Annotated in this window: 54 protein-coding genes (2 of these 54 cut by a window edge); 29 read left to right on the forward strand and 25 right to left on the reverse strand. The window is 65.4% G+C overall.

From position 1 onward, the window contains the following. Positions 1-3,168: the 3' portion of an nSTAND1 domain-containing NTPase gene (locus A3K89_RS21950; protein ID WP_068430706.1), read on the forward strand. The gene continues 498 nt to the left of window position 1, outside the view; only the last 3,168 of its 3,666 coding nucleotides appear in the window; its start codon lies off the left edge, out of view; its stop codon occupies positions 3,166-3,168. 5 nt (positions 3,169-3,173) lie between these two features. Here the strand turns inward: A3K89_RS21950 and A3K89_RS21955 are convergent, their stop codons facing one another. The 3 genes from A3K89_RS21955 to A3K89_RS21965 form a co-directional block, all read right to left on the reverse strand. Next, positions 3,174-3,545 (reverse strand): response regulator transcription factor, encoded by a 372-nt coding sequence (locus A3K89_RS21955; protein ID WP_068430709.1) that lies wholly within the window; start codon positions 3,543-3,545, stop codon positions 3,174-3,176. A 141-nt stretch (positions 3,546-3,686) separates the two neighbouring features. Beyond that, complete coding sequence (locus tag A3K89_RS21960) at positions 3,687-4,382, reverse strand: response regulator transcription factor (RefSeq protein WP_068431025.1); 696 nt, start codon at positions 4,380-4,382, stop codon at positions 3,687-3,689. Positions 4,383-4,478: 96 nt separating this feature from the next. Continuing rightward, a complete protein-coding gene (locus A3K89_RS21965; RefSeq protein WP_174551492.1) occupies positions 4,479-5,843 on the reverse strand; it encodes a glycosyltransferase family 87 protein in 1,365 nt (454 codons plus the stop codon). A 162-nt stretch (positions 5,844-6,005) separates the two neighbouring features. Between A3K89_RS21965 and rpsF the strand changes: the two genes are divergently transcribed. The 6 genes from rpsF (at position 6,006) to dnaB (ending at position 12,403) form a co-directional block, all read left to right on the forward strand. Beyond that, on the forward strand, positions 6,006-6,293 hold the full coding sequence (rpsF, locus tag A3K89_RS21970) for a 30S ribosomal protein S6 (RefSeq protein ID WP_068430711.1): 288 nt from the start codon (positions 6,006-6,008) through the stop codon (positions 6,291-6,293). 59 nt (positions 6,294-6,352) lie between these two features. Next, positions 6,353-6,889 carry a single-stranded DNA-binding protein gene (locus A3K89_RS21975; RefSeq protein WP_068430714.1) on the forward strand — a complete coding sequence of 179 codons (537 nt, stop codon included), beginning with the start codon at positions 6,353-6,355 and terminating at the stop codon, positions 6,887-6,889. A gap of 44 nt (positions 6,890-6,933) precedes the next feature. Beyond that, positions 6,934-7,176: a 30S ribosomal protein S18 gene (rpsR, locus tag A3K89_RS21980; RefSeq protein WP_019665161.1), complete on the forward strand. Its 243-nt coding sequence runs from the start codon at positions 6,934-6,936 to the stop codon at positions 7,174-7,176. A 17-nt stretch (positions 7,177-7,193) separates the two neighbouring features. Then, positions 7,194-7,649, forward strand: coding sequence for a 50S ribosomal protein L9 (gene rplI, locus A3K89_RS21985; RefSeq protein ID WP_068430717.1), 456 nt, complete (start codon positions 7,194-7,196; stop codon positions 7,647-7,649). A 240-nt stretch (positions 7,650-7,889) separates the two neighbouring features. Beyond that, the gene (locus A3K89_RS21990) at positions 7,890-10,139 is read left to right on the forward strand and encodes a SulP family inorganic anion transporter (RefSeq protein WP_068430720.1); all 2,250 of its coding nucleotides are present in this window, start codon (positions 7,890-7,892) and stop codon (positions 10,137-10,139) included. An 866-nt stretch (positions 10,140-11,005) separates the two neighbouring features. Further along, on the forward strand, positions 11,006-12,403 hold the full coding sequence (dnaB, locus tag A3K89_RS21995; RefSeq protein ID WP_084423983.1) for a replicative DNA helicase: 1,398 nt from the start codon (positions 11,006-11,008) through the stop codon (positions 12,401-12,403). A gap of 98 nt (positions 12,404-12,501) precedes the next feature. Here the strand turns inward: dnaB and A3K89_RS22000 are convergent, their stop codons facing one another. Next, the gene (locus A3K89_RS22000; protein ID WP_157105410.1) at positions 12,502-13,053 is read right to left on the reverse strand and encodes a hypothetical protein; all 552 of its coding nucleotides are present in this window, start codon (positions 13,051-13,053) and stop codon (positions 12,502-12,504) included. Positions 13,054-13,217: 164 nt separating this feature from the next. Beyond that, positions 13,218-13,841 carry an NAD(P)H-dependent oxidoreductase gene (locus A3K89_RS22005; RefSeq protein WP_068430729.1) on the reverse strand — a complete coding sequence of 208 codons (624 nt, stop codon included), beginning with the start codon at positions 13,839-13,841 and terminating at the stop codon, positions 13,218-13,220. 77 nt (positions 13,842-13,918) lie between these two features. On the opposite strand from A3K89_RS22005, the gene A3K89_RS22010 reads away from it, so the two are divergent. Further along, a complete protein-coding gene (locus tag A3K89_RS22010; RefSeq protein WP_068430732.1) occupies positions 13,919-14,494 on the forward strand; it encodes a TetR/AcrR family transcriptional regulator in 576 nt (191 codons plus the stop codon). 130 nt (positions 14,495-14,624) lie between these two features. Next, positions 14,625-15,470, forward strand: a complete 846-nt coding sequence (locus tag A3K89_RS22015; protein ID WP_068430734.1) for an SDR family NAD(P)-dependent oxidoreductase — start codon at positions 14,625-14,627, stop codon at positions 15,468-15,470. 3 nt (positions 15,471-15,473) lie between these two features. Here the strand turns inward: A3K89_RS22015 and A3K89_RS22020 are convergent, their stop codons facing one another. Then, entirely contained in the window at positions 15,474-16,649 is a 1,176-nt protein-coding gene (locus A3K89_RS22020) for an ATP-binding protein (RefSeq protein ID WP_068430737.1), read from the reverse strand. Positions 16,650-16,722: 73 nt separating this feature from the next. Continuing rightward, positions 16,723-17,442, reverse strand: coding sequence for a dienelactone hydrolase family protein (locus A3K89_RS22025; protein ID WP_084423985.1), 720 nt, complete (start codon positions 17,440-17,442; stop codon positions 16,723-16,725). Positions 17,443-17,575: 133 nt separating this feature from the next. Between A3K89_RS22025 and A3K89_RS22030 the strand changes: the two genes are divergently transcribed. Further along, a complete protein-coding gene (locus tag A3K89_RS22030; protein WP_068430739.1) occupies positions 17,576-17,881 on the forward strand; it encodes a hypothetical protein in 306 nt (101 codons plus the stop codon). Here A3K89_RS22030 and A3K89_RS22035 read toward each other — a convergent pair. Further along, on the reverse strand, positions 17,871-18,716 hold the full coding sequence (locus tag A3K89_RS22035; protein ID WP_068430742.1) for an alpha/beta fold hydrolase: 846 nt from the start codon (positions 18,714-18,716) through the stop codon (positions 17,871-17,873). The two genes, A3K89_RS22030 and A3K89_RS22035, sit on opposite strands and share 11 nt — an antisense overlap. Positions 18,717-18,958: 242 nt before the next feature. Between A3K89_RS22035 and A3K89_RS22040 the strand changes: the two genes are divergently transcribed. Continuing rightward, positions 18,959-19,504, forward strand: a complete 546-nt coding sequence (locus tag A3K89_RS22040; RefSeq protein WP_157105411.1) for a hypothetical protein — start codon at positions 18,959-18,961, stop codon at positions 19,502-19,504. Here the strand turns inward: A3K89_RS22040 and A3K89_RS22045 are convergent. Further along, complete coding sequence (locus tag A3K89_RS22045) at positions 19,501-20,391, reverse strand: LysR family transcriptional regulator (protein ID WP_068431035.1); 891 nt, start codon at positions 20,389-20,391, stop codon at positions 19,501-19,503. The two genes, A3K89_RS22040 and A3K89_RS22045, sit on opposite strands and share 4 nt — an antisense overlap. 120 nt (positions 20,392-20,511) lie before the next feature. Here A3K89_RS22045 and A3K89_RS22050 point away from each other — a divergent pair, with 120 nt between their 5' ends. Further along, positions 20,512-21,816 (forward strand): NAD(P)/FAD-dependent oxidoreductase, encoded by a 1,305-nt coding sequence (locus A3K89_RS22050; RefSeq protein WP_068430748.1) that lies wholly within the window; start codon positions 20,512-20,514, stop codon positions 21,814-21,816. Here the strand turns inward: A3K89_RS22050 and A3K89_RS22055 are convergent. Genes A3K89_RS22055 through A3K89_RS22065 form a run of 3 tightly spaced genes read right to left on the reverse strand, consistent with a single transcriptional unit; the run spans position 21,801 to position 24,819 of the window. After that, positions 21,801-23,204: an FAD-binding oxidoreductase gene (locus tag A3K89_RS22055; protein ID WP_068430751.1), complete on the reverse strand. Its 1,404-nt coding sequence runs from the start codon at positions 23,202-23,204 to the stop codon at positions 21,801-21,803. The two genes, A3K89_RS22050 and A3K89_RS22055, sit on opposite strands and share 16 nt — an antisense overlap. Beyond that, positions 23,204-24,460: an RNA polymerase sigma factor gene (locus A3K89_RS22060; RefSeq protein ID WP_157105412.1), complete on the reverse strand. Its 1,257-nt coding sequence runs from the start codon at positions 24,458-24,460 to the stop codon at positions 23,204-23,206. Before A3K89_RS22060 ends, A3K89_RS22055 begins: the two co-directional genes overlap by 1 nt. Beyond that, the gene (locus A3K89_RS22065) at positions 24,451-24,819 is read right to left on the reverse strand and encodes a YciI family protein (RefSeq protein ID WP_068431038.1); all 369 of its coding nucleotides are present in this window, start codon (positions 24,817-24,819) and stop codon (positions 24,451-24,453) included. Before A3K89_RS22065 ends, A3K89_RS22060 begins: the two co-directional genes overlap by 10 nt. Positions 24,820-25,076: 257 nt before the next feature. On the opposite strand from A3K89_RS22065, the gene A3K89_RS22070 reads away from it, so the two are divergent. Beyond that, positions 25,077-26,324 (forward strand): PucR family transcriptional regulator, encoded by a 1,248-nt coding sequence (locus A3K89_RS22070; RefSeq protein WP_068430754.1) that lies wholly within the window; start codon positions 25,077-25,079, stop codon positions 26,322-26,324. Beyond that, positions 26,321-27,055, forward strand: coding sequence for an EAL domain-containing protein (locus A3K89_RS22075; protein WP_068430757.1), 735 nt, complete (start codon positions 26,321-26,323; stop codon positions 27,053-27,055). The genes A3K89_RS22070 and A3K89_RS22075 overlap by 4 nt, the downstream gene beginning before the upstream one ends. Before the next feature lie 113 nt (positions 27,056-27,168). On the opposite strand, the gene A3K89_RS22080 is transcribed toward A3K89_RS22075, so the two are convergent. Continuing rightward, positions 27,169-27,861, reverse strand: a complete 693-nt coding sequence (locus A3K89_RS22080) for a DUF998 domain-containing protein (RefSeq protein ID WP_084424003.1) — start codon at positions 27,859-27,861, stop codon at positions 27,169-27,171. A gap of 370 nt (positions 27,862-28,231) precedes the next feature. Between A3K89_RS22080 and A3K89_RS22085 the strand changes: the two genes are divergently transcribed. From A3K89_RS22085 to A3K89_RS22110, 6 genes are read left to right on the forward strand one after another with little or no spacing between them, the layout of a single operon-like run. Then, complete coding sequence (locus tag A3K89_RS22085; protein WP_114330101.1) at positions 28,232-28,330, forward strand: potassium-transporting ATPase subunit F; 99 nt, start codon at positions 28,232-28,234, stop codon at positions 28,328-28,330. Positions 28,331-28,337: 7 nt separating this feature from the next. Further along, positions 28,338-30,023, forward strand: a complete 1,686-nt coding sequence (gene kdpA, locus A3K89_RS22090; protein WP_068430763.1) for a potassium-transporting ATPase subunit KdpA — start codon at positions 28,338-28,340, stop codon at positions 30,021-30,023. Then, positions 30,020-32,095: a potassium-transporting ATPase subunit KdpB gene (kdpB, locus tag A3K89_RS22095; RefSeq protein ID WP_068430766.1), complete on the forward strand. Its 2,076-nt coding sequence runs from the start codon at positions 30,020-30,022 to the stop codon at positions 32,093-32,095. Before kdpA ends, kdpB begins: the two co-directional genes overlap by 4 nt. Position 32,096: 1 nt before the next feature. Next, positions 32,097-32,735, forward strand: coding sequence for a potassium-transporting ATPase subunit C (locus tag A3K89_RS22100; RefSeq protein ID WP_068430768.1), 639 nt, complete (start codon positions 32,097-32,099; stop codon positions 32,733-32,735). Between the two features lie 9 nt (positions 32,736-32,744). Next, positions 32,745-35,228, forward strand: a complete 2,484-nt coding sequence (locus A3K89_RS22105) for a sensor histidine kinase (RefSeq protein WP_068430772.1) — start codon at positions 32,745-32,747, stop codon at positions 35,226-35,228. Beyond that, the gene (locus A3K89_RS22110; protein WP_068430775.1) at positions 35,225-35,908 is read left to right on the forward strand and encodes a response regulator; all 684 of its coding nucleotides are present in this window, start codon (positions 35,225-35,227) and stop codon (positions 35,906-35,908) included. The genes A3K89_RS22105 and A3K89_RS22110 overlap by 4 nt, the downstream gene beginning before the upstream one ends. An 8-nt stretch (positions 35,909-35,916) precedes the next feature. On the opposite strand, the gene ggt is transcribed toward A3K89_RS22110, so the two are convergent. Further along, complete coding sequence (gene ggt, locus A3K89_RS22115; RefSeq protein WP_068430778.1) at positions 35,917-37,821, reverse strand: gamma-glutamyltransferase; 1,905 nt, start codon at positions 37,819-37,821, stop codon at positions 35,917-35,919. A 163-nt stretch (positions 37,822-37,984) separates the two neighbouring features. On the opposite strand from ggt, the gene hadA reads away from it, so the two are divergent. Genes hadA through A3K89_RS22130 form a run of 3 tightly spaced genes read left to right on the forward strand, consistent with a single transcriptional unit; the run spans position 37,985 to position 39,951 of the window. Then, positions 37,985-38,527 carry a (3R)-hydroxyacyl-ACP dehydratase subunit HadA gene (gene hadA / locus A3K89_RS22120; protein ID WP_068430781.1) on the forward strand — a complete coding sequence of 181 codons (543 nt, stop codon included), beginning with the start codon at positions 37,985-37,987 and terminating at the stop codon, positions 38,525-38,527. Positions 38,528-38,544: 17 nt separating this feature from the next. Beyond that, positions 38,545-39,183: a hypothetical protein gene (locus A3K89_RS22125; protein WP_254303631.1), complete on the forward strand. Its 639-nt coding sequence runs from the start codon at positions 38,545-38,547 to the stop codon at positions 39,181-39,183. Between the two features lie 51 nt (positions 39,184-39,234). Beyond that, positions 39,235-39,951, forward strand: coding sequence for a Clp protease N-terminal domain-containing protein (locus tag A3K89_RS22130; protein WP_068430784.1), 717 nt, complete (start codon positions 39,235-39,237; stop codon positions 39,949-39,951). On the opposite strand, the gene A3K89_RS22135 is transcribed toward A3K89_RS22130, so the two are convergent. Next, entirely contained in the window at positions 39,952-40,560 is a 609-nt protein-coding gene (locus tag A3K89_RS22135) for a TetR/AcrR family transcriptional regulator (protein WP_068430787.1), read from the reverse strand. 20 nt (positions 40,561-40,580) lie between these two features. Continuing rightward, positions 40,581-41,822: a multidrug effflux MFS transporter gene (locus tag A3K89_RS22140; RefSeq protein ID WP_068430790.1), complete on the reverse strand. Its 1,242-nt coding sequence runs from the start codon at positions 41,820-41,822 to the stop codon at positions 40,581-40,583. Between the two features lie 74 nt (positions 41,823-41,896). Between A3K89_RS22140 and A3K89_RS22145 the strand changes: the two genes are divergently transcribed. After that, entirely contained in the window at positions 41,897-42,355 is a 459-nt protein-coding gene (locus A3K89_RS22145; protein ID WP_254303632.1) for a MarR family winged helix-turn-helix transcriptional regulator, read from the forward strand. Here A3K89_RS22145 and A3K89_RS22150 read toward each other — a convergent pair. After that, positions 42,352-43,317, reverse strand: a complete 966-nt coding sequence (locus tag A3K89_RS22150; protein ID WP_068430796.1) for an NAD(P)/FAD-dependent oxidoreductase — start codon at positions 43,315-43,317, stop codon at positions 42,352-42,354. The genes A3K89_RS22145 and A3K89_RS22150 overlap by 4 nt on opposite strands. Before the next feature lie 119 nt (positions 43,318-43,436). Between A3K89_RS22150 and A3K89_RS22155 the strand changes: the two genes are divergently transcribed. From A3K89_RS22155 to A3K89_RS22165, 3 genes are all read left to right on the forward strand, one after another. After that, entirely contained in the window at positions 43,437-44,114 is a 678-nt protein-coding gene (locus A3K89_RS22155) for a thiamine pyrophosphate-dependent enzyme (protein WP_068430799.1), read from the forward strand. 3 nt (positions 44,115-44,117) lie between these two features. Continuing rightward, entirely contained in the window at positions 44,118-45,047 is a 930-nt protein-coding gene (locus tag A3K89_RS22160; RefSeq protein ID WP_068430802.1) for a transketolase family protein, read from the forward strand. Positions 45,048-45,168: 121 nt separating this feature from the next. Further along, positions 45,169-45,441 (forward strand): hypothetical protein, encoded by a 273-nt coding sequence (locus tag A3K89_RS22165; RefSeq protein ID WP_068430804.1) that lies wholly within the window; start codon positions 45,169-45,171, stop codon positions 45,439-45,441. 3 nt (positions 45,442-45,444) lie between these two features. On the opposite strand, the gene A3K89_RS22170 is transcribed toward A3K89_RS22165, so the two are convergent. From A3K89_RS22170 to A3K89_RS22180, 3 genes are read right to left on the reverse strand one after another with little or no spacing between them, the layout of a single operon-like run. Then, the gene (locus A3K89_RS22170) at positions 45,445-45,636 is read right to left on the reverse strand and encodes a hypothetical protein (protein WP_068431050.1); all 192 of its coding nucleotides are present in this window, start codon (positions 45,634-45,636) and stop codon (positions 45,445-45,447) included. Between the two features lie 29 nt (positions 45,637-45,665). Continuing rightward, entirely contained in the window at positions 45,666-47,300 is a 1,635-nt protein-coding gene (locus tag A3K89_RS22175; RefSeq protein WP_174551493.1) for an alpha/beta hydrolase, read from the reverse strand. A 16-nt stretch (positions 47,301-47,316) separates the two neighbouring features. Continuing rightward, the gene (locus A3K89_RS22180) at positions 47,317-48,141 is read right to left on the reverse strand and encodes an MBL fold metallo-hydrolase (RefSeq protein ID WP_068430807.1); all 825 of its coding nucleotides are present in this window, start codon (positions 48,139-48,141) and stop codon (positions 47,317-47,319) included. Positions 48,142-48,470: 329 nt separating this feature from the next. Between A3K89_RS22180 and A3K89_RS22185 the strand changes: the two genes are divergently transcribed. Together A3K89_RS22185 and A3K89_RS22190 are read left to right on the forward strand one after the other, a co-directional pair. After that, positions 48,471-49,331 carry an SGNH/GDSL hydrolase family protein gene (locus tag A3K89_RS22185; RefSeq protein ID WP_084423989.1) on the forward strand — a complete coding sequence of 287 codons (861 nt, stop codon included), beginning with the start codon at positions 48,471-48,473 and terminating at the stop codon, positions 49,329-49,331. 66 nt (positions 49,332-49,397) lie between these two features. Further along, positions 49,398-50,033 (forward strand): LysE family translocator, encoded by a 636-nt coding sequence (locus A3K89_RS22190; protein WP_068430810.1) that lies wholly within the window; start codon positions 49,398-49,400, stop codon positions 50,031-50,033. Positions 50,034-50,043: 10 nt separating this feature from the next. Here A3K89_RS22190 and atzF read toward each other — a convergent pair whose 3' ends face one another. The 5 genes in view from atzF to A3K89_RS22215 are tightly spaced (at most 5 nt apart) and all read right to left on the reverse strand, a layout consistent with a single transcriptional unit that may run on beyond the window. Beyond that, entirely contained in the window at positions 50,044-51,726 is a 1,683-nt protein-coding gene (gene atzF, locus A3K89_RS22195) for an allophanate hydrolase (RefSeq protein ID WP_068430813.1), read from the reverse strand. Next, positions 51,713-53,728: a 5-oxoprolinase/urea amidolyase family protein gene (locus tag A3K89_RS22200; RefSeq protein WP_068430815.1), complete on the reverse strand. Its 2,016-nt coding sequence runs from the start codon at positions 53,726-53,728 to the stop codon at positions 51,713-51,715. The genes atzF and A3K89_RS22200 overlap by 14 nt, the downstream gene beginning before the upstream one ends. After that, complete coding sequence (locus A3K89_RS22205) at positions 53,725-54,345, reverse strand: urea amidolyase associated protein UAAP2 (RefSeq protein WP_068430817.1); 621 nt, start codon at positions 54,343-54,345, stop codon at positions 53,725-53,727. Before A3K89_RS22205 ends, A3K89_RS22200 begins: the two co-directional genes overlap by 4 nt. After that, positions 54,342-55,133 (reverse strand): urea amidolyase associated protein UAAP1, encoded by a 792-nt coding sequence (locus A3K89_RS22210; RefSeq protein WP_068430819.1) that lies wholly within the window; start codon positions 55,131-55,133, stop codon positions 54,342-54,344. The genes A3K89_RS22205 and A3K89_RS22210 overlap by 4 nt, the downstream gene beginning before the upstream one ends. A 5-nt stretch (positions 55,134-55,138) precedes the next feature. Next, positions 55,139-56,156 carry the 3' portion of an amino acid permease gene (locus tag A3K89_RS22215; protein ID WP_068430820.1) on the reverse strand. The gene runs 527 nt beyond the window's last position, so only the last 1,018 of its 1,545 coding nucleotides appear in the window; its start codon lies beyond the right edge, outside the window — the gene reads right to left on this strand; it ends in the stop codon at positions 55,139-55,141.

Here is a 56,156-nt window from a genome sequence, read left to right on the forward strand (position 1 = left end):
CTGGTGTTCGATCAGATCGAGGAGCTGTGGACGCTGGCGACGGACGACGAGCGAGCCGCGTTCCGTGACGCTGTCCGACGGGTGCTCGACGGCTCGAGCGTCGTGGTCGTCTTCGGTCTGCGTGCGGACTTCTATCAGAACGCCATCGGGGAAGACGTCTTCGTCCGAGGACTCGGTGACAGTCCCGTCGTCGTCGGGCGACTGGGTCCGAAAGAGGTGGCCGACGTCATCGTCGAGCCCGCGCGCAAGGCAGGCATGACCGTCGACGACGCCCTGCTGCGTGCGCTGACCAAGGAGTTCGAGCCTCGTGGCTCGACGTTCGCACACGACCAGGGCGCGCTGCCGATGCTGTCGCACGCCCTTCTCTCGACGTGGCAGTTGGCCAAGGGGAACAGGCTGACGGTCGACGACTATCACGCCACCGGAGGACTCGCCGGTGCCGTGCAGCAGAGCGCCGAGACGGTCTTCGCGTCGTTGACACCCGCCCAGCAAGCACAGGCACGACGCATCTTCGTGCGGTTGGTCGACATCGACGGCGAGGTACTGACGCGTCGACGCGTGGCTCGTGCCGAGCTGTTCCACGGCGACGGAGTCGACGCCGATGTCGAGACGGTGTTGGAGGCGTTCACTGCGAGTCGTCTGCTGACGGTCGAGGAAGAAGCCGTGTCGGTCACCCACGAAGTGCTGCTGACGGCCTGGGACCGGATGCGGCTGTGGATCGCGGACGATCGGCAATGGTTGCTGACGCACAGGAGGCTCACCGACGCCGCGGTGTTGTGGGACGAGGCCGGACGCGACACCGGGTCGGTTCTGTCCCGCAGTCGACTCGACGCCGTCGAGGACTCGCTGGCAGACGGTGACAACCGCGACGACCTGAATGCCGTCGAACGTGACTTCCTCGCCGCGAGCCGCGACCGGGTCGATCATTTCCGGTCGCAGCGTCGTCGTCGGCGGCGGGTGTTGGAGGGACTGGCTGCTGCCCTCGCCGTCGTCACGGTCCTGGCAGTCGGTTCCGCCGGCGTCGCCTTCTCCGCACGAGCAGACGCGGACCAACGCCGTGCCGACGCGGAGTCTGCGCTGGCGGGACAGGTCGCCGGGACCGCAGAGCGACTCCGCGAGCTCGATCCGGGCCTGTCGGTACACCTTGCGCTCGCGGCGTACGAGACGAACCCGACCCAGGCTGCGCGCTCGGCGCTGCTCGACGCGTCGGCAATCCACGCGCCGGTGCGGCTCCCCGGCGTTCCCGGGCAATCGCGGGCGCGGATCGATTCGACCGGAACCGTGCTGGCAACGGCGGGCGCGGACGGCGTCGTGCGTCTGTGGTCGGTCGACGGGTCGGCCGCGCAACCCCGCGGGACCATCACGCTGTCAGGACCGGGGTCGGCGACGGCACTTGCCTTCGCGCCCTCGGAGCCGATCGTGGCCGTCGGAGGCGCGTCGGGCACGAGTCTGTGGGACGTCTCGGATCCGGATACGCCCGTCGAGCTGGCTGCCGTGGACGATGCCCGGTCGAAGGTGCTGGCGTTCGACGCGGACGGTCGTGCGCTGGTCATGGTGTCCGCGCAGGGCGACGTGTCGTTGTGGGATGTGTCGGACCGTCGCGCACCTGCTCTCGTCGCGAATCCCGGGACGTCGGGCGCCGTCAACGCCGCCGCGTTCGCCCCCAGCGGTGCGCTGCTCGTGATCGCGGGCGTCGGGCGGTCGTTGCGGGTCTGGAACACAGCGGACTTGCGAGCGCCCGTCGTCGATGTGCCCGCCGACGGTTCGACGAACGACTATCTGTCGCTCGCGTTCGCGCCGGACGGCCGCACACTCGCCGCCGGGACGACCGGACGGGAGGTGGCGCGATGGGCCGTCGACGAGCGTGGTGGCCTCACGAGCAGGCCCGCGCTGACCGGGTTCACCAGCTACGTCAACGACGTCGCATTCAGCCCTGACGGTTCGGAGCTCGCGGCGGTCAGCTCGGACAGTTCTATGCGGACCTGGGATGCCGCCACCGACGATCCGCGTGAGGTCCTGCCTGGTTCGAGTGTGATTCTGTCGGTCGCGTACAGCCCGGACGACAGGTCGCTGATCGCCGCAGGCCAGGACGGGATCACGCGCCTGTGGCCGGTGCCGGGTCCGGTGATGAGCGGCCAGACCGACACCGTGTTCGTCAATCCGATCGACGGCAGCGGCACCCGCATCGTCGCGGGTGTCGGCTCACGGGGAGACGGGCTGCGATTGTGGGACGTCACAGATCCTGACCGACCGGTCTCTGCGGGACAGAATCTGACGTCGACCGTGCCCTCCGACCCGCTGACGGGTGCCGCGGCCATCTCGTGGGACGGAACGGTGGTCGCGGGTGGCACCGCGTCGGGAGCCTTTCAGCTGTGGAACATCGAGAACCCGCGTAACCCGATCCCGCTGGGCGGGCCGCACCCCGCAGTCGCGACGCTCGTCGGAGCCCTTGCATTCTCGAGAAACGGTGACCTGCTGGCCGTGTCACCGCAGAACTCGTCGGACATCTCGCTGTGGGACGTGAGCACACCGGACCGCCCGGTACAGCTGGCCACGTTCGACGCAGGCAATAACCCGCAGGTCATGGCCTTCAGTCCCGACGGCCGCGTGCTCGCCGTCCCTACTCTGGCCGACGTCGTCGAACTGTGGGATGTCACGGTGCCCGACACACCGAGGCTTACGTCGACCCTGGACGGATTCGACGACGATGCGACGACGGTCGCCTTCGACCCCGACGGGCGAATTCTGGCTGCGGGCAGCGCTGATCGGACGGTCCGGTTGTGGAACGTCGAGGATTCGACGGCTCCCCGACACGTCGCGCGGATCCACGGTCCGCGCGACGCCGTCTACTCCCTCTCCTTCGACCCGAGCGGTACGCGCCTCGCTGCCGGCGTGGGCGGTCGGTCGATGTGGATCTGGGACGTGAAGGATCCGTGGAATCCGGAGAGCTACGCGACGCTGACCGCCTACGGGGACCGAGTGAACGACGCCGTCTTCACGGCCGACGGCAACGCTGTCGTCGCCGGCGGACCGAAGCAGGATCTACGTGTGTGGAGAACCGATCCCGACGAGGTCGCCTCCCGCATGTGCGATGGCGGCGGCTTGTCGGTGACGCCCGACGAGTGGGAGCAGTACCTGCCCGGCTCGCCGTACCGCGAATTGTGTTGAGAGCCTTACAGATCCGCGATGTCTATGAGGCCGTCCTGCAGTGCGCGGGCGACGAGGGCGGCCTTCGTCGACGCGGGACGGCCGACGGCTGCGTACTTGGCGCGGATACGCGTCAGGTGCGTGTTGATGGTTCCGAGGGACAGGAACAACGACTTCGCCACCGCGGTCTTCGAGTCGCAGCGGATCCAGCCCGTCAGAACCTGAACTTCGCGGTCCGTCAGGATCGGCCTGGGCAAAAAGGGTCCGGTCGCGGGTGTGGACGGGGGTAGCTGAACGGGCGGCGGGACGAGGCTCATGGTGCGCCGCGTCGACAGTTCGACGACGGGTCCGACCGCGCTCGACGGACGTACCACTGCGGCTTCGAAGCTAGCTGACATGAGATTCTCCCCGGGTTCCAAATGTTGTGGCAATGCACAACCAAAGCTGAAACTAAATCTTCACAGCTGGCGACCGGACTGTCCTGCCCTGAAAACTAGGGGCATTGAACCGACAACCTTTTCGCCCGCCCGCGCAGGCCGTCAGCTGTGTGGATGCACTTCCGGCATCGGCAGCCAGCCGTCCTCGACGGCGCGCTTGTACAGATCGGTCTTGGTCGGAGCCGGTCGGCCTGCCTCGGCGTACTTGTTGCGGATTCGAACGAGGTAGTCGTTGACGGTCTGTTCCGACAGCCCCGCCAGCCGTGCGACGCGGCCCGCCTTCTCGCCCGACGCGTACAGGGCCAGGACTTCGCGCTGACGAGGACTGAGGCCGACGTCGGGAAGCTGCGGATCACCGTCGATGGCCGCGGCCCAGTCGGTGGTGACGACCTGACCGCCATCGGCTGCGCGTCGAATCGCGGAGACGATCGCCGCGGCCGGTTCGGACTTGCGGACGACCCCGAGCACACCCGCGCGTGCGGCGGAACGGACGAGGAACGGGTTCTCGGCGCTGGTGTAGACGAGTACCTGCATCCCGCAGGAGTGCAGCTTCTCGACGTTCGCGCGGGGCGACGACCCGTCGCCGAGACGAAGATCGAGAACGACCAGATCGAGAACCCGAGTCTGGACGAGGAGTTCGTCGACGGTGGGGGCGACGGCCACCAGGTCGAGATCGGACTCGTCGGCAAGGATCGCTCGCAGTCCCATCGCAACGGATTCGTGGTCTTCGACGAGACCGATCCTGCGTGACGCGACGCCGTCCGCCGACGTCGTCGATTCCCCCGTGCCGAAAGTCATGTCCTGCCCCTGTTTCACCCGATGGGCAGTAATCGATCCGCCCGCCCGACTAGTCGACGGAACGCAGTAGTTCGTTACGGATCGAAAGTGAGGTCTTCAGGAGGTGGCAGACGCCGGGGTCGACTCGATCTCCGGAGCGGGCGGCGGTGACGTGGTCGGGGCGCCGTCGAATCTGAGCCGGGCACGAGCGAAGAGGAAGAAGAGGACGACGAGCAGACCGGCCCGTCCCCAGACGCCGACCTCGACGAAGAACTGTTCGGTCGTGGCATCGGAGCCTGCTGCCAGGGCCGCGAAGTACTTGAAGACGCCGATTCCCATCGACAGGTCCGCGACGAGATAGGCGACGACGACGCCCCACGGAACCCGCAGCAGGACGAAGAACGGCACGAGCCACAGCGTGTACTGCGGTGAGTGCACCTTGTGGAACAGCAGGAAGCCGCACAGCATGGATCCGCTCACCGCGATCCAGGGGTACATGCCGTCGAGCCGAGCTCGGCGCAGCCCGAGTATCAGCGCGAGTCCGAATGCCGCGAACACCAGCAGCGGCGACAGGATGTCGACGGTGTTCTGAAAGCTCGCTTCCGCGTGTTCGTAGTCGTCCGCGGTCATCGAATCGGTGATGTAGAAGTGCCGCACACCCCAATACCAGATCGAGTTCGTCGTGATGTCGGCCTGCCTGAGGGACTGAAAGACGAACGACGCACGCCACCCTTCGTAACCGCCGAGAGCAAAGGGCAGATTGATCGCGACGACCGTCGCTGCTGCTGCGCCGAGCACGGCGAGCCCGCCCCGGAAATCCCATCGCCCGCGGCCACCCTCGTAGACGACGTACGCGGCGAGCGGCAGTACGAACGCGCCTGGATAGAGCTTGAGACAGAAACCGATCGCGAGCAGCACCGACGCGAGCACCGCACGGGTTCGCAGCGGCAGCCGCGACGCCATCACGAAGACCGCTCCGACGGCCGCGGCGACGACCGGGAGCTCCCAGTTGTGGAAGGCGTACATGACGAGCGGTGGACCCGCCGACCACAGGAACGCGGCCCGGCCGGCGAGGCGTCCGAGCATCCACGCCGTGAGAAGACCGAACGGCGCGAGCAGCAGCGCGGACCACAGCAGGAACTCGGCGTCTGTGTGCGACGGGATCGCACCGAGCCACATCAGGACGCCACTGAGTACCGGGTATTCGACGGTCCCTCCCGTCAGCACACCGTTCGACGTGATCGCGCCGTCGAGGTAGGGAAAGATGTGGTTGTTTATGTCCCGGCCCAGCCACAGGAACTGGATGTCCGAGTAGCAGACCGAACTGTCCTTGATCGCATCGAACGCGGTACTGCGGCCGTCGTCGTCGAACGGTGCCAACGCACAGCGGGCCTTGTTCAGATAGCCGAGGATCAACGTGAACGCACACAGCGTCACCACGGCGATCATCGTCGCCGGTGAGGTGCGCACCCCTGATCGCATGAAGCAAGACTATGTCGCCGACGGCCCGGCATCGGTACCGTCATCTGATTTCGCAGGTCAGGAGCCGCTCGTGTACCCTCCAAGGGTTGCTGACGCAACGACCCTCCTGCCACGGATAGTCCGTGGCCGTTTTCACTAGTCCACAGGAGGTGATGAGGTCTTATGCGTCATTACGAATTGATGGTCATTCTGGACCCCAGTCTGGACGAGCGCACGGTCGCTCCGTCACTGGATACGTTCCTCAACGTCGTTCGCAAGGACGGCGGCAGCGTCGACAAGGTCGACGTCTGGGGCAAGCGTCGTCTGGCCTACGAGATCGCCAAGCATGCCGAGGGCATCTACGCCGTTGTGAACCTCAACGCCGAGCCCGCCACTGTCAGCGAACTCGACCGTCAGCTCGGACTCAACGAGTCCGTTCTGCGTACGAAGGTCCTGCGACAGGGCAAGTGATTGTCGTTGCCCGCCTCTAGGCTGGCATCAACAAACGACTTTCTACTGAAAGAGGAACCATGGCAGGCGAGACCGTCATCACCGTCATCGGCAATTTGACGGCAGATCCCGAACTTCGTTTCACCCCGGCCGGTGCGGCCGTGGCCAACTTCACCGTTGCGTCCACCCCGCGCACGTTCGACCGTCAGACCAACGAATGGAAAGACGGCGACGCACTCTTCATGCGCTGCAACATCTGGCGTGAAGCTGCGGAGAACGTGGCCGAGAGCTTGACCCGTGGCTCGCGAGTCATCGTGAGCGGCCGGCTCAGGCAGCGTTCGTACGAAACGCGTGAAGGCGAGAAGCGGACTGTCGTCGAACTCGAAGTCGACGAGATCGGTCCCTCCCTGCGCTACGCCACCGCGAAGGTCAACAAGGCCAATCGCGGAGGCGGCGGCGGGGGTGGCTTCGGTGGTTCCTCGGGTGGATCGGGCGGCGGCCGTTCCAACTCCAACTCGGGATCGAACTCCGGTGGAGACGACCCGTGGGGCAGCGCCCCGCAGGTGTCGGGCTCCTTCGGTGGGTCGCGTGGTGGGGACGACGAGCCTCCGTTCTAGATCCTTCGCGATCGAGAACAACCAGACGTAACGGAGAAAGACCCATGCCGAAACCGCCATTGCGCGACAAGGTGCTCAAGAAGAAGGCGTGTTCCTTCTGCAAGGAAAAGAACACGCAGATCGATTACAAGGACACGACGCTGCTGCGTAAGTACGTCAGCGACCGCGGCAAGATCCGCGCGCGTCGAGTCACCGGCAACTGCGTCCAGCATCAGCGTGACGTGGCCGTTGCCGTGAAGAACTCGCGTGAGGTAGCTCTGCTCCCTTACGCCGCGACGGCTCGATAAGAAAGGGGCGATCACTCATGAAGCTGATCCTCACCGCTGATGTGGACAACCTCGGTGCGCCCGGCGACACCGTGGAGGTCAAGGACGGCTACGGCCGTAACTTCCTGCTGCCCCGCGGCCTGGCCATCCCGGCCACCCGTGGCGCTCAGAAGCAGGTCGAAGGCATCCGCCGCGCTCAGGAAGCTCGCGCCGTTCGCGGCCTCGAGCACGCCAACGAGCTGAAGCAGGCCATCGAAGGGCTCGAGTCCGTGTCGCTGTCGGTCAAGACCGCAGGCGATTCCGGCAAGCTGTTCGGCTCGGTCACCGCGTCGGACGTCGCTTCTGCCATCAAGGCAGCGGGCGGCCCCGTCGTCGACAAGCGCAGCATCGATCTGCCGAAGGCTCATATCAAGGCAACGGGCAAGCACGACGTCGTCGTGAACCTGCACCCCGATGTGGCTGCCAAGTTCAAGCTCGAGGTCGTCGGAGCCTGATTCCGGCTTCCGGCCCACTACGGCTGAAGAAAGCCCCACGAAACACTGTTTCGTGGGGCTTTTTTCGTGCCTTGTCACAAGAATGAAGTGCTGCAAACGATTTCATCTGTGAAGCAGGTCTCATGGGGGGCGGTCGGTGTCCGTTTTGCGTACTGTCGGTTACTGGGCGACACACGAACAGACAACTACGACAAGACACGCACATGACCGATCGACGTCTAGACGCCCGGAGGACCTGCCGTGACAACGACAGTGGACAAGGATTCAGCAGGGGCTGAATCATCGAAGAAGGATTCCGAGCAGACGTCTCGGGTCAGGGGAATTCTCAGGTACGACGTTCCAGCGTCGTTGGTCGTTTTCCTTGTGGCAGTACCGCTTTCGATCGGCATCGCAGTCGCGTCGGGAGCACCCATCATGGCCGGCCTCATCGCCGCGGTCATCGGTGGCATTCTCGCAGGCGCACTGGGTGGTTCGGCATTGCAGGTCAGCGGTCCTGCGGCCGGACTCACCGTGGTGGTAGCCGAACTGGTCAACCAATTCGGTTGGGCAGTAACATGTCTCATCACCGTCGGGGCCGGTGCAGTCCAGATCCTGTTGGGACTCAGCAGGATCGCACGACATGCACTCGCAATCTCTCCGGTGGTGGTGCACGCGATGCTCGCCGGGATCGGTGTCACCATTGCGCTGCAACAGATTCACGTCCTCCTCGGCGGGGAATCCGAGAGTTCCGCAGTGGAGAACCTGCTCGCCATTCCGACGTCCGTCGCCGACGGTCAGTGGCCGTCCATCTTGGTCGGCGGCGTCGTCGTCGCGCTGATGCTGATCTGGCCCCGACTCCCCGGTGGGGCGTCGAAGGTGCCCGCCGCGCTCGTCGCTGTCGTCACGGCAACCGCGATCTCGGTGTTCATGGATCTCGACGTCGAACGAATCGACCTGCCCGGCAACCTGATCGAGGCACTGGCACTGCCGGCCATCCCGGACGGCCAGTGGGCGGGCATCGCGACGGGTGTCCTCACGATCGCGTTGATCGCCAGCGTCGAGAGCCTGCTGTCCGCGGTTGCGATCGACAAGATGCACACCGGCCCGCGCACCAACTTCGACCGAGAACTACTCGGCCAGGGTACGGCCAACATGGTCTCCGGTGTCGCGGGTGGTCTACCGGTCACCGGCGTGATCGTCCGCAGCGCCAGTAATGTCAAGGCAGGAGCCAAGTCTCGCGCCTCTGCGGTTCTTCACGGCGTGTGGATTCTGATCTTCTCGGTGCTGTTCATCTCGGTGGTGGAGCTGGTGCCGTTCGCCGCGCTCGCCGGTCTGTTGGTGATGATCGGTGTCCAGCTGATCAAGTTGGCGGACATCAAGATTGCGCGTAAGACGGGTGACATCGCCGTGTACGCGGTCACTGTCGTCGGCGTCGTCGTACTGAATCTGCTCGAAGGCGTGCTGATCGGACTCGCGCTCGCGATCTTCCTCGTACTGCGTCGCGTCGTCTGGGCCAACGTGCATGCCGACGAGACCGTCGACGGTACGTGGCGAGTGCACATGCAGGGCTCGCTGAGCTTCCTGTCGTTGCCGCGTCTGACGCACGTGCTGTCGTCGGTTCCCGCCGGCACCAAGGTGCACATGGAACTCGCCGTCGACTTCCTGGATCACGCTGTGCACGATCAGTTGCAGGAATGGATTCGGCAGCACGAGCTCGGTGGCGGAACCGTCTGCATCGAAGAGAACGGGTCGGCCTCGTTGGCTGCGGCAACGGAGGGGCCGCCGAAGCGTGGCCTCGGAGCGGTCCGCGGTTCGCTGGCGCCGTGGTCGGCATGGCAGCTCAAGAGCGACACCGTCGCCGACGATCATCCGCCTGCTCTACGGCCGGTGCTGTCCGGCGTGGCCGAATATCACCGCACGCATGCCGAGGCGATCAAGCCGCACCTCGAAGGGCTGGAGGAGTTCCAGGATCCCGACACGTTCTTCCTGTGCTGCGTCGATTCACGGGTCATGCCGAACACCATCACGAGCAGTGGCCCCGGTGATCTCTTCACCGTCCGCAACATGGGCAACATGATCCCGGCGCAGGGGCAGGACACGTCCGTGGAGGCTGCGCTGGCGTACGGCGTCGACGTCCTGGGCACCAGCTCGGTCGTCGTGTGTGGACATTCGGGCTGTGGAGCGATGAAGGCCGTCATGGCTGGTCCTGAGAAGGCCGGCGACGAGCGCGTCGGCGAATGGTTGGAACATGGCCTGGCGAGTCTCGAGGCTTATCGGAGCGGCCACCCCGTCGGTCGTGCGGCCGAGGAACTCGGCTTCTCCGAGGGCGATCAGCTGGCGATGGTCAACGTGGCCGTGCAGCTGCAGACATTGACGCGGCACCGCGTCGTCGGCAAAGCGTCGGCCGAGGGCAGGTTGCGGGTGACCGGACTGTTCTTCGACATCCCGTCGGCCCGCGTTCTTCAGATCGGCACGAAGGACATCACCGTCCTCGACGGGCCCACGGACTAGGGGCTGATCGAGGGGTTGATCGAAACCCGCGTCTCGGATCCGTCCGCGGCGCGGGTTTCGCCGTTGCTGGGCCGCTGTCTGCGCGGGTTGCAGTGTGTGCGCGGGTTGTAACGTGCACGGCTGCTGGAAGGTGCGCGGTTGGGTGGGGTGCGCGGGGCTGGGTCGCTGTCTGCGCGGGTTGCAGTGTGTGCGCGGGTTGTAACGTGCGCGGCTGCTGGAAGGTGCGCGGTTGGGTGGGGTGCGCGGGCTGGGCCGCTGTCTGCGCGGGTTGCAGTGTGTGCGCGGGTTGTAACGTGCGCGGCTGCTGAAAGGCGCGCAAATACGAGAGCCGCGCGGCCGCAAAACAAGAGGCCGAACGTCCGCAATGTCGAGGACCGAATGGTCTGTATCTACCGCCGAGTAGGGAAACCGGGTCGTTTGCCGGGATTTGTGAGTGTTCCCAGGCACTGTGACCGGATTCACTCTCCAGTTCACTTGCCATTTACTCAACACGCCCGAGTTGTCAAACTCGGGCGACACGCCGGGTGATAATTCATACACAGGACAGAAAGTTTCTGCACAGTCCCTACGCTGCGGATATACCACCTCGGAGCGAAGTTATACCCAGGTTGTCCCCAGATGGTCAACACAGTTGTTCAACGCTATCCACATTCGATCCACAGATTCATCCACAGCCCGTGTTGTGACGCGAGACGAGACCACATAACGTGCCTCCAGCGTGTCTCCGCGGCCCGGTTGGGCGTGAACGGCGGCGGGGACGTCTCGGCATCTACGGGGGTGTCGGTGTGCCGATGTACAACTTGTTCCGACGGGTCGCGAAGTGGTAGCGGCCGGCGGTGTGCGATGGGAAGGACGGTCGAGTTCGCGTGGCAGTTGTGGACGATCGAGGGCAGCCCGACTACTCCTCCGAACCACCCCCCAGCGAAGCGCCCGGTGAGGATTTCGGTCGACAGCCTCCACAGGACATGGCGGCGGAGCAGTCCGTCCTCGGCGGCATGCTGCTGAGCAAGGACGCCATTGCGGACGTTCTCGAGGTGCTTCGACCGGGTGACTTCTACCGCCCGGCTCACCAGAGCATCTACGACGCCATCCTCGACCTCTACAGCCGCGGTGAGCCCGCCGACCCGGTGACGGTGTCGGCCGAGCTCGATCGTCGCGGTGAGCTCAAGCGCATCGGTGGTCCGCCGTACTTGATCACCTTGACGCAGACGGTGCCGACGGCAGCCAACGCCGGCTTCTACGCCGAGATCGTCGGCGAGAAGTCGATCCTGCGCCGTCTGGTGCAAGCAGGCACTCGCATCGTGCAGTTCGGTTATGCGGGCTCGGACGGTCAGGATGTCGCCGAGGTCGTCGACCGTGCGCAGGCCGAGGTGTACGAGGTCACCGAGCGTCGTACCGCCGAGGACTTCCTGCCTCTGGAAGAGCTGCTGCAGCCGACGATGGACGAGATCGACTCCATCGCCAGCCGCGGCGGCATCTCGCTCGGTGTGCCAACCGGATTCGCGGAGCTCGACGAAATCACCAACGGTCTTCACGCAGGTCAGATGATCATCGTGGCGGCTCGTCCTGGTGTAGGTAAGTCTACCCTAAGTATGGATTTCATGCGTTCGTGCTCGATCAAGCATGGACTGCCGAGCGTCATTTTCTCCCTGGAGATGAGCCGCACCGAGATCGTGATGCGTCTGCTGTCTGCAGAGGCGAAGATCAAGCTCGGCGACATGCGTTCGGGCAAGATGACCGACGACGACTGGACACGGTTGGCGCGTCGTATGAGCGAGATCAGCGAGGCGCCGCTGTTCGTCGACGACTCCCCCAACCTGACGATGATGGAGATTCGTGCGAAGGCGCGTCGCCTGAAGCAGCGTCACGGGCTGAAACTCGTTGTGGTGGACTACCTTCAGCTGATGTCGTCGGGCAAGAAGGTCGAATCACGTCAGCAGGAGGTCTCGGACTTCTCTCGTCAGCTGAAGCTTCTCGCCAAGGAGTTGGAAGTGCCGGTGGTCGCGGTCTGTCAGCTCAACCGTGGTCCCGAGCAGCGCACCGACAAGAAGCCCATGGTGTCCGACCTCCGTGAGTCCGGATCGCTCGAGCAGGACGCCGACATGGTCATCCTGTTGCACCGTCCCGACGCGATCGAGCGTGACGACCCGCGTGGCGGCGAGGCCGACTTGATCCTCGGCAAGCACCGAAACGGTCCGACCGCGACCATCACCGTGGCGCACCAGTTGCACCTGTCGCGGTTCGTCGATATGGCGCGGGGTTAGGTTCTACCCCGCCGCTGATTCCGTCGAGGCACCGAACCCGAATACGGATCGAATCGCCGAAGCGGGCCCGGAAATTACCGGGCCCGCTTCGGTACGTATCAGGCGAGGGGGCAACCGACGTTGTAATCCCAGTCGGTGCCACCGGGGCCGGTGACCTTCACGAGCACCGAGCTTTCTGCTCCCGGCGGAAGGTTGATGACAGTCCCGCCGGTGCCCTCGTTGATGTCGTCGCCGATCGGTCCGGTGCTGAAGACGAGAGCTCCCTGATAGAAGACGTCGATGACGTCCGGGATGTCGTACGTCTCCCATGAGATCCCGAACGACAGTGGTCCGCTGCGTCCCAGGTCGTGGTTCGTCTGGGTGATGCCGGGCCCGCCGGCGATGGTGGCGTTGTTGCAGAATTGGCGTGGCGCAGCCGATCCCGACCCGGGAAGGCTGTTGAAGATCGAGATGCCTTCGTCGAATATTCGACGTGCACCTCCGCGAATATCGCCGTCCAGGATGCTGCTGCCGGCGTCGAGGAAGGCGCTGCCACTGTTCACTGCGCCTTCAGCGCTACCGGTAGTGATGTCCGCGCTGCCCGGAATGGGCTGAGCCGCAGCGACTCCCGGTGCGAGCAACGCCAGTGACGCCGTTGTTGCGGCAGTCATTGCTACGAGAATTCGTCGTCCAATCAACATGATTTACTCCGACTCAGGGGTGAGGGCAGGGTCGGAAATCATGATGGCAGCGACGATGCGTCCGGAATATCCTCCGATCGGCTGTCCGTCGATGGATATACAGGCGAGTGTGTGCGCGGGCCCTGTCGTCGCCGTCAGGAACCGGACGCGGCGCCTACGATGGTGCGACCATGCACAGACGACGCGACCTGCGTCGCGACTTCCCGAACCTCCGCAGCCAACACGTCGGCCGGCTTGGTGTCCGACTCGTGCAACACGGTCGTCGAACCGACTGTCGCGCCGCAGTATTCGATGATTCCCCGTTCCATCTGAATCCGGATGGCGTCGTGGATGTCGTGCCGACGGAAGCTGTCGGCGTCGTCGCCCGCAACCGGGACCAGGTGGATCGTCAGGCGTCCCAGCCTCTTCTCGAAGCTGCTACCCGGTGTGTAGTCGAATGCCCAGCCGTTCACGAATACCCGGTCGATCCACCCCTTGAGAAGGGCGGGGAACGACCACCAGTACATCGGGAACACCAGCACGAGATGGTCGGCGCGATCGATGCGTTCCTGTTCCACAGCAACGGCTTTCGGCGTCGAACCCTTGCCCCGGTAGAAGTCGAGGTCACTGGAATCGAACCTCGGATCGAATCCTTCGGCAGCAAGATCCGCGAGTTCGACGCCTCCTCCCGCGGCGCGCAGGGCATCGGCTGTCGCGTGTGCGACGTGGTGGGTCAACGAGTTCGGGTCGGCATGGGACACCACGACAAGGCTGTTCATGAGAAGTCCTTTCGGAGGCGAATACGCTATGTACCAACGGTAGGTTACTATCGGTACATAGCGCAAGGAGGTGTCCGATGGTGAGAACGCGATTGTCGCGTGCCGAGAGGTACGACCAGCTGATCGACGTGTCGTGGGCGTTGGTGCGGGAGGAAGGTGCCGACGCCCTGACGCTCGGCCGGTTGGCAGAGCGCGCAGGCGTCGCGAAACCTGTTGTGTACAGCCATTTCGCGTCGCGGGCCGCCCTTCTGGCCGACCTGTACACCGAGTTCGACGACCGGCAGGCTGCCATGCTCGAGCAGTACCTGGCGGACAGTGACGCAACGCTGTCCGGGCGCGCCGCTGCGATCGCGAACTCGTACGTCGGATGCACCCTCGCGCAGGGGCGGGAGCTGACGGGGGTTCTCGCCGCGCTGGAGGGCTCGCCCGAACTTGAACAGGTCAAGCGGACGGCCGAGGAGAAGTACTCGAACCGTTGCCGCGAACTTCTGGAGCCGTTCGCCGGTCCCGCGGGAGTCACGCAACCGTCGATGACCGCAATCTTCGGTGCCGCCGAGGCGCTGTCCCGCGCGGCCGCGGCGGACGCACTGGAACCGAACCAGGCCCGGGCTGAACTGTCGTCGTTGATCGAGGCGATGGTCGGCCGCGTCTAGAAGGCGCGAGCGCACCCGCTGACGAAACGTCCACTTTCGAGGACTGTCTCGGACGCCGACCCGCCGGTAGCGTCCTTCTGTGCTCGACGGCCTAACCGTCTCGGCGAGATTCGCATCCCCAGGAGGACCCATGCCCGGTTTGCTCGAAGACAAAGTTGCCATCGTCACGGGCGGGTCGAGCGGGATAGGGCGAGGGATCGTCGAGAAGTACGTCGCCGAGGGTGCGAAGGTCGTCATCGCCGACATCCGCGACGACGACGGGTCGGCACTCGCCGGTCAACTCGGCGAGAACGCCGCGTTCGTACATTCCGACGTGACGAAAGAGGAGTCGATCGAGTCGACGGTCGCCTTCACCGTCGACACCTTCGGTCGTCTCGACGTGATGGTGAACAACGCAGGGGCACAGGGTGACCCGTCGACGATTCTCGACGTGCATGCCGACGGCTTCGACAAGACCATCGCGCTGCTGACGCGGTCCGTTCTGCTCGGCACCAAATACGCCGCGGCCCAGTTCATCCAGCAGGGTTCGCCGGGTTCGGTCATCTCGACCGCCAGTGCTGCTGCCCTGCAGGGCGGGTGGAGTGCGGTGGGTTATACCGCCGCCAAGCATGCGGTCGTGGGCCTCGTAAGGCAGGCTGCCGCAGAACTCGGCCAGTACGGAATCCGGGCCAACGCCATCGCGCCCGGAATCATCATGACCCCGATCATGTCTCGCACGTTCGGCGTCGAGGACGGGCGATCCGAGGAGTTCACGACGTTCCTGGCCGAGCGACTGGGCCCCGGCCAGCCGTCGCGTCGCGTGGGCTTTCCCGCCGACATCGCGGGCGTCGCGACCTTCCTGGCCAGTGAGCTGTCCGAATACGTCAACGGGACCGTCATTCCCGTCGACGGCGGTGCAACGAGCGTAACGCTGGGCACGTTCGCGACGGATGTCGTCGCGGCAGCGAACGAATTCGTCTCCGGCGCAACTCGATAACACTCACGGGTCGTATCGCCGGCGCCTCGATTTCTGTGCCGGAACGACGAGCGTCGGCATCGCCCGCGTCAGATAGTCCGCGAACGCAGGCGCAGTGAAGGCAGCCGTCCCGTCGTCGCGCAGGTAGATCATTCCTTTGTCGACGAGATCGCTTCGCGTCGAGTGGCATCGATGTGCAGTCCGTTCGAGCAGCCGGGCGGTCTCGGTTTCCTCCGTGGCATCGACGACCGCACGCAAGTACGCCAGCTCCAGTTCCGTTGCCCGAGCGAGCATTGCGCCGAAGTAGCGGTGATCGACGTGCTCGACGTAGGCCGTCTCTGCCGCTGCGCCCACCACGGCCGAGGCTCCAGCCCTCTGCCACAGGACGTACCCGAGCGACTGGACGAGGGCCGGAACGCCACCGGTACGTTCGACGGCCCATGCGATCGCGTCGTCGTCCCATTCCTGATGCGTGCGTAGCAGATCGGCAGTCTCGGCACTGGACAACGCCTCCAGTTCCACGAAGTCGAAGAGGCGCTTCGCGCGGACCTGCGTCTCGGGCATGAGCGCGTCGGATCTGGGGATTCCGGCGCCGACGAGGGTGATGGGCAGCTCCCGCAGGTACGTCCGGTGTAGCCCATCGACCAGCGCGCCGAGTTGTCGGACGGTCAGGTGATGCATCTCGTCGACGACGAAGACGACGCCGGTGCGGTGCTCGTGGGCTGCCTCGCCGAGCGCCAGGAGAACGGCGGTGACGTCAGCCGCGAGATCGCCGGTGTCGGCGCTGCCGGGCGCCGTCAGGTCCCAGTGTGCGGTGAGCGGACTGTTCTCGCCGAGGGGTGACGCGAACGAACCCAGCGCCCGTGCCGCGGCTTCGGTCTCGCCCGACCAGCGCGAGCGCGGCGCGAGGGAGAACAGCGCACTACGGAACTCGAAGGTGAACTGACGGCGAAACCCCAGGTCGTCGCGTCGGACAGCGCCGGTGTCGACGACCGTCCACCGTCGTCGACGAGCGATCTGCGCGAACTCACGCAGGAGGACGGTCTTACCCATTCCTCGCAACCCGGTCACCCACTGAGATTGCCGAGGATGTCCGCGTTCGAGCCCGTCGAGCAGCGTCGTGAATGCAGTTCGGTATCCCTCGCGCCCGACGAGCATGCCCGGCTGCGCTCCGGCGTCGGGAGTGAAGGGATTTTCCATACCGAAAGTTATATTGTGTCGCCAGAACTAAGTAAATCGCTGGCGGTGAATTTCAGAAGAACCCCCGTCCGGGCTAGGGATGCCTGTTGGTCAGGCGCTCGACCATCCAGTCGAGGCCGGCGGAGACCGCGTCCCGTGCGTGCCGTCCGTCCGCCGTTGCGTCGAAGCCATGTCCGACGCCGTCGACCCTCTGAATCTCCAGCGGTGCGTCGACCTTCGATGCTTGTTCGACGAACCCGTTCTGGCCGTCGACGAAATCCGGTATCTCGTGCTCGACGAGTGTGAGGAACGTGGGCACCGACGCGATGCCCGCGATAGCTTGCGCCGGCGTCGGCCAGCCCGGAGTCCCGGGACCGGGCAGAACGGGGTACGTCAGTTCGACGCACCGCAGCCACGACGGCGGCTCGGCGAGAAGCGGGTAAGCCAGCGGGCCACCGCCGGAGAAGAACCACGCACCCACCGAGTCGCCGTCGGTCGTGGGCAAGGAACGAAGTCGATCTAACGCCGTCGTGACCGTCTCAAGTGCCTCGGGGTAGAGGAATCCGTTCAGGAGATCATGGTCGACGACGCCGGCCGCGATTCCCCGCCGGGCCAAGTGGCTCGCGTAATCACGGTAGAAGCGTGAATGTCGCGGTGTCACTGCGGGTTTCTCGGGAAAGAGTCCGTGAACGAGCAACACACACGGGGCAGGCAGGCCGTCGGCGGGCAGATAGACGTCCAGATTGTCGTACGACTCGGGGGCGACGTGTTCGGCGGGCAGGATCAGGGGCGGATCACTGAGGTCGGGCAGCATGGATTCCTCTCGGCGACGGGATTGTCCAGGAAATCCTCCTCACCGCCATCCGTTCCTGTCCAGTCATTTTCGAGTCTCACCGGGAGCCGATCCGTATGGTTGGTTTCGGGCGCGAGTAGGCAGGGGTGGAAACATGAGTATGCGAGACAGGTTGATCCGTGCGGAGCCGTCGACGCTCGTGTTCGGTGACCCACACACAGCTGCCGACGGCGCGACCATCATCGCTGTCTCCTCCGTTCGGTCCGACGGATCACGCACGGCGGCAGGGTTGTTCGTTGTAGTGGATGGAAAATGCACGTGGACGCCTGCGGTGGATCAGACGCGCATCGCGATGTTCGGTATCGCGGTCGGACTGGTAGCGGCGACGATCTCCGCCCTTGCAGTCCTACGGCGTCCGCCGTGGCCGGACCTGACCGGGACGGTCCGGATCAACTCCTGAGGAACCTCATCACCGTATCCGTCTGTCCGACGACGGCGTGTCCGGTGTCGGGCAGTACCGTGACCGACGCGTCGGCGATCGATTTCCTTACACGACTGGCCGTTTCGGCGGAATCCATCATGACATCACGGTCGCCGACGATCACCTGCACGGGAATCGAGATGCCGCGGAGGTCGTCGTCGGAGAATATCGGCAGTCGCTCCGTGCGCGGCTTGAAGTGCGCGAAAATGCGTACCACGTCGTCGAGAACCGGTGCAGCGGAGGCGGTGTGCAGACCCGTCACCATCTGCGCGGTGCGTCGCCGCCCACGCTTGCCGAAAGCGCGCAAGAGCAGGGCCTTCGGTAGCCATCCCATCGTCTGGCGACCGATTCCGCCCGGGCACAGCAACACCAGCTTGTCGACGCGGGTCGGTCGACGAATCGCGTAGTCGAGTGCTGTCCAACCGCCGAGCGACATCCCGACGAAAGACGTGTGCGCGACGTCGAGGGCGTCGAGTACCTCGTCCAGCCAGGACGCGAGTGCGTCCGTGTCCAAGGGAAGTCGCACAGGGTCGCTTCCGCCGGGTTCGCCCAGCATGTCGACGGCGTGGACTCGGAATTCGCGCGCCCAGGTGGCAATGTCGCCGATCCAGGTTCCGGCATGCGATCCCGACCCGTGCAGCAGAACGAGCGCCGGAGCATTCGCTGGGCCGGACGTGACGACGTGCGTTTCGCCTGCTCGCGTCGAGACGCGTCGCTTCTCCGACGGCACGGGCCAGCTGTCGAGCATGGCGCGGTAGCGGCGCGCGACGTCGTCGGCTCCGGCGGTAGAGGTGTAGATCTGTGTCGTTGTCATGCACGTATTGTGCACTAAAGGAGCAAAATAGGGAAGCATAGGGAGTAGCAAGGAAATATTCGGTTACGACAGCGGCGGCATACGGCTCGCGACCGCGCCACTCGGGGGCATGAATGAACTATTGAAGCCATCTGATCGTATGAATGAACCATTCAAGCGGTGACAGCGCCCCAAAACCGTTCCGTCACAGAGGTTTCCGACGCCCAGGCACGTCGAAACATGCCGAAGGGTATGGTTCCTCCATGACGTGGTCACGGGTCAGGGGGAGTTCGGTGGCCCTCGGAGCAGTCTGCGCGGTGCTCGGCGCCGCGACGTCGGCGTGCGGCGAGTCGGTGCACGCGGCGACCGGACGGTGTTCCGACGCCGGTGTGTCGAGCGTCCGCGTCACCGGCGATGAGCCTCCGGAATGGGCCGACCACTGGGTATCGCGTTCCGAAGGCTCGATCGGCGGCGGTTCCGTGACGCCTGGCTCCGACTACGACGCCACTTTCGACAACGTCTATTCCTGTGTCGGGTTGACGGCCCAGAAGTGGAACGCGATGGCGATGGGCAATAGCACGATGGAGCAGCGCGCGGTGCGCGTCGGCGTCGACGACTACTACTACCGCGCGGGCGACGTGACTATCGAGAATCGCAGTTATGCAGTGGATGTGGTTGTCGCGCAGATGAACTCGGACTCGGCCAGATTCGGAGTGGCGTTCTCGCCGCTGTCCGAACCGCGGCCGCTCGACGACGTCTACGGCGGAGCGTTCGTCGTTCAGCGGATGCGTGAGGCCGGAGTTTTCTAGTCGATCGTCTGATCCGGTGCCGTGTCGGCGAGTGCCTCGATGAGGTCCCGTTGAATGTCCGTCGCCGGAATCGACGAGTCGACGACGGCCGAGACCGCCAACTGCAGCCTGCGGTGCGCTTCGGTGCGGAATGCAAGACCGGTCTTCGGCGTGCTCTCCGCAGTGCTCGCGTAGATGATCGACCAGCATTCGGGATGGTTGAGCAATTCGGCGCTGGCGGTGTGATCAGGGGCAACGGGCGGACCGAACGTCAGCCGCAGACCACTGCGTTTCATCGCGCCCTCGATCACACGGTGCAGCAGGATTTGATCGGAACGTTTCGGTAGCAGCAGCGGGTACGCGGCCAACTGTTCGAGGCTGGGGTTCTCACCACGGGCCAGCGGATGACCTTCGGCGAGCACGACCACCAGATCTTCGGTCCACAACTCGGTGACCTGCAGGCTCGACCGCTCGACGCTTCCGCGAATCAACGCCACTTGGCAGTCCCCGGACATGACTGCGTCGATTTGTTCGGCGAATCGTTTCAGCACGAAGTCGATCTCCGCTTCGGGATGCCGCTCGCGGACGCGAACGATCGCGGCGAGCGCGTTCGCGGCGAACGTCATGTTGCCGGTGAGGCGTAGCTGGTTCTGCTTCCGGGTCGTCAGCGCCAGCGCTGCCTGCTCGAGTTCGAGCATATGCCGCGCGATCGACACCAATTGTGCTCCGACAACGGTCAATCGGACCGATCTCGACGACCGCTCGAACAGCGGTTCGCCCATCTCGCGTTCGAGCTTGGCTATCTGGAGACTGATTGCAGATTGGGACACATAGCAGCGCTCGGCCGCCCGAGAGAAACTCAATTCCTCGCCCACGGCCAGGAAATACTTCAGCTGCCTCAGCTCCACGTCGCCTCCATCCATGAGTTTCGCTCATCGATGCTATTCCAACTTTCGCGTTGATAACGACTTCGTGCCCGCGTTCTATGGAGTGTGGAAGATCGATTCGTGGGAAAGGGATGCAAGACAGTGGACACGTACGAGGTCGTCATCGTCGGATCAGGATTCGGAGCACTGGCCGCCGCCAAGACTCTGGGCAAGGCGGGCGTACGGTTCTCCCTCATCTCCAGCACGACCGAACATCTCTTCCAGCCGTTGCTCTACCAGGCCGCGACGGGCATGCTGTCGACCGGCGAGATCGCCCCGCCGATCCGGCGCATCCTTGCCGAGTACGACTCGGCCGACGTCCGTCTGGGACGCGTCGTCGATGTCGATCCCGACAAGCACCAGGTCACGTACACCGCCGCGGGTGCGACGCACACGATCGGCTTCGGCAAGCTCATCGTCGCGACAGGCGCCACCCAGGCCTACTTCGGACGAGACGAGTTCAAGGACCGCACGTTCGCGCTCAAGACCGTCGACGACGCCATCGCACTGCGCGAGCAGATCCTGAGCTGCTACGAGAATGCACATCTGGCCTCCGACCCGGCCGTGAAGAAGGACCTGCTGAGCTTCGTGGTCGTCGGCGCCGGTGCAACGGGCGTCGAACTCGCCGGCCAGATCAGGGACCTCGCCCAGCGGTACTTCGCTGGCTCGTTCCCCGACATCTCTCCCGACGACGTCACCGTCACGCTGGTCGACGGCGTCAAGGACGTTCTGCCCGCATTCGGCGGCAAGCTGTCGAGTTACGCGCGCACGAAGCTCGAGAAATCGGGAGTCGACGTCGTCACCGGCGCGCTCGTCACCGACATCGACGAAGACGTGGTCACGATCCAGGATGTCGACACCAAGACCTCCCGCACCATCGCGGCCAAGACCGTCATCTGGTCGGCCGGCGTCCAGGCAAGCGATCTGGCTGGAACCGTCGCCGAGCGAACCGGTTGCGACACCGATCGGGCCGGACGTCTTCTGGTGCACGACGACCTCACGGTCGGTACGTCGAAGGACGTCTACGCCATCGGCGACGTGACGTCGCTGAACGGCCTGCCCGGCCAGTCGCCCGTCGCGATGCAACAGGGACGCCACGTCGCGAAGATGATCACCGGCAAGGTCGAGAACGGGACCGCGTTCGAGTACGTCGACAAGGGAAGCATGTCGATCGTCGGCAGATTCAGTGCCGTCGCACGGTTGTTCGGCAAGGTCGACATGTCCGGACCGATCGCCTGGGTCATGTGGCTCGCGGTGCACCTGCTGTACATGGTCGGCTTCAGGAATCGCTACGTCGCGGTCGTCTCGTGGCTCAGCTCGTACATCGGTGACCGTCGCCCGCACTTCCAGTACACCGATCGCTGGGAGAAGGTCGACGAGCGGGAAGAGGATCAGATTGCAGCCTGACCTCGGTCGAACAGCACGCCCGGGTTCAAGATCGAGTGGGGGTCCCACGCGTTCTTGATCGCAGCCATCGCCTGAACCTGGACGGCCCCGCGCTGACGCGTCAGCCACCGACGTTTCGCTCGCCCGACTCCGTGTTCGGCGCTGACGGTTCCTCCGACCGAGAGCACGTGGTCGAGGACAGCGTCTTCCAACGCCTCGGCCACGGCCTCGGAGAAGGTTCCGGATCCGGGCAGGATGTTGACGTGGATGTTGCTCTCGGCGAAGTGTCCGAACAGCACTGGGATCGCGGCGGCGTCCACTCCGTGCACCGTCGACGGAAGTGCGTCTACGAACGCGCAGAACTCGTGCACGGGCACACCGACGTCGAGCTTGACGGGAACGCCTGCAGCACTGACGGATTCGGTGATGCGCTCGCGGAACGACCACAGTGCTCGTCGTTCGGTGACCGAGACGGCGACCGCGATCCGGTCGGCGTCCAATCCCGACGCCGTGAGCGAGTCGATCACCGGTGCAGAGGCGTCGACGAGGCTGCGGTCGCCGACGTCGGAGTCCCCGAGCTCGACGAAGACCCAAAAGCCGTCGGTCGGCAGCGGTGGTGTCGTATCCAGAAGAGCCGCAGCACGTTTCACGGCACTTCCCGCTGCCCACTCCACTGCGTCGAGCCCGGGAAACGACAGCAGGGTGGTCAGCGCATCGGCGGCACTCCCCGAATCGGGGAAGGCGAATGCAAGAACCAGTCGATCGCGATGCGGTGCGACGAGCTTCCACGTCACGTCGGTGATCACCGCGAGCGTGCCCTCGGATCCGACGAGGAGGTTCGTCAGGTCGTAGCCGGTGTTGTCCTTTCGTAGACCGACCCGGCGGTCGACGACCTCGCCGTTCGCGAGCACCGCCCGCAGGCCGCCGATCCGGTCACGCGCCGTGCCGTACCGCAGCACCCGCGCGCCACCGGCGTTCGTCGAGGCAACGCCACCGACCGTCGCCGACGCCCCGGACGCGAGCGCCAAACCGGTCGTCCGACCGTTCTCCTGAGCAAGTCGTTCCAGTTCGTGCAGCGTGACGCCGGCTCCGACCGTCACCGAGCCGTCCTCGCGCACGTCGGAAGTCGATGTCAGTGCCTCGGTGGTCACCACGACGGATCCGTCCGCTGGAACTGCGCCGCCGACAAGGCCGGTGTTGCCGCCCTGTGGAACCACGGATACTCGATGGTCGTTGCACACAGCCAGCACAGCGGCAACGTCCTCGACCGACCGTGGCCTCGCGACCGCTCGCGGCGAACCCGTCCACCTGCGCGTCCAGTCCGTCGAGTAGCGAGCCATCGCGTCGGCGTCGCGCAGGATTCTCCCGGGGGCGGCGGCGTCGAGAGCGGCGTCGAACGAAGAGTCCATCACGTCAGGCTATCGGGAACCTCGTCCGGGCCGAGAGATTCGAGTCGACGCCGGAGGAACTCGCGCGTGGGCGCGTCGGGAGACAGTGACATCGCTTTGGCGTAGGCGGCAGCTGCGTCGTCGACGCGCCCGAGGCGCCCCAGGAGATTCGCGCGGGCCGCCCACGCGGGCTGGAACGACGTCGCGACCGACGCGTCGTCGAGCATCCGCAATCCGACTGCAGGACCGTCGATTTCGGCTGTGACGACGGCGAGCGCGACTGCTCCGCCGACCGTCGGTGCAAGCGTCTGCAGCGCAGAATGGACTTGGGCCAAGTGATACCAGTCGGTCACGCCGGTGCGTCGGCGCGCACAGTGTACGGCCTCGATCGCGGCTTCGAGCTGAAAACGGCCCAACGGCGACCCCCTGCTCGTCGACGCGTGTGCGACGCGCAGGTGGTTCTCGCCGCGTGACAGAAGGTCCTGGTTCCAACGCGTCTCGTCCTGCTCGGGTAGCGGCACGAGGACGCCGTCGTCGTACCGTGCCGGAAGCCTGGCGAGTGACAGACACATCAGTGCAGCGAGACCGTGAGCCTCGGCGTCGTCCGGCAGCAGGACACAGAGAGTCTCGACGAGATGCAACGCTTCCCCCGCGAGGCCCTCCCGTACCTCGGTGCCGGTGGTGTGCCAGTCGATCGCGAACGCACCGTGCACCGCCGCCATGACGGCCGTCAGCCGAGCCGGAAGCACCGATCGATCGGGCAGCTCGAACGGGATGTGTGCATCGCGAATACGTTTCTTCGCCCGTCCCAGACGAGCCGCGAGGGTCGACGTGGGGAGCGCGAACGCCTGGGCGATCTGCTTCGCCGTGCAGCCGAGGACGACGTCCAACATCAGCGGAGTGTGTACGGCCGGATCTATCGCCGGGTGAGCGCACATCAGCATCAGCTGCAGTCGCTTGTCCGGAACGGCATCCGGGTCGATGTCGTCTACGCTGCTGCGGGCATGAACTGCGGGGTCGAGCGAAACGCTGGTCCGACTGGCGGCCGATTTCCAACCGTCGCGCTGGCGATGCCGCGCCGCGGTCAGCAGCCACGCGTCCGGGTTGGTCGGGACGCCGTTGCGTGGCCAGGTCGTCAACGCACGCTCGAACGCGTCGGCCAACGCGTCCTCGGAGCTGGTGATGTCGCCGCTCGCCCCGACCAGAATCGCGAGAAGCCGCCCGTACGACGTGCGGGCGGCCGCCTCGGCGTGTGCGACGGTGCTGGTCAGGTCCATGATCCGTCGACGAAGGACGTCGCCGCCGCCCGTACCTCGATGACGCCGTACTGGGCGCCGGGGCACCGCTCGGCCCACATCAACGCCGCGTCCAGGTCGGGAACATCGATGACGAAGACGCCGCCGAGTGCTTCCTTGGTATCGGCGAACGGGCCGTCCTGAATCTGCACGGTTCCGTTCCGTAGCGTGACGGTCGTCGTCGCAGTTGTGTTGGTCAGGACCTCGGCTGCAACGAGGACTCCCGCGGCCTGCAGCGCTGCGCCGTACGCGCCGAAGGCTTGCTGCATCTGGTCGATCGCCTCCTCGGGGATCTCCCCGTCGGCAGGTTCGGCATTGTTCAGAAGAAGTGCGTAGCGCATGGTGTGCTCCTCGTCGTCTGCAATCTCCACCGCGTCGTGCGGTCTTTCACCGTGATGACGATCGACGCGTGCCGCAATCGACAACGCTCGACCAATTTTCGGTCATAGCTGCCGCGAACAGCGGCCCATTCACTGTCGACGCGTGCCCGTTACCGCCGTCGAGATCGAAGAACCCGCTGAAATCAGTCGCAAAGTCTGTTTGTTGTCGTATTGTGATCTGATCGTATGTTTTCGAGGCGGTCGGGAAGGGAGCTCGGATGGCAACACCTACCGGTGCCGCGCTTGCCGTGTTCCTGGGCGGCCGCCCGGCGTCGCACAGCCTGCGCAGTACCCGCGCCGCGACTTCGAGAATGGTCGACGCCATCATCGATGGCACCGACTGCACCGAACTGACCGACGACCACGGCCGCGACGAGGTAGCTCAAATCGCCGCGCTGTGCGTCGAGCTCGCTGCAGACGTCCTCGACAGCGGAACGCAACCGTCCACCGTCGACCTGACGAGGCTGCGAGAACACGCAGCCAGGTGGGCTCGGGCCGGCATGCAGATCGCGCCGATCCTGCACGCGTTCCACGTGGGCTTCTCGGCCGGATTGCGGCTGGTCGCCGACACTGCGGACGCCGACGAACATGCCGCGCTGGTCGACGGCGCGGTGTTGATGTTCGGGCTTCTCGACGTCGTGTCCGAAGCGGTTACGTCGGCCTACCTGGACGAGTACAGGGCCGCCGCGACGCTGCACGACGACGCCGGGCATTCGATGACCACCGCGTTGCTGACCGGCGGCACCCGTGCGCAGCGCCTTGCCGAGCGGTCCGGCATCGAATTGGCCGCGTCGTACGACGTCATCGCGTTGCACTTTCCGCCGCACCCCGACGAGAAGGGGTCCCCGGCCGAGCGGGACATAGCCGCGGGAATGAAGCAGCGCCGTATCCACGCCGCCGTTGCCGACTGTGTGTCCCCGTCTCTCGCGCTGGCCGTGCTGAGTCCGACCGGTGGCACCGTCCTGGTGCCCGACACGGCGTCGAACAGTGCGGAGACGATCGTCGAGCGCATGAGCGCGGCAGGTGGCATCTCGATCTACGCGGCGTCGGTGACGGCGACGATGGATCATGTTCCGGACGCGGCCGAGAACGCGTACGAGCTTCTCCGTCTCGTCCAGCGACTCGAGTATCGACCGGGCGTGCACCGCATCTCCGACCTCGCGCTCGAATTTCAGATCGCGCGCCCCGGCGTCGGAAGACGGCACCTGCAGAAACTGCTCGACCCGCTGCGGGTGGTTCCGGATCTGCTGCCGACCCTACGTGCGTTCGTCGGAGCCGAAGCCAACCGCAAGAAGGCGGCCAAGCAACTTGTCGTGCACCCCAATACCGTCGACTATCGACTCAAGCGCATCGAGCAGATCACCGGAATCGACCCCATGAAGTCGTCCGGCCTACGGTCGCTGCATGCCGCATTGATCGCGGACTCGTTGGATGCGCACACTCCGTCGGAGGCGTCCAGGCGATGACCGTCACGTCGATGTCCGCACGCGCCGCACTCGTGGCGATCGATGCGATGATCCCGTCCTTCCAGCCCGTGGTCACGCTCGACACCGGCGGAGTCGTCGGCGTCGAGGCGCTAGCGCGCTGGCCAACCGTCGAAGGCGTCGATCCTGCCGAAGTGTTCGCGCTCGCCCGGCGACGCGGCGTCGTGGCCGACGTCGACATCGCTTGCCGCACTGCGGCAGTCAGAGAAGCTCGATCGTCGTTGTCGGTGCGTGGCCTCACGTTGTTCCTCAACGTCGAACCGTGCGGCGCAGCCGATCCGGTTCGGATGGAGGCGCACCTCGACACGCTCGCAGACGACCTCGATGTCGTACTCGAGATCACCGAACGTGGCCTCGACGTCGACCCCGACGGTCTGCGCGCCATGGTCCGAGCGGCACGCCGTCGTGGAATCACCATCGCACTCGACGACGTCGGCTCGAACTGGAGCACGCTGGAGGCACTACGCATCGTCGAACCCGACATCGTCAAACTCGACGCGCGAATTCTGCGCCACCCGGGGACGATTCGGTCCCGTCGTGTGCTTCGTGCGGTTCGACAGCATGTCGACGACGCATCCGCGGTGATGGTGGCCGAAGGCATCGAGACTGAACGTGACCGGGCCCGCGCCGTCGACCTCGGTGCCACTCTGGGTCAGGGCTGGTTCTACGGGCGGCCCGTGTCCATCTCCTCCATCGGCGACGTGGAGCGCTGACGTCAGCGGAACTCGTCGACGTGGTCGAGGGCCCACTGTGCGAAACTCGTTGCGCGGCCGGTCTCTCGTGGGCGACATGTCCCACTCGCGGTGGTCACATCAGAGATCCCGGTTCATACGGAAGCGACTGGGACATCACGCCCAGCTTCGGCTTTCCCCGGCTTCTCCCTTACCAGGGTCGGCATACTCTCGACGGCCGCCCGCCGAATCCACCGCCGGGGATCACGGGCGAACGTGAAGTCGAACCGGGCGAGCACCGTCCGCCGGGCCAGGGCGAACAGGACCGCCGTGCCCGTGACGGCCATCCATGTCGGCATGGGATACAGCGCGAGGCGCTCACCGAGGCCGAAGTGCAGCGTCTGTGCGACCATCAGGATTGCGCCCACCACTCCGACCGCCGCACACAGAGCGGACCACACTGCGACCAGTCGTCGTTCGTGCCACAGATGCCATGCGATCAACACGAGCACGACATGCCGGGCGATGAACCCGGGAAGTACCGCGGTCCAGTGGACGATCGTGCCGTCGTTCGCGGGGAACAGGCCAGTCGCGGCGGTACTGACGGCAATGACGACCGCAAGCGAGAGGATCCACTTCTTCTCGCGGCCGCTTCTGATGTGTCGGTGAAGAAACACCGCGCCGACCAGCGTAAGGGCGCCGAGCACGATGAACGACGAGTTCATCACGTCGTGCATCGGTGAACACGAGTCGACGTCGCACGTGGTGACCCCGAGAGAGCTGATCGAATCTCGGGCGAAGCTGTACGGCGTGTTCCAGGCCGCGGCGGTGAATACCTCTGCCAACAGATAGGCGAACGAGAGTATCCAGGCCGTCCCCGCTGCCAGATGACGAAGGTTGTGGGTTCGGCGTTCGTGACTGATGAGAAACTCCCTGTCGCGTCGAGCGTGGTTCCGGCACACCCTACGGCCCGAACCTGAGAGCCTGCCCGAAATGACCAGTGCCACTCTCAGGTTCGCGTCGGGAACCGGACGGTCGGTACCGTAAGAATGTCGTCAAGAACGCACGGTCGGTCCGTAAGGAGCTCGTAAGAATCGTCGTCCGGACGCGTCGACGAGCCGAAGCTGGGGTCATGGCCGATATCGCTTACCTAGCCGTCGTACTCGCCGCGTTCGCGTCGTGCGCGCTCGTCGTACGGGCACTTGGAGCAACACAGTGATCACGTATTCAGGAGTCGTGAGCGTCGTGGCGATCGCACTCGCAGCAGTCACGGTCGTCTACCTGCTGATCGCTCTGCTCGACCCCGAGAGGTTCTGACGCCGACATGAATCCTGCGCTTCTCGCGGGCCTGCAGATCGCTGCTGTGATCGCCGTGCTCGCACTCGTCTACGTGCCGTTGGGTGACTACATGGCCCGCGTGTTCGACGGCACCCGCGATCTACGGCTCGAAGCGGTGACCTATCGCCTCTGCCGCATCGATCGACGGACCGAACAGACCTGGGTCGGCTACGCAGGCAGCCTGCTCGCCTTCTCGGCGGCCTCGGTGCTGTTTCTATATGTGCTGCAGCGGATTCAAGGCGTTCTCCCGCTGAACGACGGGTTGCCCGGAGTGAGTCCGGCCGTCGCGTTCAACACCGCCGTTTCGTTCGTCAGCAACACCAACTGGCAGTCCTATGTACCCGAGACGACGATGTCGAATCTGACGCAGCCGCTCGGCCTCGCCGTGCAGAACTTCGTGTCCGCGGCGGTCGGTATGGCGGTGGCGGTCGCCCTGGTACGTGGATTCGTGCGCGTACGAAGTGGCGGCGAGATCGGCAACTTCTGGGTCGACCTCACCCGGGGAACGCTGCGGATTCTGCTTCCGATCTCCTTCGTCATCGCCCTGGTGCTGCTGACACAAGGTGTCGTGCAATCGTTTTCGTCGGGTTTCACCGCGCACGGGCTGGACGGATCGATGACGAACACCGCACTTGCACCTGCTGCATCGCAGGAGGCCATCAAGGTGCTGGGGACCAACGGTGGCGGAATCTTCGCCGCCAACTCGGCACACCCGTTCGAGAATCCGACGCCATTGAGCAACATCGTTCAGATCATCGCGCTGCTGCTGATTCCCGTCTGCCTGACGCGAACGTTCGGCACCATGGTCGGAAGTCGCAAGCAGGGTCTGACGGTACTGGCCGTCATGGCGACGCTGTGGGGATGCTTGCTCGCGGTCACGCTCGCCGCCGAATCCGGCACCCGCGGGATCGCTGCGAACGCGGCGGGCGCGATGATGGAGGGCAAAGAGGTACGGTTCGGTATCCCCGGCTCCGTGCTCTACGCCGTCTCGACGACCGGAACCTCCACGGGCGCAGTCAATGCCGCGCACGACAGCATGTCTCCGCTCGGTGGAGGGGCGGTCCTGCTGAACATGCTGTTCGGAGAGATCGCGCCCGGCGGCGTCGGTACCGGCCTCTACGGGATGCTGATCCTCGCCGTAGTCGCGGTGTTCGTCGGTGGACTTCTCGTCGGACGCACCCCGGAATTCCTCGGCAAGAAACTCGGTCGACGCGAGATCACGATGGCGGCCCTGTCGGTGCTGGTCATGCCCGCGCTCGTGCTCGTAGGCACCGCCGTCACCGTCGTTCTGGACTCCACCACAGGGTTTCAGGGCAACTCGGGTGACCCGGGCACTCCAGGGTCGATCCACGGGTTCACCGAGGTTCTGTACGCCTACGCGTCGGCCGCCAACAACAACGGAAGCGCGTTCGGTGGCCTGACGGTCACGAGCGACTGGTTCCAGACGTCCCTGGGCCTTGCGATGCTGTTCGGCAGGTTCCTGCCGATCGTCTTCGTGCTGGCGCTCGCCGGCTCCCTCGTCAAGAGCAGGCGTACGGCCACCGACGTCGGAACGCTGCCGACCACCGGTCCTCTGTTCGGCACGTTGCTCCTCGGCTCGGCGGTCCTCGTCGCCGCCCTCACCTTCTTCCCCGCCCTCGCTCTGGGCCCGATCGCGGAGGCGATGCAATGACTGTCGTGACCAGTCCCGAACAGCCCGCGGATATCGAAACCACCGTTCCTGCCGGCAAATTCGACACGGACCAACTGTGGACCGCGCTGCCGGGTGCGTTCCGCAAACTCGATCCTCGGCACCTCGCGAGGAACCCCGTCATGTTCGTGGTGTTCCTGGGGTCGGTGGTGACGACGGTCCTTGCCGTCGGCGACCCCTCCGTCTTCGCGTGGTCGATAGCGGGGTGGCTGTGGTTCACGGTGCTGTTCGCGAATCTCGCCGAATCCGTAGCGGAAGGGCGTGGCCAAGCGCAGGCCGCGAGCCTGCGCAAGGTCAAGCAGGACACCACCGCGCGACGACGCACCGCGGGCGGAGGCGTCGAGACCGTACGCGGCTCCGACCTCGCGATCGGTGACGAGGTGATCGTGGCCGCCGGTGAGACCATCCCGGGTGACGGCGACGTCGTCGAGGGAATCGCCAGCGTCGACGAATCGGCGATCACCGGTGAATCGGCCCCCGTGGTCCGCGAAGCCGGCGGCGACCGGTCGGCGGTCACCGGCGGCACGACGGTCCTGTCCGACGAGATCGTCGTGTCCATCACCGCTGCGCAGGGTGAGACGTTCGTGGACCGGATGATCGGACTCGTCGAAGGGGCGTCTCGTCGGAAGACACCCAACGAGATCGCGCTGAACATCCTGCTGGCCTCTCTCACGATCGTGTTCCTGCTCGCCGTCGTCGCCATCGGACCGATGAGCGCCTACGCCGGTGACGAACAGGATCCGGTGCGGTTGATCGCGCTTCTCGTCTGCCTGATCCCGACCACCATCGGAGCGCTGTTGTCCGCCATCGGGATTGCCGGCATGGATCGACTCGTGCAGCGGAACGTCCTGGCGATGTCCGGCCGGGCGGTCGAGGCTGCCGGTGACATCGACACACTGCTCATGGACAAGACCGGCACGATCACCTACGGAAACCGACGCGCGACCGCTCTGCACCCGGCGCCCGGGGTCGACGCCGTCGACCTGGCTCGCGCGGCGCGGCTCTCGTCGTTGGCGGACGGCACGCCCGAAGGGCGCAGCATCGTCGAATTGTGTTGCAGTGAATTCGATCTGGCGCCGACAGCCGACGCGTCGGAGATCGCCGGTGAGTTCGTTCCCTTCACCGCGCAGACACGGATGAGCGGTATCGATATCGGTGACAGCAGGATTCGCAAAGGCGCTGCGGACACCGTCGCCGCATGGATACTCGAGAACGGCGGTACGCCGGTGGACGCCGTGCGCAACACCGTGCACGACATCGCGCAAGCAGGAGGTACGCCTCTCGTCGTAGCGGAGACGGCCGACGGCTCCTCGACTGTGCTGGGCGTCGTCGAACTGTCCGACGTCGTGAAGCCGGGAATCGCACACCGCTTCGCGCAACTGCGGGCGATGGGCATTCGGACGGTCATGGTCACGGGCGACAACCCGCTGACCGCGAAAGCGATTGCCGCAGAGGCCGGTGTCGACGACGTCCTCGCCGAGGCGACGCCGGAGGACAAACTGGCGTTGATCAGGAAGGAACAGGAAGGTGGCAGGCTCGTCGCGATGACGGGCGACGGCACCAACGACGCCCCTGCGCTCGCACAGGCCGACGTCGGCGTTGCGATGAACACGGGAACGTCCGCCGCCAAGGAAGCCGGCAACATGGTCGATCTGGATTCGGATCCGACCAAACTGATCGAGATCGTCGAGATCGGTAAGCAGTTGCTGATCACGCGCGGCGCGTTGACGACGTTCTCCCTGGCCAACGATCTGGCCAAGTACTTCGCGATCTTGCCCGCCATGTTCAGTGGGCTGTATCCGCAGCTGAGTGGGTTGAACATCATGCGACTCGCGACGCCCGAGTCGGCGATCCTGTCGGCGGTCATCTTCAATGCGCTGGTGATCGTCGTGCTGATTCCGTTGGCACTGAAAGGTGTTCGCTATCGCCCGTCGTCGGCTGCCTCGCTGCTGCGGCGAAACCTGTTGATCTACGGCGTCGGTGGCGTCGTCACGCCGTTCGTCGGCATCTGGCTGATAGATCTTCTCGTCCGACTCGTTCCCGGGATTGGTTGACATGCGCTTCGCACACGGTTTTCTTCGTCAGATGCTCGCCGGCTTCGCGGTACTCGCCGTGTTCACCGCTGTTCTCGGCGTCGGTTATCCCGTCGCTGTGTGGGCCGTCAGCCGTCTGGACACGGAGTCGGCGGAGGGGTCGCCGCTTCGAGACGCTGCAGGATGCGTCGTCGGAAGCTCTCTGGTCGGTGTCGATCCACAGGTTCCGGACGGACAGCCCGACCCGTACTTCCACCCCCGCGTCACCGGATCGGTCGCCGACGACGACGCGTTCGCGCCCGGTGACCCGAGTGCCGCGCTCCCGACCAACCAGGGTCCGAGCAGCGAAACGCTGGCGTCGTTCGTCCAGCAACGCCGTGCCGCTGTCGCAGCGCGTGAGAACGTCGACCCGAGCCTGGTGCCCGTCGACGCCGTGACGGGATCGGGATCGGGCATCGATCCCGACATCAGTCCCGCCTACGCGGCGTTGCAGATTCCACGGGTGGCCGAGGTGAACGGCCTGAGCGTCACCGACGTTCGAGCACTCGTCAACGACTACACGCACGGTCCGCAGTACGGTGTACTCGGGGCGGCTGTGGTGAACGTTCCGCAGCTCAACGTCGCTCTCGGACTGACTGCGCCGCACTGCAGCCCGGACTAGGAGACGTGCATGGACCAGGAATCCCGCGGGGAGCTGCGGATTTATCTGGGTGCTGCGCCTGGCGTCGGCAAGACGTACGCGATGCTGGGTGAGGCTCGTCGCCGCCTGGACAGGGGATGCGACGTCGGGGCGGCTCTCGTCGAGACACACGGGCGCGCGGTGACGGAGGCGGCGCTCGACGGCATCGAAGTCGTCCCGCCGACCGAGATTCCCTACCGCGGCACCGTCGGACGCGAACTCGATCTGGATGCCGTGCTGGCGCGTCGGCCGGATCTCGTTCTGGTCGACGAGCTCGCGCACACCAACACGCCGGGCTCACGGAACACGAAGCGTTGGCAGGACGTCGAAGTGTTGCTCGACGCGGGTCTGGACGTCGTGTCGACCCTGAACGTGCAGCACCTCGAGTCGCTCAACGACGTCGTCCAGCAGATCACCGGTGTCGTGCAGCGAGAAACGGTCCCGGACAACGTCGTTCGTGCGGCAGCGCAGGTGGAGCTCGTCGACATCACGCCGGAAGCGTTGCGCAGCAGGATGTCCCACGGGAACATCTACAGCGCCGAGAAGATCGACGCCGCGTTGGACAACTACTTCCGGCGCGGCAATCTGACGGCGCTGCGCGAGCTGGCGTTGCTGTGGATCGCCGATCAGGTCGACGCGGCGCTCGTGAAATACCGGACCGACGAACACATCACCGACACGTGGGAAGCGCGCGAGCGAGTCGTCGTCGCGGTGACGGGTGGGCCGGAGTCGGAGACGCTGGTGCGTCGCGCAAGTCGTGTCGCGTCTCGGTCCAGCGCCGAGCTCATGGTGGTGCACGTCGTGCGCGGCGACGGCCTCGCGGGGGTGTCCGCGCCGCAGATGGGGGCTGTCCGCACCTTGGCGACGGCCGTCGGCGCGAGCATGCACAGTGTCGTCGGCGACGACGTCCCGACGACGCTGCTGGAATTCGCGCGGGGCGTCAACGCGACGCAGTTGGTCATCGGCACTTCGCGACGGTCTCGGTTCGCTCGAATCGTCGACGAAGGCATCGGATCGTCCGTCGTGCAGAACTCCGGAACCATCGACGTGCACATGGTGACGCACGGCGAGACCGGGTTTCGACGACGACGTCTGCGCGTCCATGCGGATTCCCGTGCGCGACGGATGCTGTCGTGGGTCGCTGCGGTGGCCGTTCCCTGTGTCGCCGCTGCCGTACTCGCGATCGTCGACCCGCAGTTCGACTCGAGCGGTGAGAGCGCGCTGTTCTTCATGGTCGTGTTGTGCGTGGCTCTCCTCGGAGGGGTTGCGCCCGCGGCACTGTCGGCTCTGATCGCAGGATTTCTGCTCAACTTCTTCTTCACCGCTCCGCGACACAGCTTCGCGGTCGCCGAGCCCGAGAACTTCGTCGTGACGGTCGTGCTGCTGATAGTCGCCGTCGCCGTCGCGGTTCTGGTGGACACCGCATCGAGACGTGCCAGGGAGGCACGACGCGCGTCGCGCGAGGCCGAGCTGTTGATGTTGTTCGCCGGCTCCGTGCTGCGCGGTGCAGATCTCGACGCCTTGCTCGAGCGCGTCCGGGAGACGTACGGGCAGCGGTCGGTGTCGTTGATCGAAGTGTCCACCGGTGACACGGTCGGTAGCGTCGGGGATGTGCCTGCGCCGACCGTCGAACACGCCGATACGCGAATCGATGCGCCCGCCGGTGATTTCACGATGGTGCTCGCGGGGGCCCGCACCCGTGCGCGTGACCGACGCGTGCTGACGGCCGTCGCCAATCAGGCGGCCGGGTTGGTACGACAGGCGAGACTGACCGAGGAGGCCAGCCGTGCCAGTGCGTTGGCCGAGGCGGACGTGCTGCGGCGAGCGCTGCTGTCGGCCGTCAGCCACGATCTGCGGACGCCTCTGGCCGCGGTCAAAGCCGCGTCGTCGTCGCTGCGCAGCACCGACATCGAGTTCTCTCCCGAGGACACCGCCGAACTGCTCGCCACCATCGACGAATCGGCCGATCAACTGACCGCGCTCGTCGGCAACCTCCTGGACTCGTCGCGCTTGCAGGCCGGCGTCGTTCGACCGACCCTGCAGCCGGTGTACGTCGAGGATGCCGTCCATCGGTCGCTCGTCGGATCGTCGGCTCCGGTCGGGCGGGTACATATCGACGTGGGCGACGTCGAAGTACTCGCAGACGTGGGGCTGCTCGAACGGGTGCTGGCCAATCTCGTCGACAACAGCGCGCGTCATGCGCCCGACAGCGACATCCGGATCAGCGCCACGCGCGCGGGCGAGCGTGCGTCGGTCACGGTCTCCGACGGCGGCCCCGGAATCGCGGAAGGATCGGAGAGCACCATGTTCGACGCGTTCCAGCGACTCGGCGACCGCAACAACGCGGTCGGAGTCGGGCTCGGACTGTCCGTCGTCAAGGGTTTCGCCGAGGCCATGGGCGGGTCGGTCGTCGCCTCGGGCACCGCGGGCGGCGGGCTCACGATGACCGTCGAGTTGGGGGCGGTGATCCGATGACGGCAGCGAGGACTCGCGTGCTCGTCGTCGACGACGAGCCGCAGATCGTGCGCGCTCTCCGCATCAACCTGCAGGTCAGAGGCTACGAGCTTGCCGTCGCGACGTCGGGAGCCGAGGCGTTGCGTGCGGCGGCCGATTTCCATCCCGAGATCGTCGTTCTGGATCTCGGGCTACCCGACATCGACGGTATCGACGTCATCGGCGGCCTGCGGGGATGGACGGACGTGCCGATCGTCGTGTTGTCGGCGCGGACCGACTCGGCCGACATCGTCGACGCTCTCGACGCCGGTGCCGACGATTTCGTCACCAAACCGTTCGGGATGGACGTGCTGCTCGCGCGCCTCAGAGCGGCGGGGAGGCGTGGTCCGCATGCGACCGAGAACGCCGTCGTCGTGACCGACGCGTTCACCGTCGACCTGTCGGCGAAAACGGTCACCCGGCACGGGGAGAACGTCCACCTGACCCGCACCGAATGGGGTGTGCTCGAACTCCTGGCCCGCAACCGCGGAAAACTGGTGTCGCAGAGAGAAATTCTCCAAGCGGTGTGGGGTCCGCGGCACGAACGCGAAACCCATTATCTGCGAATTTATCTCGGACAGCTCAGACAGAAGCTGGAGGACGACCCGTCGCACCCGAAGCATCTGCTCACCGAGACGGGCATGGGATATCGGTTGCAGTAGTGCGGCTACTAGTTACCCAGCACGACACCCTCACGACGCGGATCCGCACCACCGGTCCACCCGGTATCGGTGCGCTGCAGCGCGCTCAGGCCGCTGGACTGGTCGGCGACGGACACGTCGTGGCCCATCGCGTCGAGTTGCTTCACGACGGGATCCTCCGGCCCCCGCACGTTCGGATGCTCACCGCCGTAGTTCGTGGCGGGCGAGTTGGCGGCACCGAAGTCGACCATCGACACGGCCTGTTGAGGGTTCATCCCCCAATCGAGCATGCCCACAAGCGTTTTGACGACGAACTGAATGATGACCGATCCGCCGGGAGAGCCCGTCACGATCGCCAGATCGCCCCGTGAGCCGTCGGTGTTCCGGTCGAACACCAGCGTCGGCGCCATCGAACTGCGGGGACGCTTTCCCGGTTCGACGCGGTTGGCCAGCGGTGTCCCATCCGGTGATGCCGGCTCGGCCGAGAAATCCGTGAGCTGGTTGTTCAGCAGGAAGCCGTCGACCATGTGGAACGAACCGAACGCCGACTCGACCGTCGTCGTCATCGACGCGGCGTTACCGTAGCGGTCGACGACGGAGATGTGGCTGGTTCCGTGTTCGGGATCGGTCGACGACGCGAATTCCACGGGCCCGAAGTCGCCGTGCTGTGCCGTTCCCATGCTGCGCTGCGGATCGATGATCCCTGCCCGCTCGCTCAGGTACTCCGGGTCCAGCAGCGCATCCGGTGATCCCCCGGGAAGTGGCACGAAGTCTGGATCGGCGACGTAGAAATCCCTGTCCGCGTACGCAAGTCGCTCGGCTTCGGAGATCAGGTGCACACCCTCCGCCGTGGGCTTCCCGCCGTTCGCATCCATGTCGGTCGGTGCGTACTCGGCCAGATCGAAGTTGGACAGAATCCCCATCGCCGACGCGACCGCGATCCCACCGGACGACGGCCCGGGCATTCCGCAGATGTCGTGGTCCCGGTACTGCGTGCAGACGGCGGTACGGGTCTTGGCCTCGTATCCCGCGAGGTCCTCCAGCGTGATCTGCCCTGGTGTGCGGCCTGCCGAGGTGTCGGCGGTGGCGTCGACGATCGCGTCCGCGATGTCGCCGGTGTAGAACGCGTCGGCGCCACCGTCCGCGATGGAGGACAACGTCTTCGACATCGCCGGGTTGTTCAGCAGGGTGCCCTCGGACTTCGGTGCGCCGTCCGGCAGCAGGAAGTAGTCCTTCGATTCCGGGTCGAGCGCCAGCTTCGCGGCGGAGTCGGCAATCGACTGCGCCATACGTGGGCTGATCGCGAACCCGTTGTCTGCCAACTGCACAGCCGGCTGGAACAAATCGGACCAGTCCTGCGTCCCGTGATCGGTGTGTGCCTGCTCGAGCATCCGGAGCACCCCGGGCACGCCGATCGATCGGCCACTCGATCGTGCATCGGGTTGCGGCGGGGTGCGGTCGACGTCGTCGATGTAGCGCAGGTAGTCGCCGGTGGCGCTCGCGGGCGCCACCTCCCGACCGTCGTACGCCTGTACCTCGCGAGATTTCGCGTCGTAGTACATCAGGAACGCGCCGCCCCCGATGCCCGACGACTGCGGCTCGACGAGCCCGAGCACGGTCTGCGCGACGATGAGCGCGTCGGCAGCGGTACCGCCGTCGCGCAGGACCTCGCACGCGGCCTCGGTCGAGATCGGATTGGCCGTCGACACCGCGTAGTCGCGGGTGTCGACCGGTGTCATCCCCGATCGGTACCCGGTCGCGATCTCCGGGTTCGTCGAGATGTCACCGCCGGAACTGCCGCCCGCCGACGTGCTCTGGGCTGCGGTGATGTCACCAGCCGCGCACGACGCGGATTCGGTCTCCTCGTTACTGCAGGCAGTGACCGGTAACAGGACGAGTGCGCAGAGCGCCACGGTGATTCGTCTCGAACGCATCGACCGACGCTAACACCGGTGCGCCGTCCTCGTAGTTGTTCCACTCCGGGTCGGCGTCGAGTACGGCGATTCCACGGTTGCTGAACGGTTGCTGGAGGAGCTTTCGGCCCCGTGTGGAACGCGTTGCATTCGGTCGACCAGCAGGGCGGTAAAATCGTCACCCATGAGCGATGTGTCAGAGGACGTGCCGGGGCAGGTACGTGCCATGGTGGGACAGAGCTACCGGATCGACGACGTCTACGAGGTCGGCAAAGCGAAGGTCGCCGAGTTCGCACGTGCCGTACAGAATTTTCATCCGGCCCACTTCGACGTGAACGCAGCCGCGGAACTCGGTCACCACGATCTCGTCGCTCCGCCCACCTTCATGGCGCTCGTCGGATTCGTCGCACAGCGTCGGCTGTTCGAAGAGACCCTCAGCTGCTACGCCATGCCGCAGATCCTGCAGGTCGATCAGAAGTTCGCCTTCCACCGGCCGCTGCGCGCAGGTGATCGCCTGAGCTGCGAGGTGTCCATCGTCTCGGCGCGCAAGGTTGCCGGCACCGATCTGATCGTCGTCGAGAACGACATCTTCGACCAACGTGACCAGCCGGTCATGACGGCGACGACGACCATCGCAGCCAGCACCGACATCCAGGCACCCGACGAGTTCATGGACGTCGTGGAGAAGATCATGATGGCCGGTACGGTCGCGGTTCCGGCCATCTGACGGTATTTTCCCGTGGCGTGAAGCGTGCGCCGCTGGAGTCCGGTCCCGACGAGATGCGCCGACGATGGGCGCTCTGTTCCGCGTTGACGGCAGCACAGGGTCGGCCGGACCACTGCTGTGCGCGTGATCGCACCTGGCACTACGACGACGGCGGCGGCAACTGGGCCGACGTCCGGATACTCGACGAGGGACGGGCGGTCCTCGTCGGCCACGACCACGAGTACAGCGACACCTACTACGCCGGAGCAGCACCGTACTTCGGTGAGCCCGAAACCGATCTTCTCGCGGACACTCCCGCGTGGTGGCGGGACGCGATCGAGGACTACCTCGCCGACATCGAGCGGAACGGCATGTGGATCGGGTTCGTGTACGGCTTCGACGGCGGGGTATGGACGCGCGCCGACTACACCCTCTCCGACGGCTTCGAATCCCTTGCTCTTCCGACGGTCACGCACGACGCGACGGCGCGTCATCTGACCGAATTCCTCCAGCACATCGCGCGTGACCAGGGCATGTCCGCCGACGTCGATCCCCAGGCCGTAGCAGCGGCGATCGCGGCAGGCGCCGACGTGTCCGCGGACCAGCTGCGCACGCTGTTCGGCGCGCGGCAGCTCGACGTCGCGGCCGGAGTCGAGGCGGCGCGAGCGTTTCGATGACATCGTCAACCGAGGGTTGACGATCGGGAATCGTCAACTTATGGTTGACGCATGACCGAACCCACGAAACTCAACGTCCCCGTCCGTCTCGACGACCTCATCGAGGGCATCAAGAAGGTGCACACCGATGCGCTCGACCAACTGTCCGACGCGGTTCTCGCGGCGGACGCACTCGGCGACCTCGCCGATCACCTGATCGGGCACTTCGTCGATCAGGCACGCCGCTCCGGTGCGTCGTGGACCGACATCGGCCGCAGCATGGGCGTCTCGAAGCAGGCTGCTCAGAAACGGTTCGTGCCCAAGGGTTCCGACTCCGACCTCGACGCGAACCAGGGGTTCAACCGTTTCACTCCGCGTGCTCGGGGCGTCGTGGTGGGGTCGCAGAACGAAGCGCACTCCGCCAAGAACGCAGAGATCTCCCCGGCGCACATCGTCCTCGGCCTCCTGAGTGAGAAGGAGGGCATTGCAGCGCGAATCCTGTTGACGGACAACCGGACCGAGCAGTACGTGCGTGACGCGGCCGCGGCGGTGTTACCGAAGGCCGTCGCGGAATCCCCCGCTCTGATCCCGTTCGACGCCGACGCGAAGAAGGTCCTCGAGTTGACGTTCCGCGAAGCGCTTCGTATGGGGCACAACTACGTCGGTACCGAGCACATTCTTCTGGCTCTACTCGAACACGAGGACGGAACAGGGTTGCTGACCGATCTCGGTCTCGACAAGTCCTCCGTCGAGCAGCAGGTTGCCGAATTTCTGTCGCAGTTCGACTGATCATCGACGCGGCGGCGAGATGCCCGCCGTCACGTTGTCGACGAGTGCATCGACGAAGTCGAAATCCAACGGCAGTGTCGGAAGCAACAACCTCAAATAGCAAGCGCCCCACAGTTCGTCGATGACGACGTCGAGGTCGATGCCGTTCGCGATCTGTCCCACGCGTCGGGCGGCTTGGAGGCGTCCCACCATCCGCGTTCGACGCGGACCGGCGTACGAGCGGATGAACTCGTCGGCGAGAGCGGGATCGCTCTGTGCCGCGCCGATCAACTCCGCGACGATATGTCCTGACCGTTCCGCGGTCAGCAGCGAAACGAACGAGCGCAGTTGGGTTTTCAGGTCGGCGGAGATGTCACCGGTGTCCTCGAACGACACGACGTCGTCGACGACGCTCGAATAGGCCTCGTATGCCAGCGCGCCCGGCGACGGCCACCATTTGTAGAGCGTCATCTTGCTGGTGCCGGCCTGCGCGGCCACCTTGTCGAAAGTAATTGCTGCAAAACCGCTTTCGAACAGACGATCGGCGGCGGCCTTCAGAACGGCGGCACGTACCTCTCCGGCGGGCCGTCGTCCGCGGCCTGGCCGGAGGGACGTCGGCCGGTCCTTCACACCTACCCCTTCGGATGGTCCTACGTGGTCGAAGGGTACACGACGGCCTGATCGGAGTCGCGGATTCGTGATGCGAACAGGCACGCACCTGCGGCGATGATCGCACCGGCGAGCATGGCGATCACCATCGGAATGGCAGTGTGCTCACCGCCGAGACCCACCAACGGCGACACCACGGCGGCCAAACCGAACTGTAGCGCACCGAGAACTGCTGATCCGGTGCCTGCCAGGTGTGGAACCTGTGCGACCGCAAGGCTTGTCGCGTTCGCGAACACGAAGCCCAGGCTCACGAGCGTCGAGAAGAGCAGTACGAGCGTCGGCCACAGGCTGATTCCGATCAGAACGAGGATCATCAGCGCAGCCGTCGTCACGACGATGGCGCAGATGCCTCCGGTCATCATGCGATGCAACGACATCCGATCCGCCAGTTTTGCTGTGATCGCACTGCCGATCATGAGGCCGAGAGCGTTGACGGCGAACGCCGCCGAATATTGTCCTGCGCTGAGCCCCAGCATGTTCTGCAGTACGAACGGCGATGCCGAGATGTAGGCGAACATGACGCTGAACGCGAACGTGAACGTCAGCGTGTACCCGACGTAACGGGGATTGCGGAGTACGGATCCGATGCCGGTGATCATGTCGGTGAGACCGCCACCGCGTCGGGCATGCGGGTGGAGCGACTCGGGGACGAACGCAATCGCGGAGACCAGCATCAACGCCGTCAGGCCGGTGATGATCCAGAAGACGCCGCGCCATCCGATCGAATCGACGACGGCGCCGCCGATGAGCGGTGCGATGACGGGCGCGACGCCGCCGATGATCATCATGAGCCCGAACAGCTTCGCGGAGCGACTGCCTTCGGTGCGATCGGCGATGATGGCCCGTGACAACACGACGCCTGCAGCGCCGGCGAAACCTTGTACGAACCGCGCGCCGATCAGAAAATCGATCGACGGCGCGAGGGCGCAAGCCGTGCCCGCGACCAGGCAGACTGCCGATCCGACGATGAGCGGCACCCGTCGACCCAGTTTGTCCGACAGGGGGCCGATGACGAGTTGACCGAGCGCGAGACCGATCAGGAACGTCGTCAGCGTCAGCTGAATGCTGCTCGCCGACGTCGACAGTTCCTCGGCCATCGCGGGAAATCCGGGCAGGTACATGTCGGTGGCCAACGGCGGAATGGCCGTCAGCAGCGCGAGAACGCAGACGAGAAGTCCGCTCGGAGGCGTGAGGGTTTTCGGTGCGGTCTGAGTCGTACTCATGGGCAGGCAGGGTCCGTTCGACGTAACTGGGATAGTCGAACAATAGCATATAAATTTATATGTATTATGGTCGTGTGACTTCTCCGCGAACGCCAGGGCCCGACGCTCTCGCCTCGGTGCTGCACGATTTGAGCTGGACTGTTCAACGGCTCGATCCCGTCGAGGACCTGGGGATCGAACGTATACCCGCGCCGGAGTTGACAATCCTCAAGGAGGTCGACCGAAGCCCTGGTATAGGGATCACGGCGCTGGCCGAGCTGCTGGCGATGCAGCAGTCGAATGTCAGTGCGGCAGTGAAGAGTCTGGTGCAGAGGGGCCTCCTCGCGCGCACGCCGTCGCCCGAAGATCGGCGGGTCGCGCAGCTGAACGTCACCGAGCAGATGGTGCGTAACCGCACGAAGATCGAGGCGGCATGGTCGTCGCGCATTACCGAGGCGCTCGCGCACCTACCCGAAGATGCTGCTGCGCAGCTCGTTTCGGCAGCGCCTGCACTGGAACTGCTGATGAACGAGCTGCGCGAGCCCGGCCGCTAGCGGGATGTGGCAGCGAGTGCCGAACGGACGTCTTCTTCGATGAAGCTGGCGACGATACCGCCCGCTGCGCGGACTCCTGCTGCGGCAGAGCCGATCACGTTCTCCATCGGCGCCGCGACGTTGCCCGCTGCGAACACGCCGGGGACCGAGGTGTTCCCGGCCTGATCGGTGGCGACGTACGACGCGCCCATCGGCTTGTCGCCCATCGTCATCTCGGTGACCTCGAGGCCGAGACTCACCAGAATGTCCGCGTTGGCCTCGAACTCGGGCTTGGTGACGACTGCCTGCACCGGAACGGTGGTGCCGTCGGCCAATGTGACTCCGGCGAGCGTGTCGTCGTCGAGTGCGAGGCGCGCGATCTCACCCTTCACTACGGTCACGCCGAGGGCCGCCAGTTTGGCCGATTCCTCTGCGGTGGGCTCGAATTGGTTCGTGAACAGCACGACGTCGTCGACCCACTGCCTCCACATCATTGCCTGATGCGCCGCGAACGCGCTGCCGATGATGCCGACGGTCTGCTCGCGAACTTCCCAGCCGTGACAGAACGGGCAATGCAGAACGCTACGTCCCCATTGCTCTGCGAGTCCCTCGATGTCGGGCAGCACGTCGGTGAGACCGGTGGTGACGAGGAGGCGTCGCGCAGTGACCGCGGTGCCGTCGGACAGGTCGACCGTGAAGTGCGGATCGGTGTGCTCGTCGGACTTCGATGCGGACAGCACCGAACCGGCCTTGATCACGACGCCGTAGGACTGTGCCTCGTCGCGGCCTCTGGCCAGCAGGTCGAGGGGCCGTATGCCTTCGAGGCCGAGGTAGTTGTGGGCGTGGTCGGCCGGTGCGTTGCGCGGCTGATCTGCGTCCACGACGAGCACCCGCTTGCGCGCCCGCCCGAGCGTCACCGCTCCTGCAAGGCCTGCGGCGCCGCCGCCGATGATGATCACGTCGTACTCGGGTTTCGATGTCATGTTCCCACTGTGACCCACTGTTCCGTTTATGGCAAGTAACTTTGCCGGATTGGCAAAATGGACAACTCGAGAGGGTCGGGCCTTGACCTCGACAAAGGTTGAGGTCGCAGGCTGGGGTCATGACAGCGACCTACGACGAGTTACCGGCGCTCATGACCAGAATGACCGGCGACGAAAAGCATGATGCCAGCGCCACATCCACGCTCGACGTCATCTGGGTTCTCTATTCGGACGTGCTCCGCGTCGACCCGAGCGATCTGGACGACCCGGACCGTGACCGATTCTTTCTGTCCAAGGGTCACGGGCCGATGGCGTACTACGCGGTGCTCGCCGCACACGGGTTCCTGACGCCGACGCAGCTGGACACGTTCGGCGACTTCGACTCGATTCTCGGATATCACCCGGATCGCACCCTCGTGCCCGGCGTTGAGATCTCGTCGGGCTCGCTCGGTCACGGGCTCGGCCTGGCCGCGGGAACCGCTCTCGCTCTGGCGCTGCGCGGGAGTGACGCGCGCGTGTTCGTCCTGCTCGGCGATGCGGAACTGGACGAGGGCAGCAACATCGAAGCCATCCAGTTCGCCGGCCGTCGCGGTCTGACGAATCTGACCGCCGTGGTGATCGACAACGACTCCGCGGGGCTCGGGTGGCCCGGCGGTATCGCACGCCGGTTCGCGGTCGAGGGATGGGTGGTCGACGACGTGGACGGCCGAGATCATCGACGACTGCACCGTGCGCTCACCGCCCGAGACGGGGACATGCCTCATGCCGTCGTCGCCCACGTGGAGAAGAAGGGGTAGACCATGACGACATCGATTGCCGCATCGACCGATCAGCGTGAGCGCTTCTACCGGCTTGTTCCGGAGCTGCTGGCCGAAGACGATCGGCTCGCGCTGGTGCTCGCCGAGATCGGCGTCGGATACGTCGACCCGTTCCTGACGGACGACGTTCGGGCGCGAGTGGTGAATGTCGGTATCCGCGAACAACTTTCGATTTCCCTGGCGGGCGGTATGGCGCTGGCCGGGATGCGGCCCATCGTGCACACGTTTCCGCCGTTCCTTGTCGAGCGACCTTTCGAGCAGGTGAAGCTCGATCTCGGCCATCAAGGCGTCGGCGCCGTACTCGTCAGTGCGGGCGGTTCGTACGGCATGGCGTCCGGTGGGCAGACGCATTTCGGCCATCGCGACGTCGCGGTGCTCGACACCCTGGATGGGTGGACGATCGACGTCCCCGGCACGGCCGACGAGGCGGAGGATGCGCTGCGTCGAGCGGTTCGATCGGATGACCGCGTCTATCTGCGGCTCGACAGCACATCCAATCGCCGACGCTACTCCGACGGCCCCGGCTTCACCGTGCTCCGGCGAGGCAGCTCGGGGACGGTCGTCGCGGTGGGACCGATGGCGGACAACACGCTCGATGCCGTCGAACTCCGAGACGTCACGGTTCTGTACGCCGACACCGTTCGGCCGTTCGACGCGGCAACCCTCGTGTCCACGCTGACGCATCCCGACGTGGCGATCGTGGAGCCGTATCTGGCGGGGACGTCGGTGCCGTACGTGTCCGACGCGTTGTCCCACGTCCCCCACCGAGTACTCGGCCTGGGTGTGGGGCGGGAGGAACTGCGCCGATACGGCTCGCCGAAAAACCATGAACGGGCACACGGACTCGATGTTGACGGTCTCCGGAACTCGCTGAACGAATTCTTCGGATCCACGCCCCGTTTCGGGGGCTGAAACAGGACGGTTCGGCATCGAATGTCCAGGTCAACCGACCTGGATCGCCTTGAAACACGTGCTGTGGTGTTGTTCACTGGTCGGGTACGGAAGAGGTCGTACGAACAGTGGTCGGGGGACGATGAACAGAGCAGTCGAGCATTCGTGGCACGAGAACACGTGGCGCGACGGGGACACCGTTGTCGCCGTCCGCGATCTGGGCAAACGATCGTGGTGCAGTGGCGTACCGGCGGGTTCGGTAGGTGTCGTCGTCGACATCGACTGGCTCGGAGACCTACGCGTGGTGTTCACCATCGACGACTGGCTCGCGGGCCGGACCATGGTGGAGAAGGTGGTTCCCGTGTGCGACGTTCGTCAGGTTCGCCCGTACGAACGTCGCCTCTCGGAAGCGTGAGTTCTACTCGGTTTTGGTAGCAGGGCCGTCGGGCGTCGCGCCGCCTTCGCCGGACCAATCTCCGGAATCGGTTCCTTCCGCGGGATCGGATTGAACGTCTGATTCGGCGGTGTCCGCGCCTTGCTCGGTGTCCACCGTGCTGGGATCGGCCGAGTCCGCCTGCTCGTCGGGATGCGTGTGATCGGTGTCGGTCATGTCCGGCACATACCCAAGAAATTCGATTGTCAACCGGCGACGACGCCGCGCAACCGCTCGGTGTCTGCGGCCGTCCATCCCTCGGGCTGCAGAATTGCGGCCCAGAGGTCGACGGCGTCCTCGCCGTAGTTGTGTCCGTGCCCCTGGGGGACGTCCGTGGAGAACACCATGTCGAACGTCGTCTGCCAGAACGTGACGAACGGGAACCACCGAACTCCTGGGTCGACGTCGTAGCCGCGCGGTTCTCGCAACCAATCAGGTTGATGCAGAACGAGGTTCGGTGACCACCAGGTGATGGGGTCCGACGCATGCTGCCAATAGACGACGCGCGGGTTCGCCCACGGTGTACCGATGTCCAGATCGGCAGGCCGGCCGGCGAATCGAACGTGCTGGCCGTCGGCGACGACGGGAAGAATCTCCCGCGATCCGGGGTCGCGATCTGCGGTGATCTGCGACCACTGCTCCGTGAAGTTCGGGCTGCCGACCCAAAGTGTGCCGTCGGTCCGTGCGACCATGTCCCGGGCACCGCCGAACGCATCCTGACCGCCGTACGAACCGAGGCTCTCGCCGAATGCGACCAACCTGGGACGTGCGTCTTCCGAGAGTTCGGCGACGGCATCGTAGACGCGGTCGAACAACGCGCGCCCCGCCTCGCGCGGTGAATCGCGATCGACGAGAAAGGCAATGGGACTCGGCAGGAACGAGTACTGCATCGACGCGATTGCAGTATCGCCGCCGTACATGTACTCGAGCGACCCGGCGACGGATTCGTTGACCCAGCCGCGGCCCGTCGTCGTCGCGACGGCTAACACTGCGCGGTCGAATGCCCCCGTTCGTTTCAGTTCTGCGACGACTCTGTCTGCGGCGTCGGCTATCGAATCGGCCTCTGCAGCACCGACGTAGGCGCGAATCGGAGTCAGGGCCGCAGTGCCGGTGAACTTCTCGATGTCCTCCGCCGACGGTCCCGACGACACGAACCGCCGTCCCTCCTTGCCGAGCGAATCCCAGTCCTCGTTCGATTGGGGTGAACCAGACTTCTCCGGCGCCGTGGGTTGTTCGACGCCGGGGTGGTTGGCCTCGTCGGAAATCTTGGACGCGCTCGTGATGGAGGCGATGAGGACATTGTCGACGACTCCGTTCAGGACGAGCAGTGTCAGCAGCGCCACGGCCGCCACACCGATCACCTTGGCGATCGGGATGGGTACGAAACGGGTGCACAGCGCAACAAGTTTCCGGGCGCACCAGCGTAATCCGCGCGCGAATGCCAGCAAGAGCGTCGAGACGGCGACTGCCACCAGCAGAACGCCGAGATACAGGGCCCGCGCCGGATCGTCGATCTCGACGAGCTTCCGGACTATTTCCTGCCACCACGATCCGAGAACGAGGAACAGCGGAACGACGACGGCCGCGGTCGCGCCGAGTAGCCACCATCCGGTACGTTTCGTCCCGTCCGACCACCGGGGTTTCAACCCGCATGCACGTCCGATCCAGATCAGCAGGCAGCCGAGCCCGTAGCCTGTCGCCACACTGATTCCGGTGGCGACGCCCTGGAGGTACCAGACACGGGGTAGCAGAGACGGCGTCATGGAGAACGTGAAGAACACGACTGCGAGGAACAGCGCGGCAGGTTCGAGCCGTGCGAAGTACCGCCGCAGGGTACGCATCGTCACATAGTAATGTTCAGACGTCGGTCGAAACTCCGATGTGGTCGAAATACCGTCGCGCCGAGCGGAACACCGCGTCGTGCGCGTCGCGAGTGATGATCCGGTTCCACCAGGCTCCGTAGAGCGAGCCGAAGTCGAAGGGACGCACGAGCTCGACGGCACGCCGAATCGTGTCCGGATGCTCGGGGATCAGATTGGGGTAGCTGTACATGAAGCCGACCCACCGACGGTCGGCGACGACGGTGAAGATGTCGCCGGCGCACAGCGCACCTCGGCCGTCGATGCCGTCGGCCCAGTGCATGACGGTGCCGCCGGCGAAGTGGACACCCGCGTTGATCAGAGTGAGTCCGGGGAGGATTTCTCTCGCGTCTCCCGACCACAGGACGACGTTGTCGCGGCGGGGCACCCATGGCGCGTCGCGCTCGTGCACGTAGATGGGGGCGTCGCCGAACGCGCGACTCCACTCGACCATGGAGCTGTAGTAGTGCGGGTGCGACAACGCGATGGCGGAGATGCCGCCGAGTTCGGTGACCCGCTGCACGGCCGCGTCGTCGATGTACGAGATCGAGTCCCACAGCACGTTTCCGCCGGGGCCGGGAATCAACAGCGCGCGCTGGCCGATGGCGAAGTCGGGTGCCGTCGCCAGCCCCCACAACCCGGGAACTTCCTCGTGGATGTCGACGGTGTACCCGTCGCGCCGCAGCTCTGCGAGGGACGTCCACTGCTGGCCGTCGTAGCCGACGTATTGCCGCTCGTCCTCGCAGATCGGGCACTGCGCACGGTCGGCGTCCAGCGGATACTGGACGCCGCACGTGACGCAGATGGGGAGATCGTTCCCCATGATCGCTCCGATATCAGAGACCGAAGGGGAGAACTCCCGGAGCCAGCTCGAAGCCGCTGCTGCCGGCCGAGATGGATCCGACGCTGCCGAGGATGAGGTTGATGAAGTTCGTGATCATGCGGAGGTAGTCCTTACGTTACGTGTGCGGTGAACCTGGTCGAGGGTACCGGCGCCGTCGTCGAATGGGCAGCCCGTGTTGCCTGTGACTTGGCTGCGAATCCGTGCCACGCGTTCTCCGCGCGCGTTCCAGCGGCAGCGCAGGTTGCACCGTGCGCGTTCGCTGCAACCTGCGCGGTGGTGCCAATTCGCATCGGTAGCCTGGGAGAATCATGCGTCGCGCAGCGGTAGGACTTCTGGCAGGACTCGTACTGGTCGGGTGCAGTGCCGAGCAGGAATCGGGCGCGTCGGCCCCGACCCCTCCGGCGATCGACTACGTCGCACTCGGAGATTCCGCTGCGTCGGGACCTCTCATTCCGAATTCGACCGGGACGCCCGGCTGCTTGCAATCCGATGCGAACTATCCCCATGTTCTGGCTCGGCTGATCGATGCGGCGACGTTCGTCGACGTGTCCTGCTCGGGTGCGCGGTCGGAGAACATCACGGTCACCCCGCAGCAGACCAACAGCGGTTCGATCCCGATTCAGCTCCACGCCCTGTCCCAGGACACGGACCTCGTCACGATCACCATCGGCGGTAACGACGTCGACCTGGTCGCGGCCGCGCGCGGATGCGTGAACTTCTCTCCCGAGCCGAACGGGGAGTCGTGCGCCGACGCGCTCACGGCAGGCGGCAACGACCGCATCGCCGACGCCATCGCCGCTGCCGCACCGAAGTGGGGTGACGTGCTGGACGCGATCGCCGACCGAGCTCCGAATGCGGAGATCGTCGTCGTCGGCTACGGCACGTACGTCCAGCCCGGTGGTTGTTACGGCACCCAGCCCGTGTGGGCGCGGGATGCGGACTACCTGCAGGCGAGCGTCGATCGATTGAACGACGCCCTCGCCGCCAAGGCCCGGTCTCACGACGCGGAATTCGTCGACGTCCGGCCCGTCAGCGTGGGTCACGACGCGTGTGCGGCTCCCGATCAGCGCTATCTCGAAGGCGTCGTGCCGGCGAATCCGGCTGCGCCCCTGCACCCCACCGCGGCAGGGATGGAGGCGTTCGCCCAGGTGATTGCGGCCATGCGCTGACGCACCCGTCCACGATCGTGAAACTGGCCCGATACAACGGGTCCGAACACTGTCATCGTCGATGGCATGGTGACGACGACTGCGGTGATGGGTGTGTTCGCTGTCGCGCTGGCGATGGTGCTCACTCCTGGGCCGAACATGGTGTATCTGGTGTCCCGCAGCATCTCTCAGGGCCGGAACGCGGGACTCGTGTCGCTCGGCGGCGTCGCGCTCGGGTTGGTGGTGTACGTGGTGGCCACCAACCTCGGTTTGGCGGCGGTGTTCGTTGCTGTTCCCGCGCTGTACACGGCCATCAAGATCGCCGGAGCGTGTTATCTGTTGTGGCTGGCCGTGTCGGCGATTCGAGGATCGACGACGGTCTTCGAAGTGTCGGGGCTGCAGCAGGATTCGAACCACCGATTGTTCACGATGGGGTTGGTGACGAATCTGCTGAACCCCAAGATGGCCGTCATGTACATCTCGATCATTCCGCAGTTCGTGAATCCTGCTGCCGGACATGTGTTCGTGCAGGGCGTCGTGCTCGGCGGAGTGCAGATTCTCGTCGCGGTGACGATCAATGCACTGATCGTGCTGGGCGCGGGCACGATCGCGCAGTTCCTGGCGGTCCGACCGACGTGGGCGCGGATTCAGCGGTACGTGATGGGAACGGTGCTCGGCCTCCTTGCCGTTCGTCTGTGCGCTGACGCACCCGTGCGTGCATAGTTGGCCTGGGCTACGACTTTCCGCGCACGGGTGCGAAGCGCCACCCACCGAACTCGGTGATGTCGACGCCCGCCTCCCCTGCCTCGTACGAGCAACCGAATCCGGTGACCCAGCGGCCGTCGGACAGTTCGACCGACGTCAGCCCCATCGGTGCAGGCAGCCCGGCGAGGAACGTTCCGAGGCCCGCCGCGGACATCCGATACAGCTCGCCCGCGATGGGTGCACCGAGACCGGAACCGTGCCGTACGAGACCGGGTTTGGGCGGGGTGGTGCCGAGATCGACGAGTCGATACGCGTCGGACGTGCGTACCTCGCCGACGAAGCGCGCACCGCGGTCGGTCAGCTGGTGATGAAGGGGGAAGCCCTCGAGATGCGCACCGACGACCAGTAGATCGACACCCTCGTCGACGAGAACGGGTGCAGCACAATCGGACACCCGTGCGGCGACGTCGACGGCCACCTGGTCGGCGAAGCCGGGCACGACGACCATGACGCCGAACGGATGACCCTCCGTCGTCGGTGCGCCCGGAACGGCGACGGCGGCCATGTCCAACAGGTTGCAGAAGTTGGTGAACGTGCCGAGCCGGCGGTTGATGCCAACCGGATCCGCCTGCACCGCAGCGATGGTCGGATGTTCGGTCGTCGTCGGTAGGAGCAATCCGTCGAACCCGTCGAGCAGTTCCGATGCCGTCCGCTTCGCGGAGGCGAGCACACCGAGTTCGTCGACGTAACGATGCGCAGCGGGCTGCGCGGCGTTCCGAACGATCTGTGCCACAGTCGGATCCGCGCTCTCCGGCTCACCCGAGAGGAATTCCCCGACCGCCGAGTAGCGCTGTGCGACGATCGCACCGTCGTACAGCAGGACGGCAGCGCCCAGCAGTACGGAGATGTCGACCTCGACGTAGCTGATGCCCTTCAGCGACGCGAGCGTCCGGTCGAACGCCTCGCGGTACTCGGGGCTGAGTGCCGCGAGATCCTCCGCGCGGGGAACCGCCAGACGGGGTGTCGGCGACGCGGCCAGTCGGACGTCGGCAGGCCAGGTCCGACTGCGTGGGTCCGACGCGTCGTAACCGGTCATGACACGTGTTGCGCGCGTGGCGGTTTCGAGATCCGATGCGAGTACGGTGACGCAGTCGTAGTCCGCGCATGCAGGCACCACGCCGGTCGTCGGGACGATGCCGAGCGTCGTCTTGATGCCGACGATTCCGTGGAACGCTGCCGGTACGCGTCCGGAACCTGCTGTGTCGGTGCCGATTCCGATGTCCACGATGCCGAGCGCCACGGCGGCCGCCGAGCCCGACGAGGATCCGCCCGACACCCGCTCGGGATCCCACGCGCACCGCACCGGACCGTACGGGCTGCGGGTGCCGACGAGACCGGTGGCGAACTGATCGAGATTCGTCTTCCCGAGAATCAGCGCGCCCTGCTGGACGAGTCGTGCGACGGCCGTTGCCGTCACCTCGGGCGTGTACGCGAACTCGGGGCATGCCGCGGTCGTCGGCAAGCCTGCGACGTCGACGTTGTCCTTGACCGCCACGAGCATCCCGGCCAGCGGCAGGGTCGGGTCGACGGCGGCTGCGTCGGCCAGCACGTCGTCCTCGGGCCGGAGTGTGATCCAGACTTCGGGACGGTCGACCTCGGCAATGCGCTTGTACGCCCGACGCACCTTCTCGGCGATCTCATGCTGCAGCATCGGTGCCGCCTTTCTTGGTGAATTCGCCCGCCGCGGACCACGCCGCGCGCTCGGCGTCGAATGCGATGGACTGCGTCGCACGGAAACTGTCGATCGAATCCGCATGGGCCGCGAGGAACTGCTCGTGGTCGGCGAGCGAGAACTCGCCGTCGGCGATCTCGACACCGCCGTTCCCTCGCCCGGCCGCGGTGTCCGCGCGCAGATCCATCAGCTCTTCGGGTTCGACGGGGTACCAGGAGATTCGGTCGAAAAACCTCAGCAGCCAGGGACTCTCGTTCTCGAACGGGGCGCTCGTGCTGCGGTATCGGTGATTCCACACCTGCGTCGTACGGCCGACGAACTGGTAGCCGCCCGGCCCCTCCATGCCGTAGATGCACAGGTAGGCTCCGCCGATCCCGACGGCGTTCTCCGGTGTCCAGGTGCGTGCCGGGTTGTACTTGGTCGTGACGAGTCGGTGCCTCGGATCCAACGGAGTCGCGACGGGCGCACCCAGGTAGACGTCCCCGAGACCCAGCACCATGTACTCGGCTGCGAAGACGGTGTCGAAAACATCTGCGACAGTGTCCAATCCGTTCATACGCCGGATGAACTCGATGTTCCACGGGCACCACGGCGCGTCGGAACGAACGCCGTGCATGTAGCGCGCGATCGCTTCACGGGTGGACGGATCGTCCCACGACAGCGGCATCCGCACGTGACGCGACGGCACCACGAGTTCGGACGCGGCGGGCAGGTCGTCTTCGATCTCCGAGAGCAAACCCATCAGCGTCGAGATCGGGAGTACGTCGGGATCGACCTTGACCTGCAGCGAACGGATCCCCGGCGTGAGATCGATCAGGCCCCTCGGCGCGAGGGCCTCGACTCGCTGGTGCAGTGCATGCGCACGAGCACGTAATGTCAGGTCCAGCTTCATGTCTCCGTACTCCACGAGCACGTTGTCGTCACCGGAGCGCCGATACGTCACCGAGGTCTCCGCGTCGCGACGCGCGAGGACGCCGTCGTCGCCGTCGCCCCCACTCGAGAACACGACGGGCATACTCGCGCGTCGCTGGACTCCGAGCGTGCCCAACGCGGCGGCGTGCGCCGCTCTGATCGGTACGAAGCGGACGGTGTCTCCCGCCTTCAACTGCCCGAGCTTCCAGCGTTCCGCGGCCACGGTCGTCACGGGGCAGACGAATCCGCCGAGACTCGGACCGTCCGGTCCGAGGAGAATCGGTGTGTCACCGGTGAAGTCGAGTGCGCCGACGCTGTAGGCGTTGTCGTGAATGTTCGACGGGTGCAGGCCGGCTTCTCCGCCGTCCTGTCGCGCCCACTCCGGCTTCGGTCCGATGAGGCGGACACCCGTGCGATCGGAGTTGAAGTGCACTTCGTACGACGTCGAGTACAGCGTGTCCATGTCGGCGCGGGTGAAGAACTCGGGTGCACCGTGCGGCCCTTCGGTGACGGCGATGTCCCATGTCGTCGTCAGGACAGGGCGGTGTTCCATCGGGATCGATCGGACGCGGTCGGCGTCGTCGGTGGCACCGGTGATCTCCAGAACGTCTCCCTCACCGAGGGTTCCGCCGCGGTGGCCTCCGAACTTGCCGAGCGTGAACGTCGATGCGCTCTCGAGGTACGGCTCGACGTCGATCGTTCCCTGGATCAGGACGTAGACGCGCAGGCCCGCGCCGTCGGTCATGCCGACGTCGAGGACGGCTCCGGCAGGAACGAGCACCGGACGCCACTGTGCGACCCGTACGCCGTCCACGCGTACCTGGGTGTCCGCACCCGTCACACAGACGTACGTGTCCGCGTCGAACGTCAACGCCGGACCGGCCATCGCGGATTCGAGACCCGGTGCGCCCTCGGGGTTTCCGAGGGCGACGTTGCCGAGGCGGAAGGACAGGTCGTCCATCGGTCCCGACGGCGGCACACCGACCTGCCAGTAGCCGACGCGTCCCGGCCAGTCCTGCACCGTCGTCAGCATGCCGGGGCGTACGACGGTCATCTTGGTACCGGTCATGGCCTGCTCACGATCATGCGGACCGACGTGGGGTCGAAACCGTTGCACGGGTTGTTGATCTGTGGGCAGTTCGAGACGAGGACGAGTGTGTCGATCTCGGCGCGCAGCGACAGCGACTTACCGGGGGCGGAAAGGCCGTCGACGATCCCGAGGGTGCCGTCGGCGTCGACGGGAACGTTCATGAAGAAGTTGATGTTGGACACCAAGTCTCGTTTGCCGAGGCCCCAATTGGCGCCCTCGATCAGGAAGTTCTCGACGCAGGCGTGCTGGTGCGCGGTGTGGTGTCCGTACCGCAGGGTGTTCGACTCCTGCGAGCAGGCGCCGCCGACGGTGTCGTGGTTGCCGACCTCGTCGTCGACGATGGTCATCAGCGCGGTGGAATCGTCGCTGCGCAGAACGGTCCCGGTGGTGAGGAACAGGTTCTTCTGGGCGACGACGGTCGCTGCCGCCGAGTAGCGAACGGCATGATCGTGCGCCGAGTACATCAACGTGTCGACGGCTTGGTTGCCGTGCAGGTCGACGATGGTGAGGATGTCACCGGCCGCGACGACGGCGGACCACGGTGCCCTGGCGTCGGCGATCTCGTCCAGGATCACGGTTCCGAGTGTCGTTGTCATCGTGTGCCTTTCGCTGCGGTCCATGCGCTTTCGGTGTTCCACACCGCGCGTCGGTATTCGGGGTCGGTGTTGGACAAGTCGTTCAGTTCGGACGATGCATCCCACGCCAGCACATCGAGTGCGGTGGTGTCGAAAGTCGGGGACGAATCGAGCGGATGGGCCGTGTTCGCGAGCAGCACGACGACCGGAAGATGGATGAGCAGGTCGATCTCCGCTCCTGCGTTCGCATTGCCCGTCGCCGTCAACGCGCCGTCGGCCTCGACGCGCACACCGTGGAAGAACGAGATCGACGGTGGCAGATCGCGAGGTTCCAGACCGTGCTTCGCCGCTGCGACGGTGAACAGCTCCCGTCCGGCCGGCGAGGACGAATGCAGGTCTCCGCTACCGTATTTCGCGTCGTTGGCGGCAACGGATGTGGTGCCGCAGAACGCGTCGTGGCGTCCCGACGAGTCGGCGACGACGGTCGCGAGTACCCGGCCTTGGTCGGACAGCAGCGGGTGACCGATGCCGAGATACGCCTGCCACGGAACCTTCACCGTGTCAGCAGCATTGAGGCGTTCCCACGGTGCGTCCGCGCGGTACAGAAGAAGGTGTGCGCAGGCGTTGCCGTCGACGTCGCGCAGGCGGAGCCGGGTACCCCGTGCCAGGACCTTCGTCGTGTAGCGACCACCGGGGACGGTTTCGGACCAGGTCAGTTCGCTGATGCCCTCGGGCGCGGCTGGCCCGGTGATCGCCGCGGCCTGCGCTCGGGCATGGTCTCGGGCGGCGTGAGTCGTTGCGGTGTTCATGGGTGTCAGGCTCCGATCGTGACGGGCTTCGGGTGTGCTTTGCCGCGCGGCAGGCAGACGATGCCCACGACGACGACGGCGAGGACGGTGAGGGGTGCCGCCCACTGCAGTATCGGGAATTCCCCGGTGGGGTTGAAGATTTCGGCGCGCGGCCAGGAGAGGTTCACGACCATGAGGCCGCCGTACAGCACCGCGAGGATGTTGACGGGGATGCCCAGGACTCCGAGGCCGAACAGTTTCTTGCCTTCCGAGTCGACCTGCATACCGCCGCGCGGCCAGCCCTTCAGACGTTGAACGAGCAGCGGCACGGTGACCATCATGTAGGCGAGGTAGATCAGCACGATGCAGACGCTGGTCAGCGTCGTGAAGATCGCTGCGTTGCCCACGTTCACCGCAAGGACTGCGACACAGGCGATTCCGATGAGAACCGACGGCGCCATGGGCGTTCCGGTCCGTGTGTTCACCGTCGACAGCAACTTCGACGCGGGCAGTCGGCCGTCGCGTGCCATCGAGAACATCAGGCGGGATGCAGCGGTCTGGATCGCGAGTGTGCAGATGAAGACGGCGATCGCGACGTCGATCAGTAGAACGGTTCCCCACGGCGAGCTGAGGATCGAATCGAGAACGTACGGTAGGCCTTCCGCTGCGAGTCGACCATCGGTGAGGCTCGGAGCGGCCATCAGCGCACCGACGATCATCAGTCCACCGCCCAGCGCGGAGGCCGACAGCGCCAAGCGAATCGTGCGCGGTGCGACGCGTCGGGGATTGTGCGTTTCCTCGGCCAGTTCACCTGCGGAGCCGAATCCGACCATGACGTAGGCAGCCATCAGTCCCGAGACGATCCACGCCCAGATGTATCCGGGCTCGGCGCCTGCGGAGCCGGTGTCCAGTACCACCTGCGGTCCACGTTCGGCGTGAGTGAAGAAGACGAGCACTACCGCTGCGACACCGACGATTTCGCAGGTGACACCGATGCTGTTGATACGTGACATCCAGTTGACGCCGATGCAGTTGATCGTCGTC

The organism is Rhodococcoides kyotonense (assembly GCF_001645385.1).
Lineage (GTDB): Bacteria > Actinomycetota > Actinomycetes > Mycobacteriales > Mycobacteriaceae > Rhodococcoides > Rhodococcoides kyotonensis_B.

What these genes read in the sequence shown, in the direction of transcription:
- A3K89_RS21955 (WP_068430709.1), bottom strand. Translation starts at nt 3,545, where the DNA reads ATGTCAGCTAGCTTCGAAGCCGCAGTGGTACGTCCGTCGAGCGCGGTC.
- A3K89_RS21960 (WP_068431025.1), bottom strand. Translation starts at nt 4,382, where the DNA reads ATGACTTTCGGCACGGGGGAATCGACGACGTCGGCGGACGGCGTCGCG.
- A3K89_RS21965 (WP_174551492.1), bottom strand. Translation starts at nt 5,843, where the DNA reads ATGCGATCAGGGGTGCGCACCTCACCGGCGACGATGATCGCCGTGGTG.
- rpsF (WP_068430711.1), top strand. Translation starts at nt 6,006, where the DNA reads ATGCGTCATTACGAATTGATGGTCATTCTGGACCCCAGTCTGGACGAG.
- A3K89_RS21975 (WP_068430714.1), top strand. Translation starts at nt 6,353, where the DNA reads ATGGCAGGCGAGACCGTCATCACCGTCATCGGCAATTTGACGGCAGAT.
- rpsR (WP_019665161.1), top strand. Translation starts at nt 6,934, where the DNA reads ATGCCGAAACCGCCATTGCGCGACAAGGTGCTCAAGAAGAAGGCGTGT.
- rplI (WP_068430717.1), top strand. Translation starts at nt 7,194, where the DNA reads ATGAAGCTGATCCTCACCGCTGATGTGGACAACCTCGGTGCGCCCGGC.
- A3K89_RS22000 (WP_157105410.1), bottom strand. Translation starts at nt 13,053, where the DNA reads ATGACTGCCGCAACAACGGCGTCACTGGCGTTGCTCGCACCGGGAGTC.
- A3K89_RS22005 (WP_068430729.1), bottom strand. Translation starts at nt 13,841, where the DNA reads ATGAACAGCCTTGTCGTGGTGTCCCATGCCGACCCGAACTCGTTGACC.
- A3K89_RS22010 (WP_068430732.1), top strand. Translation starts at nt 13,919, where the DNA reads ATGGTGAGAACGCGATTGTCGCGTGCCGAGAGGTACGACCAGCTGATC.
- A3K89_RS22015 (WP_068430734.1), top strand. Translation starts at nt 14,625, where the DNA reads ATGCCCGGTTTGCTCGAAGACAAAGTTGCCATCGTCACGGGCGGGTCG.
- A3K89_RS22020 (WP_068430737.1), bottom strand. Translation starts at nt 16,649, where the DNA reads ATGGAAAATCCCTTCACTCCCGACGCCGGAGCGCAGCCGGGCATGCTC.
- A3K89_RS22025 (WP_084423985.1), bottom strand. Translation starts at nt 17,442, where the DNA reads ATGCTGCCCGACCTCAGTGATCCGCCCCTGATCCTGCCCGCCGAACAC.
- A3K89_RS22030 (WP_068430739.1), top strand. Translation starts at nt 17,576, where the DNA reads ATGAGTATGCGAGACAGGTTGATCCGTGCGGAGCCGTCGACGCTCGTG.
- A3K89_RS22035 (WP_068430742.1), bottom strand. Translation starts at nt 18,716, where the DNA reads ATGACAACGACACAGATCTACACCTCTACCGCCGGAGCCGACGACGTC.
- A3K89_RS22040 (WP_157105411.1), top strand. Translation starts at nt 18,959, where the DNA reads ATGACGTGGTCACGGGTCAGGGGGAGTTCGGTGGCCCTCGGAGCAGTC.
- A3K89_RS22055 (WP_068430751.1), bottom strand. Translation starts at nt 23,204, where the DNA reads ATGGACTCTTCGTTCGACGCCGCTCTCGACGCCGCCGCCCCCGGGAGA.
- A3K89_RS22060 (WP_157105412.1), bottom strand. Translation starts at nt 24,460, where the DNA reads ATGGACCTGACCAGCACCGTCGCACACGCCGAGGCGGCCGCCCGCACG.
- A3K89_RS22065 (WP_068431038.1), bottom strand. Translation starts at nt 24,819, where the DNA reads ATGCGCTACGCACTTCTTCTGAACAATGCCGAACCTGCCGACGGGGAG.
- A3K89_RS22070 (WP_068430754.1), top strand. Translation starts at nt 25,077, where the DNA reads ATGGCAACACCTACCGGTGCCGCGCTTGCCGTGTTCCTGGGCGGCCGC.
- A3K89_RS22075 (WP_068430757.1), top strand. Translation starts at nt 26,321, where the DNA reads ATGACCGTCACGTCGATGTCCGCACGCGCCGCACTCGTGGCGATCGAT.
- kdpA (WP_068430763.1), top strand. Translation starts at nt 28,338, where the DNA reads ATGAATCCTGCGCTTCTCGCGGGCCTGCAGATCGCTGCTGTGATCGCC.
- kdpB (WP_068430766.1), top strand. Translation starts at nt 30,020, where the DNA reads ATGACTGTCGTGACCAGTCCCGAACAGCCCGCGGATATCGAAACCACC.
- A3K89_RS22100 (WP_068430768.1), top strand. Translation starts at nt 32,097, where the DNA reads ATGCGCTTCGCACACGGTTTTCTTCGTCAGATGCTCGCCGGCTTCGCG.
- A3K89_RS22105 (WP_068430772.1), top strand. Translation starts at nt 32,745, where the DNA reads ATGGACCAGGAATCCCGCGGGGAGCTGCGGATTTATCTGGGTGCTGCG.
- A3K89_RS22110 (WP_068430775.1), top strand. Translation starts at nt 35,225, where the DNA reads ATGACGGCAGCGAGGACTCGCGTGCTCGTCGTCGACGACGAGCCGCAG.
- ggt (WP_068430778.1), bottom strand. Translation starts at nt 37,821, where the DNA reads ATGCGTTCGAGACGAATCACCGTGGCGCTCTGCGCACTCGTCCTGTTA.
- hadA (WP_068430781.1), top strand. Translation starts at nt 37,985, where the DNA reads ATGAGCGATGTGTCAGAGGACGTGCCGGGGCAGGTACGTGCCATGGTG.
- A3K89_RS22130 (WP_068430784.1), top strand. Translation starts at nt 39,235, where the DNA reads ATGACCGAACCCACGAAACTCAACGTCCCCGTCCGTCTCGACGACCTC.
- A3K89_RS22140 (WP_068430790.1), bottom strand. Translation starts at nt 41,822, where the DNA reads ATGAGTACGACTCAGACCGCACCGAAAACCCTCACGCCTCCGAGCGGA.
- A3K89_RS22150 (WP_068430796.1), bottom strand. Translation starts at nt 43,317, where the DNA reads ATGACATCGAAACCCGAGTACGACGTGATCATCATCGGCGGCGGCGCC.
- A3K89_RS22155 (WP_068430799.1), top strand. Translation starts at nt 43,437, where the DNA reads ATGACAGCGACCTACGACGAGTTACCGGCGCTCATGACCAGAATGACC.
- A3K89_RS22160 (WP_068430802.1), top strand. Translation starts at nt 44,118, where the DNA reads ATGACGACATCGATTGCCGCATCGACCGATCAGCGTGAGCGCTTCTAC.
- A3K89_RS22165 (WP_068430804.1), top strand. Translation starts at nt 45,169, where the DNA reads ATGAACAGAGCAGTCGAGCATTCGTGGCACGAGAACACGTGGCGCGAC.
- A3K89_RS22170 (WP_068431050.1), bottom strand. Translation starts at nt 45,636, where the DNA reads ATGACCGACACCGATCACACGCATCCCGACGAGCAGGCGGACTCGGCC.
- A3K89_RS22175 (WP_174551493.1), bottom strand. Translation starts at nt 47,300, where the DNA reads ATGCGTACCCTGCGGCGGTACTTCGCACGGCTCGAACCTGCCGCGCTG.
- A3K89_RS22180 (WP_068430807.1), bottom strand. Translation starts at nt 48,141, where the DNA reads ATGGGGAACGATCTCCCCATCTGCGTCACGTGCGGCGTCCAGTATCCG.
- A3K89_RS22185 (WP_084423989.1), top strand. Translation starts at nt 48,471, where the DNA reads ATGCGTCGCGCAGCGGTAGGACTTCTGGCAGGACTCGTACTGGTCGGG.
- A3K89_RS22190 (WP_068430810.1), top strand. Translation starts at nt 49,398, where the DNA reads ATGGTGACGACGACTGCGGTGATGGGTGTGTTCGCTGTCGCGCTGGCG.
- atzF (WP_068430813.1), bottom strand. Translation starts at nt 51,726, where the DNA reads ATGCTGCAGCATGAGATCGCCGAGAAGGTGCGTCGGGCGTACAAGCGC.
- A3K89_RS22200 (WP_068430815.1), bottom strand. Translation starts at nt 53,728, where the DNA reads ATGACCGGTACCAAGATGACCGTCGTACGCCCCGGCATGCTGACGACG.
- A3K89_RS22205 (WP_068430817.1), bottom strand. Translation starts at nt 54,345, where the DNA reads ATGACAACGACACTCGGAACCGTGATCCTGGACGAGATCGCCGACGCC.
- A3K89_RS22210 (WP_068430819.1), bottom strand. Translation starts at nt 55,133, where the DNA reads ATGAACACCGCAACGACTCACGCCGCCCGAGACCATGCCCGAGCGCAG.